The organism is Kitasatospora sp. NPDC058190 (assembly GCF_042883685.1).
In the GTDB taxonomy this organism is placed as follows: Bacteria; Actinomycetota; Actinomycetes; order Streptomycetales; family Streptomycetaceae; genus Kitasatospora.
Window position 1 is genome coordinate 1 of record NZ_JBHVVI010000040.1, and the last position, 54861, is coordinate 54861.

The 54861-nt window shown below is 72.7% G+C and carries 58 protein-coding genes and 1 pseudogene; 23 read left to right on the plus strand and 36 right to left on the minus strand.

Annotation, left to right across the window (positions count from 1 at the left end; all coding sequences use genetic code 11):
- Positions 1–232 precede the first annotated feature (232 nt).
- Positions 233–1123 carry a serine hydrolase gene (locus ACFVWU_RS19695; protein WP_387622495.1) on the minus strand — a complete coding sequence of 297 codons (891 nt, stop codon included), beginning with the start codon at positions 1121–1123 and terminating at the stop codon, positions 233–235.
- A 170-nt stretch (positions 1124–1293) separates the two neighbouring features.
- On the minus strand, positions 1294–2241 hold the full coding sequence (locus ACFVWU_RS19700; protein ID WP_387622343.1) for a LysR family transcriptional regulator: 948 nt from the start codon (positions 2239–2241) through the stop codon (positions 1294–1296).
- Between the two features lie 171 nt (positions 2242–2412).
- Between ACFVWU_RS19700 and bla the strand changes: the two genes are divergently transcribed.
- The 3 genes from bla to ACFVWU_RS19715 all read left to right on the plus strand — a co-directional run bounded on the left by bla (position 2413) and on the right by ACFVWU_RS19715 (position 6084).
- On the plus strand, positions 2413–3345 hold the full coding sequence (gene bla / locus ACFVWU_RS19705; RefSeq protein WP_387622346.1) for a class A beta-lactamase: 933 nt from the start codon (positions 2413–2415) through the stop codon (positions 3343–3345).
- Positions 3346–3382: 37 nt separating this feature from the next.
- The gene (locus tag ACFVWU_RS19710; RefSeq protein ID WP_387622349.1) at positions 3383–4423 is read left to right on the plus strand and encodes an MBL fold metallo-hydrolase; all 1041 of its coding nucleotides are present in this window, start codon (positions 3383–3385) and stop codon (positions 4421–4423) included.
- A gap of 179 nt (positions 4424–4602) precedes the next feature.
- A complete protein-coding gene (locus tag ACFVWU_RS19715) occupies positions 4603–6084 on the plus strand; it encodes a purine-cytosine permease family protein (protein WP_387622352.1) in 1482 nt (493 codons plus the stop codon).
- 290 nt (positions 6085–6374) lie between these two features.
- Here the strand turns inward: ACFVWU_RS19715 and ACFVWU_RS19720 are convergent, their stop codons facing one another.
- Entirely contained in the window at positions 6375–7148 is a 774-nt protein-coding gene (locus ACFVWU_RS19720) for a DUF4232 domain-containing protein (RefSeq protein WP_387622354.1), read from the minus strand.
- 193 nt (positions 7149–7341) lie between these two features.
- Here ACFVWU_RS19720 and ACFVWU_RS19725 point away from each other — a divergent pair, with 193 nt between their 5' ends.
- The 4 genes from ACFVWU_RS19725 to ACFVWU_RS19740 all read left to right on the plus strand — a co-directional run bounded on the left by ACFVWU_RS19725 (position 7342) and on the right by ACFVWU_RS19740 (position 11226).
- Positions 7342–8658, plus strand: coding sequence for a helix-turn-helix domain-containing protein (locus ACFVWU_RS19725; protein ID WP_387622356.1), 1317 nt, complete (start codon positions 7342–7344; stop codon positions 8656–8658).
- Between the two features lie 106 nt (positions 8659–8764).
- Entirely contained in the window at positions 8765–9523 is a 759-nt protein-coding gene (locus tag ACFVWU_RS19730) for a hypothetical protein (RefSeq protein WP_387622358.1), read from the plus strand.
- Positions 9520–10035, plus strand: a complete 516-nt coding sequence (locus ACFVWU_RS19735; protein ID WP_387622360.1) for a DUF302 domain-containing protein — start codon at positions 9520–9522, stop codon at positions 10033–10035. The genes ACFVWU_RS19730 and ACFVWU_RS19735 overlap by 4 nt, the downstream gene beginning before the upstream one ends.
- Positions 10036–10290: 255 nt before the next feature.
- Positions 10291–11226, plus strand: coding sequence for an NAD(P)H-binding protein (locus ACFVWU_RS19740; protein WP_387622363.1), 936 nt, complete (start codon positions 10291–10293; stop codon positions 11224–11226).
- 11 nt (positions 11227–11237) lie between these two features.
- Here ACFVWU_RS19740 and ACFVWU_RS19745 read toward each other — a convergent pair whose 3' ends face one another.
- From ACFVWU_RS19745 to ACFVWU_RS19765, 5 genes are all read right to left on the minus strand, one after another.
- Positions 11238–12278, minus strand: coding sequence for a transporter substrate-binding domain-containing protein (locus ACFVWU_RS19745; RefSeq protein WP_387622366.1), 1041 nt, complete (start codon positions 12276–12278; stop codon positions 11238–11240).
- A gap of 470 nt (positions 12279–12748) precedes the next feature.
- A complete protein-coding gene (locus ACFVWU_RS19750; protein WP_387622369.1) occupies positions 12749–13849 on the minus strand; it encodes a hypothetical protein in 1101 nt (366 codons plus the stop codon).
- 52 nt (positions 13850–13901) lie between these two features.
- Entirely contained in the window at positions 13902–14099 is a 198-nt protein-coding gene (locus tag ACFVWU_RS19755) for a hypothetical protein (protein ID WP_387622372.1), read from the minus strand.
- Positions 14100–14340: 241 nt separating this feature from the next.
- Entirely contained in the window at positions 14341–14814 is a 474-nt protein-coding gene (locus ACFVWU_RS19760) for a hypothetical protein (protein WP_387622375.1), read from the minus strand.
- 597 nt (positions 14815–15411) lie between these two features.
- Positions 15412–15549, minus strand: coding sequence for a lasso RiPP family leader peptide-containing protein (locus ACFVWU_RS19765; protein WP_387622377.1), 138 nt, complete (start codon positions 15547–15549; stop codon positions 15412–15414).
- Positions 15550–16184: 635 nt separating this feature from the next.
- Between ACFVWU_RS19765 and ACFVWU_RS19770 the strand changes: the two genes are divergently transcribed.
- The 6 genes from ACFVWU_RS19770 to ACFVWU_RS19795 all read left to right on the plus strand — a co-directional run bounded on the left by ACFVWU_RS19770 (position 16185) and on the right by ACFVWU_RS19795 (position 21299).
- Entirely contained in the window at positions 16185–17918 is a 1734-nt protein-coding gene (locus ACFVWU_RS19770; RefSeq protein WP_387622380.1) for an asparagine synthase-related protein, read from the plus strand.
- Positions 17915–18349, plus strand: a complete 435-nt coding sequence (locus ACFVWU_RS19775) for a lasso peptide biosynthesis B2 protein (RefSeq protein WP_387622383.1) — start codon at positions 17915–17917, stop codon at positions 18347–18349. The genes ACFVWU_RS19770 and ACFVWU_RS19775 overlap by 4 nt, the downstream gene beginning before the upstream one ends.
- A 35-nt stretch (positions 18350–18384) precedes the next feature.
- The gene (locus ACFVWU_RS19780; RefSeq protein ID WP_387622386.1) at positions 18385–18645 is read left to right on the plus strand and encodes a lasso peptide biosynthesis PqqD family chaperone; all 261 of its coding nucleotides are present in this window, start codon (positions 18385–18387) and stop codon (positions 18643–18645) included.
- A gap of 84 nt (positions 18646–18729) precedes the next feature.
- Complete coding sequence (locus ACFVWU_RS19785) at positions 18730–20454, plus strand: ABC transporter ATP-binding protein (RefSeq protein ID WP_387622388.1); 1725 nt, start codon at positions 18730–18732, stop codon at positions 20452–20454.
- Positions 20455–20583: 129 nt separating this feature from the next.
- The gene (locus tag ACFVWU_RS19790) at positions 20584–20898 is read left to right on the plus strand and encodes an ArsR/SmtB family transcription factor (RefSeq protein ID WP_387622390.1); all 315 of its coding nucleotides are present in this window, start codon (positions 20584–20586) and stop codon (positions 20896–20898) included.
- Positions 20895–21299, plus strand: coding sequence for an SRPBCC domain-containing protein (locus tag ACFVWU_RS19795; protein WP_380613455.1), 405 nt, complete (start codon positions 20895–20897; stop codon positions 21297–21299). The genes ACFVWU_RS19790 and ACFVWU_RS19795 overlap by 4 nt, the downstream gene beginning before the upstream one ends.
- Positions 21300–21314: 15 nt before the next feature.
- On the opposite strand, the gene ACFVWU_RS19800 is transcribed toward ACFVWU_RS19795, so the two are convergent.
- The 3 genes from ACFVWU_RS19800 to ACFVWU_RS19810 all read right to left on the minus strand — a co-directional run bounded on the left by ACFVWU_RS19800 (position 21315) and on the right by ACFVWU_RS19810 (position 23543).
- The gene (locus ACFVWU_RS19800; protein WP_380613454.1) at positions 21315–21716 is read right to left on the minus strand and encodes a pyridoxamine 5'-phosphate oxidase family protein; all 402 of its coding nucleotides are present in this window, start codon (positions 21714–21716) and stop codon (positions 21315–21317) included.
- 112 nt (positions 21717–21828) lie between these two features.
- Positions 21829–22461, minus strand: coding sequence for an MBL fold metallo-hydrolase (locus tag ACFVWU_RS19805; protein ID WP_387622394.1), 633 nt, complete (start codon positions 22459–22461; stop codon positions 21829–21831).
- Complete coding sequence (locus tag ACFVWU_RS19810) at positions 22458–23543, minus strand: S-(hydroxymethyl)mycothiol dehydrogenase (RefSeq protein ID WP_387622396.1); 1086 nt, start codon at positions 23541–23543, stop codon at positions 22458–22460. Before ACFVWU_RS19810 ends, ACFVWU_RS19805 begins: the two co-directional genes overlap by 4 nt.
- Before the next feature lie 671 nt (positions 23544–24214).
- Here ACFVWU_RS19810 and ACFVWU_RS19815 point away from each other — a divergent pair.
- The 4 genes from ACFVWU_RS19815 to ACFVWU_RS19830 all read left to right on the plus strand — a co-directional run bounded on the left by ACFVWU_RS19815 (position 24215) and on the right by ACFVWU_RS19830 (position 28584).
- Entirely contained in the window at positions 24215–25435 is a 1221-nt protein-coding gene (locus ACFVWU_RS19815) for a cytochrome P450 (protein WP_387622398.1), read from the plus strand.
- Positions 25432–25689: a ferredoxin gene (locus tag ACFVWU_RS19820; RefSeq protein ID WP_387622400.1), complete on the plus strand. Its 258-nt coding sequence runs from the start codon at positions 25432–25434 to the stop codon at positions 25687–25689. Before ACFVWU_RS19815 ends, ACFVWU_RS19820 begins: the two co-directional genes overlap by 4 nt.
- A 158-nt stretch (positions 25690–25847) precedes the next feature.
- Entirely contained in the window at positions 25848–27527 is a 1680-nt protein-coding gene (murJ, locus tag ACFVWU_RS19825) for a murein biosynthesis integral membrane protein MurJ (RefSeq protein ID WP_387622402.1), read from the plus strand.
- Between the two features lie 97 nt (positions 27528–27624).
- Positions 27625–28584, plus strand: coding sequence for a trypsin-like serine peptidase (locus tag ACFVWU_RS19830; RefSeq protein ID WP_387622404.1), 960 nt, complete (start codon positions 27625–27627; stop codon positions 28582–28584).
- Positions 28585–28744: 160 nt separating this feature from the next.
- On the opposite strand, the gene ACFVWU_RS19835 is transcribed toward ACFVWU_RS19830, so the two are convergent.
- The 4 genes from ACFVWU_RS19835 to ACFVWU_RS19850 form a co-directional block, all read right to left on the minus strand.
- Positions 28745–29983 (minus strand): phosphotransferase family protein, encoded by a 1239-nt coding sequence (locus ACFVWU_RS19835; RefSeq protein ID WP_387622406.1) that lies wholly within the window; start codon positions 29981–29983, stop codon positions 28745–28747.
- A gap of 92 nt (positions 29984–30075) precedes the next feature.
- The gene (locus tag ACFVWU_RS19840) at positions 30076–30477 is read right to left on the minus strand and encodes a tautomerase family protein (protein WP_387622408.1); all 402 of its coding nucleotides are present in this window, start codon (positions 30475–30477) and stop codon (positions 30076–30078) included.
- 173 nt (positions 30478–30650) lie between these two features.
- Positions 30651–31520: a PhzF family phenazine biosynthesis protein gene (locus ACFVWU_RS19845; RefSeq protein WP_387622411.1), complete on the minus strand. Its 870-nt coding sequence runs from the start codon at positions 31518–31520 to the stop codon at positions 30651–30653.
- A 38-nt stretch (positions 31521–31558) separates the two neighbouring features.
- The gene (locus ACFVWU_RS19850) at positions 31559–32653 is read right to left on the minus strand and encodes a DUF5937 family protein (protein ID WP_387622413.1); all 1095 of its coding nucleotides are present in this window, start codon (positions 32651–32653) and stop codon (positions 31559–31561) included.
- 142 nt (positions 32654–32795) lie between these two features.
- On the opposite strand from ACFVWU_RS19850, the gene ACFVWU_RS19855 reads away from it, so the two are divergent.
- The 5 genes from ACFVWU_RS19855 to ACFVWU_RS19875 all read left to right on the plus strand — a co-directional run bounded on the left by ACFVWU_RS19855 (position 32796) and on the right by ACFVWU_RS19875 (position 37447).
- The gene (locus ACFVWU_RS19855; protein WP_387622416.1) at positions 32796–34076 is read left to right on the plus strand and encodes an MFS transporter; all 1281 of its coding nucleotides are present in this window, start codon (positions 32796–32798) and stop codon (positions 34074–34076) included.
- A gap of 27 nt (positions 34077–34103) precedes the next feature.
- Positions 34104–34667: a hypothetical protein gene (locus tag ACFVWU_RS19860; protein WP_387622418.1), complete on the plus strand. Its 564-nt coding sequence runs from the start codon at positions 34104–34106 to the stop codon at positions 34665–34667.
- Positions 34668–34746: 79 nt separating this feature from the next.
- Positions 34747–35550 (plus strand): MBL fold metallo-hydrolase, encoded by an 804-nt coding sequence (locus ACFVWU_RS19865; protein ID WP_387622420.1) that lies wholly within the window; start codon positions 34747–34749, stop codon positions 35548–35550.
- A 7-nt stretch (positions 35551–35557) separates the two neighbouring features.
- Positions 35558–35989 (plus strand): nuclear transport factor 2 family protein, encoded by a 432-nt coding sequence (locus ACFVWU_RS19870; protein WP_387622423.1) that lies wholly within the window; start codon positions 35558–35560, stop codon positions 35987–35989.
- A 159-nt stretch (positions 35990–36148) separates the two neighbouring features.
- Positions 36149–37447, plus strand: coding sequence for an NAD(P)/FAD-dependent oxidoreductase (locus ACFVWU_RS19875; RefSeq protein ID WP_387622425.1), 1299 nt, complete (start codon positions 36149–36151; stop codon positions 37445–37447).
- A gap of 77 nt (positions 37448–37524) precedes the next feature.
- Here the strand turns inward: ACFVWU_RS19875 and ACFVWU_RS19880 are convergent, their stop codons facing one another.
- From ACFVWU_RS19880 to ACFVWU_RS19930, 11 genes are all read right to left on the minus strand, one after another.
- On the minus strand, positions 37525–37734 hold the full coding sequence (locus ACFVWU_RS19880; RefSeq protein WP_387622428.1) for a hypothetical protein: 210 nt from the start codon (positions 37732–37734) through the stop codon (positions 37525–37527).
- Between the two features lie 242 nt (positions 37735–37976).
- On the minus strand, positions 37977–39470 hold the full coding sequence (locus ACFVWU_RS19885; protein WP_387622431.1) for an NADH-quinone oxidoreductase subunit C: 1494 nt from the start codon (positions 39468–39470) through the stop codon (positions 37977–37979).
- Positions 39471–39472: 2 nt separating this feature from the next.
- Entirely contained in the window at positions 39473–40960 is a 1488-nt protein-coding gene (locus ACFVWU_RS19890; RefSeq protein WP_387622434.1) for a proton-conducting transporter membrane subunit, read from the minus strand.
- The gene (locus ACFVWU_RS19895) at positions 40960–41619 is read right to left on the minus strand and encodes a hypothetical protein (protein WP_387622437.1); all 660 of its coding nucleotides are present in this window, start codon (positions 41617–41619) and stop codon (positions 40960–40962) included. Before ACFVWU_RS19895 ends, ACFVWU_RS19890 begins: the two co-directional genes overlap by 1 nt.
- Positions 41620–41650: 31 nt before the next feature.
- Positions 41651–42604: a respiratory chain complex I subunit 1 family protein gene (locus ACFVWU_RS19900; protein WP_387622441.1), complete on the minus strand. Its 954-nt coding sequence runs from the start codon at positions 42602–42604 to the stop codon at positions 41651–41653.
- A gap of 49 nt (positions 42605–42653) precedes the next feature.
- The gene (locus tag ACFVWU_RS19905; RefSeq protein ID WP_387622444.1) at positions 42654–44675 is read right to left on the minus strand and encodes a proton-conducting transporter membrane subunit; all 2022 of its coding nucleotides are present in this window, start codon (positions 44673–44675) and stop codon (positions 42654–42656) included.
- Complete coding sequence (locus tag ACFVWU_RS19910; protein WP_387622448.1) at positions 44672–45157, minus strand: NADH-quinone oxidoreductase subunit B family protein; 486 nt, start codon at positions 45155–45157, stop codon at positions 44672–44674. The genes ACFVWU_RS19905 and ACFVWU_RS19910 overlap by 4 nt, the downstream gene beginning before the upstream one ends.
- Before the next feature lie 184 nt (positions 45158–45341).
- The gene (locus tag ACFVWU_RS19915) at positions 45342–45674 is read right to left on the minus strand and encodes an NIPSNAP family protein (protein ID WP_387622450.1); all 333 of its coding nucleotides are present in this window, start codon (positions 45672–45674) and stop codon (positions 45342–45344) included.
- A gap of 27 nt (positions 45675–45701) precedes the next feature.
- On the minus strand, positions 45702–46031 hold the full coding sequence (locus tag ACFVWU_RS19920) for an ArsR/SmtB family transcription factor (protein WP_380332644.1): 330 nt from the start codon (positions 46029–46031) through the stop codon (positions 45702–45704).
- 155 nt (positions 46032–46186) lie between these two features.
- Positions 46187–46804, minus strand: a complete 618-nt coding sequence (locus ACFVWU_RS19925) for a GNAT family N-acetyltransferase (protein WP_387622453.1) — start codon at positions 46802–46804, stop codon at positions 46187–46189.
- Between the two features lie 123 nt (positions 46805–46927).
- Positions 46928–47290 carry an STAS domain-containing protein gene (locus ACFVWU_RS19930; protein ID WP_387622498.1) on the minus strand — a complete coding sequence of 121 codons (363 nt, stop codon included), beginning with the start codon at positions 47288–47290 and terminating at the stop codon, positions 46928–46930.
- A 392-nt stretch (positions 47291–47682) separates the two neighbouring features.
- On the opposite strand from ACFVWU_RS19930, the gene ACFVWU_RS19935 reads away from it, so the two are divergent.
- Positions 47683–47880 carry a hypothetical protein gene (locus ACFVWU_RS19935; protein WP_387622456.1) on the plus strand — a complete coding sequence of 66 codons (198 nt, stop codon included), beginning with the start codon at positions 47683–47685 and terminating at the stop codon, positions 47878–47880.
- Positions 47881–48015: 135 nt separating this feature from the next.
- Here the strand turns inward: ACFVWU_RS19935 and ACFVWU_RS19940 are convergent, their stop codons facing one another.
- From ACFVWU_RS19940 to ACFVWU_RS19985, 10 genes and pseudogenes are all read right to left on the minus strand, one after another.
- The gene (locus tag ACFVWU_RS19940; protein ID WP_387622458.1) at positions 48016–48780 is read right to left on the minus strand and encodes an IclR family transcriptional regulator; all 765 of its coding nucleotides are present in this window, start codon (positions 48778–48780) and stop codon (positions 48016–48018) included.
- Positions 48781–48815: 35 nt separating this feature from the next.
- Positions 48816–48947, minus strand: coding sequence for a DUF6126 family protein (locus tag ACFVWU_RS19945; protein ID WP_387622460.1), 132 nt, complete (start codon positions 48945–48947; stop codon positions 48816–48818).
- Positions 48944–49123: a hypothetical protein gene (locus ACFVWU_RS19950; RefSeq protein WP_387622462.1), complete on the minus strand. Its 180-nt coding sequence runs from the start codon at positions 49121–49123 to the stop codon at positions 48944–48946. Before ACFVWU_RS19950 ends, ACFVWU_RS19945 begins: the two co-directional genes overlap by 4 nt.
- Before the next feature lie 21 nt (positions 49124–49144).
- Complete coding sequence (locus ACFVWU_RS19955) at positions 49145–49627, minus strand: ATP-binding protein (RefSeq protein ID WP_387622465.1); 483 nt, start codon at positions 49625–49627, stop codon at positions 49145–49147.
- Positions 49628–49667: 40 nt separating this feature from the next.
- A complete protein-coding gene (locus ACFVWU_RS19960) occupies positions 49668–51293 on the minus strand; it encodes a SulP family inorganic anion transporter (protein WP_387622501.1) in 1626 nt (541 codons plus the stop codon).
- An 80-nt stretch (positions 51294–51373) separates the two neighbouring features.
- The gene (locus tag ACFVWU_RS19965) at positions 51374–51730 is read right to left on the minus strand and encodes an ArsR/SmtB family transcription factor (RefSeq protein WP_387622468.1); all 357 of its coding nucleotides are present in this window, start codon (positions 51728–51730) and stop codon (positions 51374–51376) included.
- Between the two features lie 2 nt (positions 51731–51732).
- On the minus strand, positions 51733–51924 hold the full coding sequence (locus ACFVWU_RS19970; RefSeq protein ID WP_387622470.1) for a hypothetical protein: 192 nt from the start codon (positions 51922–51924) through the stop codon (positions 51733–51735).
- 508 nt (positions 51925–52432) lie between these two features.
- Positions 52433–52921, minus strand: a pseudogene (locus ACFVWU_RS19975) (glycoside hydrolase family 1 protein); the annotation flags it as partial.
- 218 nt (positions 52922–53139) lie between these two features.
- Positions 53140–54351, minus strand: coding sequence for a cytochrome P450 (locus ACFVWU_RS19980; RefSeq protein WP_387622473.1), 1212 nt, complete (start codon positions 54349–54351; stop codon positions 53140–53142).
- Positions 54352–54437: 86 nt separating this feature from the next.
- Positions 54438–54632 carry a ferredoxin gene (locus ACFVWU_RS19985; protein ID WP_387622476.1) on the minus strand — a complete coding sequence of 65 codons (195 nt, stop codon included), beginning with the start codon at positions 54630–54632 and terminating at the stop codon, positions 54438–54440.
- Between the last annotated feature and the right edge of the window lie 229 nt (positions 54633–54861).

Sequence of the window (54861 nt, forward strand, 5' to 3'; positions counted from 1 at the left end):
GCCCTCGACTGCGCGGGCGACCTCTACCTCAGTGGACTGGCCATCTAATCAACACCCCTCCACGAACTTCCGCGGAGCAGCACTAGAACCCGTGGCCGGGCCCGCGCGACGGGCCCGCGCGACGGCCGCCGTGAGCCGGCTGATCACGACGGCAGGCGCTGCAGCGGCCCTTCCGGGACCGGTCGGCGCTCGATCCTGCCGTCCGGCTCCCCCGCGGCCGCGGGCGACCCGTTCACCTCACCGGGTGCCACGGTCCACCGCGCTCGCCGTCGCTCCCGCTCGCCATGAGGCGCAGGGCGTCGACGGCGAGGCGGGCGGCGGTGCCGATGGCGGCGTCGGCGGTGGGGAGGGTGATGCTGGTGGCCGCGGCACGGGTGAAGACGGCCAGGGCGTAGCGGCCGCCGTCGGGGTACTCGACGACGCCGACCTCGTGGCGCAGGGTGGGCAGGGTACCGGTCTTGCCGTGGACGCGGACGTCGTCGAACGGGAAGCCGGAGGCCAGCCGGTGCGGCCAGACCTGGAGGCCGAGCAGGCGGCGCAGTGCGGCGCCGGGTTCGCCGGGGCAGGCGTCGCCGTGCCAGAGGGCGGCGAGCAGGGCCGTCATCTCGCGGGCGGTGCTGTGGTTGGTGAAGGCCGGGTCGAGGACCCTGAGCCGGGCGACGACAGCGGGGTCGACCGGGGAGTCCTGGCCGGTGTCCCCGGCGAGGGCGGCGAACAGGTCGCGGACCGTGTGGACGGCGACCGTACGGGTCAGGCCCAGCTCGGCCATCGTGCGGTTGACGGTGTCCAGGCCGATTTCGTCCCAGAGCACGTCCGCGGCGGCGTTGTCACTGACCGCGACGGTCAGGTAGGCGAGGTCCCGCAGGGAGAGCCGGGCGGCGTCGAGCATGGCCGACAGGCCTGTACGTCCTGGGGTGCGGCCGGCGGCGGGGAGGTCCACCGGCCGGGTCAGGTCGATCCGTCCGGCGGCGGCCTCGCGGTACAGCGTGACCAGGAGGCAGAGCTTGTGGACGCTCGCGGTGCTGACCGGGGTGTCGGCGCCGAGGGCGAGCTCGGCGCCGGTGTCGAGGTCGCGGGCGTGCAGCAGGCCGCTGACGCCGGCTTCGGCGAAGGCCGCCGCGATGCGGGCGCGCGCGGCGCGGGTTCCGGCGGGGTCCCGGCGGCCGCTCGTACGGTCGGCTGCGGGACGGTCGTCGCCGGCTGCGGCACGGCCACCGACCGCGCTGTCGTCTCTCGGACGGTCGCCGCGAGCGCGGTCGCCGCGGATGCGGTCGGCGCTCGTACGGTCGCTGGTCACAGCGGGAACTCCATTGCGGGCCGGGGGAAGAGCGGGCGATTGGGCGGCTGGGGCAGCAGGCCGCCGGGTTCGGTCAGCGCTCGGTGGGCGGCCTCGGCGAACAGGCGGACGGCGGGCCCGTCGCGCCCGGCCGGCCAGGCGGTGGAGGTGCGCCAGGTCAGCGGGGTGCCGGTGAGTGGACGCCAGACTGTACCCGGTGGCGCCACGGTGCGCGGCACCAGGGCGACGGCGCTCCCGGTGAGCACGAGTGCGCCCGCGACGTCCGGGCCGGGCGGGTCGACGACCGCCTCCGGGGTGCAGCCGTGCCGGGCCAGGGTGGTGAGCATCTCGTCGTACAGCGCCGGGGCCGTGGCACGGGGGAAGAGCACCAGACGCCGCCCGGTCAGCTCCGCCGCGGCCAGGTCCGGGCGGTCGGCGTTCGGGCTGTCGGCGGCGAGCAGTACGCCCAGCGGCTGGTGCAGGACCGGTCCGAAGGCCAGTCCGGCGGCCGGGCAGGGATGGCGGACGACGGCGACGTCCACCGTGTGCTGGGCGAGTTCGCGCACCGCGGCCTCGACCGGCAGTTCCCGCAGGTCGAGCCGGGTGCCCGGGGAGGCGCTCTCGAACCCGGTGAGCAGCGCTGCCAGGGCGGCCGGTCCGAGGTCGGGTGGTACGGCCGCACGAAGGGTGCCCGCCCGGCCGGTGCGCAGGTCGGCCGCGACGGCCAGCAGGCGGGCGGAGCATTCCAGCACCTCCTCCGCCTCGGCGAGCAGCAGCCGGCCCGCCGGGGTGAGCGCGACCCCGCGTGGACCGCGGTCGAACAGGGTGACGCCGAGTTCGCGTTCCAGCCGCTGGATCCGCTGGGAGAGCGAGGGCTGGGCGATCCGCAGCCGCTCGGCGGCGCGGCCGAAGTGCCGCTCCTCGGCGACCACGCGGAAGTGGCGGAGATGTCCCAACAGGTCCATGAGCAGCAATCATAGGTATTTCGGTATCGATCCCTTCACCATCATGGTCTTGGACTGGACTCCTGACGGCCTGTTTAGCTGAGGGCCACGGCACGACCGACGCCGGACCGCCCCGCGGCGCCGGTGACCGCCCGTCCGACCTTCCCGTGCGCCCGACCCTGGAGATCACCGATGACGTCCGTGTTCCGGCATCCCCGTTCCGCGCTGCCCGCCGTCGCCCTGCTCGCGGTGGCCCTGACGGTCGGGTGCGGCCACGGCACCCCCGACGGCACCAGTGCTCCGGCAGCGACCGCGACCACCGCCGTCACGGCCGCCGCCCGTCCGACCGACGCCGCCTTCAAGGAACTCGAGAAACACTTCGGCGCCCGACTCGGCGTGTACGCGGTGGACACCGGCAGCGGCCGGGAGGTCGCCTACCACGCCGACGAGCGCTTCGCGTTCGCGTCCACGATCAAGTCGCTCGCCGTCGGGGCCCTGCTGCGCGAGGCGACCGACGAGGAGCTGGACAAGGTGGTCACCTACCGCCAGGAGGACGTCCTGAAGTGGGCGCCGATCACCTCCCAGCACGTGGCCACGGGCATGAAGGTGCGTGATCTGGCCGCCGCCGCCATCGAGTACAGCGACAACACCGCGGCCAACCTGGTCATGGCCGAGCTCGGCGGCCCGGAGGCCGTCCAGCGGACCCTGCGCGACCTCGGCGACCCGACCACCAACGTCAACCGCACCGAACCCACCCTGAACGAGGCGACGCCGGGCGACCCCCGCGACACCAGCACACCCCGCGTCTTCGCCGCAGACCTGCGCCGCTACGTCCTCGGCGACGTTCTGACGGAGGACCGTCGCCGGCTGCTCACCGACTGGCTGATCGGCAACACGACCGGCGCCCCGTACATCCGCGCGGGCGTGCCCGCCGACTGGAAGATCGGCGACAAGACCGGCAACGCGGGCTACGGCACCCGCAACGACGTCGCCGTCGCCTGGCCCTCCGGCGGCCGCAGCCCGGTCGTCATCGTCGTCCTGTCCGACCGCGGCAAGCCCGACGCCACCTCCGACGACGCCCTGATCGCCGAGGCGACCAAGGCCGTCGTCACCGCCCTCGGCTGACCACCGCCCACGAGCGACCGGAGGAGCCCCACTCGCCATGACCCACCCGCTTCGTCGGCCCGCCCCCGCCGCCGACCGCTTGTCCCGCCGCCACCTGCTCACCGCCTCCGCGACCGGCGCCGCGACCCTCGCCGGTGCCGCCGCCCTGACCGGCGCGGCCCCGTACCCGGCCGAGGCCTCCGCCGCGACCGAGGCCCGTCCGTCGGGCCGCCGACGGCGCCGGCCCGGCCCGCCCGGCTCGGCCGGCGTGCGGCTGCGCTGGCTGGGCAACAACGGCTGGGAGATCGCCTTCGGCGATCCCGACCGGCCCACGACGATCCTGATCGACCCCTGGATCACCCGCTTCCCCACCGGGACGTACACCCCGAAGGGCGCCGACCCCGCCACCCCGCTCAGCGTCGACACCGCCCTCATCGACAGTCTCCGGCTGCGCGCCGACCAGATCCTGGTGACCCACGGCCACTACGACCACCTGCCCGACATCCCGTACATCGCCGCCCGCACGGGCGCGACCGTCCTGGGCACCGAGACCCACGCCAACCTGCTGACCGCGCTCGGCGCGCCCGGCGACCAGCTGTCGGTGGTGCACGGCGGCGAGTACCTGCAGTTCGACGGCTACACCATCCAGGTGATCAACTCGCTGCACTCGATGACCGGCCCCCGCTCGAAGGTCCCCTTCCCCGGCACCCGCCCCGGCTCGCCGCCGCCCCGACCGAAGGTCATCTCGGACCTCGTCGAAGGCGGCACGCTCGCCTACCTGATCACCATCGGCGACAGGCTGAGCATCCTCGACAGCGGCGGCGCCAACTACGACGCCCGCCACCTCACCGGCCTCGCCCCGGACGTCCTCCTCGTCCAGCCCGGCGGAGCCTCCGTCCCGGACTACGTCCCCCGCCTCCTCGACGTCCTCGACCACCCCCCGTACGTCGTCCCCACCCACTGGGACGACTTCGACCACCCGCTCACCGAACCCGCCCACGACTGGGGCGGCCTCCCCGCGCTCCAGGCCGCCGTCCACCGGTCCAGCCCCGAGGCCCGCTTCATCCGGCTCGACCACCTGGAGACCTTCACCTTCTGACCCACCCCCTGCGATCCCGCCCCGCGACCGGTTGCCACCGCTAGCGAGCAACCACATCAATCGGGTCACATCTCGAACACAGTAGGATGACTCAACTCCCGCGCTACGCGCGAAGAGTTCCATAGATGTGTTATTTGCCCGAATTTTCTCCCCCGCTTCACACGCACGGAGCCACCCTCATGGACAACCTGTCCACCGCCGACAACGCCGACGGCGCGATAGAGACCCGCGGTATCGAACCCGTCCCCGACCACGAGCGCCGGGGCAGAGTCCGCGAGCTCTTCCCGACCTGGGTCGCGGCGAACATCAGCGTGCTGCTGCTCACCATGGGCGCCGCCCTGGTGGTGTTCAACCAGTTGAACTTCTGGCAGGTCCTGATCGTCGCGGCGTGCGCCGCGCTCGTCTCGTTCGGCATGGTCGGCGTGCTGTCGGTCTCCGGGAAGTGGGGCGGGGCGCCGGGCGCGACCCTCTCGCGGGCCACCTTCGGGGTGCGCGGGAACCTCTTCCCCGGCGCGATCCTCTGGATCGCCCGGTTCGGCTGGGAGACGATCAACGCCGTCACCGGCGCCTACGCCGTGCTGACCGTCCTCGACCTGCTGTTCGGCATCAAGAGCAACACCGCGCTGATCGTGATCACGCTCTTCGCCTTCGTCGCCTGCACCTTCGTGGTCTCCGGCATGGGCCGCAAGGCACTGAACGTCTGCAACACCTGGTCGACGTACCTGTTCGGCCTCTTCAGCGTCCTGGTGCTGGGCTACCTGGTCGCGACCATCCACTGGAGCGAGGTCTTCGCCAAGCCCGCGGGCACCACCGCGATGATGATCGCCGGCATCGGGACCATCGCGGCCGGCGGCATCAGCTGGGTCCCCACCGGGCCGGACTTCGCCCGCTACCTGCCGCACAAGGCCTCCGGCAAGAAGATCGTCGGCGTGACGGTCTCCGGTGCCGCCATGGTGGTGGTACCGATGGTGCTGATGGGCGCCGTGATGGCGGTGGCCTCGCCCGGCCTGGCGCAGGCCGCGGACCCGGTCTCCTTCCTCGGTGACCTGCTGCCGACCTGGCTGGCCGTGCCCTACCTGCTGACCGCGATCGTGGGCATGCTGCTGATCAACAGCCTCTCGATGTACTCGGCCGGCTTCACCGCCCAGACCATGGGCGTCAAGCTGCCGCGCGCCATGGCCGTCAGCATCAACGCCGTGATCTCGCTGGTCGGCGGCCTGCTGCTGATGCTGGTCGCCAAGAGCTTCCTGGGCTCCTTCATCACCTTCCTCATCCTGCTCGCCGTCTCCTTCTCGGCCTGGATCGGCGTCTACGCGGTGGACATGTTCCGGCGCCGGTCGCGCGCGGTGCGCTACGACGCCACCGCGCTGATGGACACCAGCAGGAACAGCCGGTACTGGTACGTGGGCGGCTTCTGCTGGCAGGCGATGGTGTCCTGGGTGCTCGCCCTGCTGATGGGGCTCGCCTTCACCAAGTGCGACTGGTTCGCCGGCCCGCTCTCCGACACTCCCGTCGGCAAGTACGGGCTCGCCTGGGCGGCGACCATCGTGATCTCCGGCGTGATCATGGCCGTACTCCCCGCGCCCCGGGAGAACACCTCCGCCACCGCCGAGCAGCCCGCCGACCTCCAGGCGGAGCGGACCGAACGGGTCACCGTCTGACCCCTCGGCCCGAACCTCCGCACCCCCGGACCGCCCGGTCGTCGGCTCGCCTGAGCCGGCGACCGGGCGGTCCGGTTTCGCTGTCGAGGTCACTGGCCAGTCGCCGGTCAGACCCTGTCGGCGGCGGCTTCCCGCCCGAGCCCGGACCGTCCGGATCGCCGAGGAGGAGGACCTGGCAGGCCGCACCGATGTGGACGGCCAGAACCCGGGCGATTCTGCGGGGTGTGCTGCGCATGGCGGCGTGCCTGCTTTCGGGCTGGGCGCTCTCGGCTCTCCGGGTGTTTCCGGGGTCACCAGGAGACGGCGTCGTCCAGCGACTGCTGCCAGTAGGTGACCTTGAGGGAGTCGTCCACGTAGACGCCCTTCGCGGGCAGCGCCGGGTGGGCCCCCGCGCCGACGCTCTCGTCGCCGGAGGGGCCCTGGAAGTAGACGGCCAGGGACGTCGCGGTGCGGCCGTTCGAGCCGTTGCTGCCGTCGGTGGAGGACAGGTTGACGGAGGCGTAGCCGGACTCGCCGGGCTTGAGCGTGACGACGGCCTGCGGCTTCGAGTCGGTGATGACCGGGGGCACGGACTGGGCCTCGCCGAACTGGACGGCCGGGTAGCCGTAGAGGTAACAGGTGCCGGAGCCGGTGTTGGTGACCGTGAGCAGCATGTGGTTCACGGGTCGGTTCAGCGGGGCGGCGACGGTCTTGGTGGTGGAGCCCTCGCAGGTGGTCGGTTTGGCGGCCGGGGGCGCTGCGGGGGCCTTCGGTGCCGGGGTGTTCGCGGCCGGTTTGGAAGCGGCGGGCTTGGGAGCGGCGGGCGCGGGTGTGGTGGTCGAGGCCTTGTCGGTGGTGCCACCGGTGTCGGCGGACGGGGCGGCGGCCGTCGAGGGGGCCGTCGAGGGGGCCGTCGAGGGGGCCGTCGGCGAGGCAGGCGCCGCCGCGGGCGCGGTGGCCCTGAGCGACGGGCCGGTTGCCGTCCCGATGTCCCCGTGGTCGCTGCACGCGGTGATGGAGAAGGCGGCGAGCGCCACGCTCGCGGCAGCGGTGATCAGGCGGGTACGGGAGGTGCGGACGGACATGTGGTCGTGCCCCTTTCGGCATGCGCTCAGGTGGTGCGTCGATCGGATGACCGAAGCCTGCGGAGCGATCCGTCCCGGCCGCCACACCCGGCGGCACGATGGGTAGGGTGGAACGGCGAATGAGGCTCTGAGCAGCGGGAGTGGGACGAGCCTGGAACGCTGGAACGGGACGCCGGGGGAACGGAGGGGACGGGTGTCGGAGGGCACGGGGGCCGTCGAGACGGAGGAGTTCGCGCGGCTGTTACGCGAACTCAAGGACCGCTCGGGCCTGAGCTACGGAACGCTGGCCAAGCGGCTGCACATGAGCACGTCGACGCTGCACCGCTACTGCAACGGCACGGCGCTGCCCCATGAGTACATGCCGGCGGAGCGCTTCGCACGGGTGTGCCGGGCGACCCCGGAAGAGCTCGTGGAACTGCACCGGAGCTGGATCCTGGCGGACGCGGCCCGAGGGCGCCGCACGGACCGGACCGCGGAGCCAGCACCGGCCGAGGCCCCGGCTCCGGTCACGGAGCCCGAGGCCGCCCCGGTTGAACCCACCGCGGGCGAGACGGGCGGGGCTCCGGTCATCGGGGCGCCGGTCGTCGTGGCGGTGGCGGAGCCCGTACGGCCGCGGCGCCGCCGTAGCGCGCTGATCGCCTCCGCCGCGGCCGTCGCCCTGCTGGCCGCAGTGATGATCGTCGCGCGTCCCACGATCTGGGACGGCGGGAGCGATGCGGGAGGCCCGCAGGCGGCCGGTGCCACGGCTGCGGCGACGGGCGTGCCGGCCGTACCGGAACCGTCCCTCTCCGCCCCCGCCGCCTCCACCACCAGGACCGTGACGCCGACGGACACCGCCCTGGCAACCGCGACGACCACCCCGAGCCCGACCACCCCGAGCCCGTCCACCCCCACCCAGCCCTCCAACGCGCCCGCGCCGCTCACTGTCGGCACCCGCCCGTACGTCTACGCCGACCCGTGCAGCCAGCACTTCCTCGTCAACAGCGCGCCCGCCCAGGTCGGGCCGCCCGCCACCGAGCGCGACGCCCCGCGCTGGGCCGCCGCCTACGGCGCGGTCTCCTCCGGCGAGCAGCAGGTCGCCCTCACCGTCCAGGGAACCGGAGCGGACACGGTCGTCCTGGAGGCGCTGCACGTGCGGATCACGGCCAAGGGCGCGCCGCTCGCCTGGAACGACTACTCGATGGGTGTCGGCTGCGGCGGCGAGGTCGACACCAAGTCCTTCGACATCGACCTCGACAGGGGCAGTCCCGTGATCACCGTCAGGGGCGGCCAGCGCGACTTCCCGTACAAGGTCAGCAAGTCCGACCCCGAGGTCTTCTACGTCACCGCGCACACCAAGGCGCATGACGTCCGATGGGACCTCACACTGGACTGGTCCAGCGGCAACCGCCGCGGCACCGTCCCGATCGACAACAAGGGCACCCCCTTCCGCACCAGTGCCGACGTCAACCGCCCCGGCTACGACTACCCGCCGGGAGGCAGCGAGTGGATCAAGCGGGCGGACGGCTAGCGGAAGTCGGTCAAGGTCGTGCGATCTCCCCACCGCCTGGGCGAGCCGACGGCGGACGCTTCGGTCAACCTTGGTGGAGGTACACGCCACCTGAGGAGTGTGGTCCATGACCGGCGAACTGCTAGACCTGGCCATCGCCACGGCCGGCGGCCGCGAACTGTGGAACACCGTGCGCGGATTGAAGGTCGACCTCTCGATCGGGGGCCCGATCTGGGCATCGAAGGGCTGGCCGACGGGCCGGACGTTCGACCAGGTCATCACGCTGGATGCGGGCCGGGAGCACATCGTGTTCAGCCCCTTCACCCGCCCGGACCGGCGGATGGTCTTCGACGCCGCAGCCGACCGGGTCACCCTGCAGACCCTCGACGGCGAGCCGGTCGAGACCCTCGATCCGGCCCGCGCCGCCTTCAAGGGCATGCTGCGCAACAGCGCCTGGGACGCCCCGCACCTGGGCTACTTCCTGGGCTACGCGTGCTGGAACTACTTCACCACACCGTTCCTGTTCACCCATCCAGGTGTCCGAACCCGCGAGATCGAGCCCTGGCACGAGGCCGGACAGACCTGGCGACGCCTGCACGTGCGCTTCCCGGCCGAGATCGCCACCCATAGTCCCGACCAGGTGTTCTACTTCGACACTCGCGGCGTACAGCGACGCATGGACTACATCGCCGAGGTCAACGGGAGCGCACTGATCGGCCACTACACCAGCCGCCACAGGTCCTTCGACGGCCTGCTGGTGCCGACCCGCCGGCGGGTCTTCCGCCGCAACCCCGACAACAGCGTGAACCTCAACCTGCTGTCCATCACCCTCGACATCCACCACGTGGAACTGGTCCGCTCCGGCACGGAGGAAGCACAGCCATGACCGCGCACACCACGACCGTCGACCACCCCGCCCGGCGCCTCGTCGTGGCGCTCCCGCAGCCCTACGACGCGGCCCGCGAGCAGTACGAGAGCCTGGTCCCGGAGGTCGATCAGACCCGCTTCTTCCAGCTGGCCTCCTGGGACGCCGCGCTCGAACTCGCCGAGATCAACGCCCCGCACGGGTTCATGCGCTACCACCGCAGCGACATCGCCGGCCTGATGGTCGGATCGTCCTCCTTCTGGAAGGCCACGCAGTACCTGATGGGAAACCACACCATCGCCGAACGCATGTTCCGTCACGACCCGTCGGTCATGCTCCACGCGCCGCTGCGCACTCTCCTCTACGCCGACCCCGACGGCGACACGAAACTGGCGGTCGACCAGCCGAGCCTGCTGTTCGCCAGCTACCACGACGAGCGGATCTCCGATGTCGGCCGTGAACTCGACGGTCTGCTCGCTCAGTTGATCAGCCTACTCGGCGGCGCGATGCCCCCGCAGCTGGCAACCGCGTAAGACCGGGGTCGATGCGGGGTCCGCTGCCGGTGACCGGGTGCCCGTGAACCGACCGCCACGATCACCGACGCACCTGCGGCGTACTGCCGCCGCAGGTACGGTGAAGGAGGTGACGGCCCGGCCCGTGTCGCCCCGAGGTCGACGACGGTGCCAGTGGTGCATGACGAGGGACGTCCTCCACGGCACGCTCGACAGCCCGCAGAGCCGCCCCGAGCGAACCGGACGCCTGGTCCGGAAGACAGGAGGCGATCGACGATGCATTCCCAGCCCGTCCTCGTCACCGGCGTCGGTGGCGGCGTCGGCGGAGTCGGACGAACGGTCCTCGACCGGCTGCACGCCGAGGGCGTGCCCGTCCGGGCCCTGGTGCATCACGACGACGAACGGTCCTCGGCTCTGCGGGCCATGGCCGGCGTGGACGTGGTGGTCGGCGATCTCACACGTGGCGCCGACGTGGTGGAGGCGCTGGCGGGCTGCCGCCGGGCCTACTTCGGGATGAGCGTGTCGCCCGCTTACCTGGAGGCCGCGACGACGGTCGCCGCGGCCGCCCGGGAAGGCGGCGGTCTCGAACTGCTGGTGAGCATCTCGCAGATGACGGTCTCCCAGATGGACCTCACCAGCGACACCGAATCCCGGCAGCAGCGACTGCACTGGCTGGCCGAGCACGTCCTCGACTGGTCGGGGGTGCCGGTCGTCCATGTCCGGCCCACGGTGTTCATGGAGAATCCCCTCTTCGCCCAAGTCGCTGTCGCCTCGATCCTGCGAGACCGCACGATCCGCCTCCCGTTCGGCTCCGCCCGGACTTCGCCGATCGCCGCGGCCGATGTGGCGGAGGTCATCGCACGCCTCCTGCTGGACCCGGTTCCGCCGTCCGGCCGCGTCTACGAACTGACCGGAGCGCGCTCCCGTGACATGGCAGCCATCGCGGCCGAGTTCTCCGCCGCCCTGGGCCGTACCGTCACCTACGTCGACGTGCCGTACGAGGAGTGGCTGGAACGCGACCTCAAGGGGCTGGACCTACCGCCCCACGTCTTCGAGCACATCGCCACGATGGCGCGGCTGCACCGCGAGAATCGGTACGACCGGGCCACGAACGACGTCGCCGAGCTGCTCGGGCGCCCCCCGCTGGGGTTCGACAGCTTCATCAGGAACACCCCCGCCCTGCAGTCGCAGCCAGGCCTGTTGCCGGGCTGAGCGCGCTGGGGTCACGAGTTGGAGTACTGCGCCGCGGGTGGCTGCAATTCGGGGTGGCCGGGGACGTTGGGCCTGATCCAGTGGTCGTAGCTCTGCCGCCAGGCACCGCTCCCGCGGTAGTCCTCCAGGACCTGGTTGACCCAGGAGGCGAGATCCGGTTCGCTGGGTGAGATGGCGACGCCGTAGGGCTCGTCGGAGAGTTGGTCGCCGACCACGGTGGTTTGCGGGTCCTGGGCGGCCAGGCCGTAGGCGATGGCGTCGTCGGTGACGATCGCGTCCTCGTTGCCGAGTTCGAGCTGGACCAGGCAGTCCAGTTCCTGGTCCCGCTTGTCGAGTGTGGCCACCTTGTACTTCTGCTGGGACGCCGGCAGCGTGGTGTCCGGCTCCAGCAGGGCCTCGGCGGTGGAGCCGGCGGCGACGCACACCCGCCTGCCCTTCATCGCGTCGGGCCCGCTTTCACCCTGTTCGGCCTTCGCGGCCGGCATCAGGACCCGCTGTCCGGCTTCGAAGTAGACAGTGGACATGGCCACGTCCTGGCTCCGTTTGCAGGTGATCGTCATGGTGTGCACGACCAGATCGACGTGCTGGTCGCCGGTGGCCTTGAGACGCGGTTGGCGTTGGGCGTCGTCGAGCGCGACCCAGTTGACCTTCGGGTTTCCCAACGAGGCGACGATCGCCTTCGCGAGGTCGATGTCGAATCCCTGGGGTGTGGCGCCGTCCGGGCCCAGGAATCCCCAGTCGTAGTCGTTCAGGTCCACACCGATGTTGATCGTCCCGCGGGCCTGGATCGCCTTGATGGTCGGCCCGGAGGGATCCTTCTTCGGGGGGTACTTGCTCGCCTTGCAGGACGGATCCGAGCCGGAAGCGGTGTCGGTCGCGATGCTGGGCAGGGATAAGGACAGCGGGCCGGTGGCCGCGGTGGTCCGCGTGGCGGCCGGCCGGGCGGGTCCGCCTGTCGTGAGGGCCGCCGCCACCAGGGTGGTGAGGGCGAGTATCGCCGTGGTTCCGCGAAGCCGCATCAGGTGTCCTCCGATGGTTTCGTTGCGGGTCACCGGTACTCCGCCGGCCGGCGTCCGACACCGGTCAGCACGCCGGCGGTGGCCGGCAGTGTGCGTGGAAGATATGTGAGGGCACGTCGAACGAATTGGCAAGGGGGCAGGGCCTTTTGGTGAACCCCGACAGTCACGGGACGCGGTCCGCGGCCCTGACGGTTCCGCTCCTGCACCCCGACGGAACCGCGCCTCGACGCACGAGGGCCCCGCGGGCGGACGGGCCGGTCCATCGGGGATCCCGGCGCGCAGGACGCGAGCCGTGCGGAGCCGGCTTCCGCGACTCGCGGCTTCCGGCCGCCTCCCGTCCAGGAACGCGAACTCCTGCCGCACCTCCACCAGCCGGTTCGCCTCGCGGACGGCCGGCCGACTCCCGTGCCGCTGTCCGGACCTGTGGCACGGTCAGGAGTCGTGTGCGGCAAGGGGGAACGGGCCCCCGCCCGCACGGCGGGCGGGGGCTGTCGTGCGGGCGGTCAGTGGGCGACGATCTGGAGATTGGCACTCTGTCCGGCGGTGCCGCCCACGTAGAAGGTGTGGCCGTCGGGGCCGAGGGCCAGGCCGGTGAGGTCGGTCTCGTCGAGGTCGCCGGCGGTCTCCGCGGGTACGGGGGCGCCGGTGGCGGTGTCGAGGGCGAGCACCGAGGCGGTGCCGGCGCCGTAGTTGCTGTCGGTGAGGTAGAGCCGGCTGCCGTCGGCGCTGACCTGCGGGTGCTCCAGCGCGTCGCCGCTGCCGGCGGGCTGGAAGGTGGTGGTCACGGTGTCGGTGGCCGGGTCGATGAGGGTGCTCGCGCCGGTGCCGAGTTCGGCGAGGGCGAACAGGCGCTTGCCGTCGGGGGTGAACGCCACGTTGTAGTCCAGGTTCGCGGCGGTGCCCTGGACGGTGTCGGCCACAGCGGGCGTGGCGCCGGCCGTGGTCACGTGCACCACGCCCTGGCTGGTGCCGACGTACACGTCGCCGGTGCCCGGTCGGGCCGCGGGGGCGCCGACGAAGGGCGCCGGGACCTGGACCCAGGTGGTGAACGCCTGCTGCGCGGTGGCGAAGGCCAGGACCCGGCTCTGGCCGTTCTGCCGGTAGGCGGTCGCTCCGTTCTGGGAGACGTACAGGGTGGATCCGTCCGGGCTGAAGGCCAGTCCGGAGGTCGAGCCCGGGGTCCAGCCGGCCGGGCGGGGCTGATCGGGCAGGGCGAGGGTGGCGCGCAGGGTCAGGGTGGCGGTGTCCACCACGCTGAGGCGCTGGCCGTCGAGCACGTACAGGCGTGAGCCGTCCGCGCTGAGCGCCGGGTGGGCACTCCACTGGAGGGTGCCGAGGACCAGCCGCCCGGTGACGGCGCCGGACTGGGTGTCCACCGCCTTCACCGTGGAGGTGTTGTCGGCCTCGGTCACCGCGACGTAGGCCGTGCCGCCGTCGGGGCTGACCACCGGTGCGGCGTTGCGGGCGCCGACGGTGATGGTCGCCTCGGTCCCGGACAGCGGGGCGTCGGCCGCGGCGGCGGTGCCGGTCAGGGCGAGCAGGGTCGCGGCGGTGGCCGCCGCGGTGAGCGTCGCGGCGGTGCGGCGGGTGGTCGTGCGGGACATCGGTTTCCCCTCGTGGAGCGTGCGTTGTGGTGACGGCGCGTGGGCCGGGCCGTCAGTGCTGGGTGATCCGCAGACCGGCGGTGGCGGCGTCGTTGGTCCCGGCCACGTAGACCCGGGTGCCGTCCGGACTGACGATCGGCTCCGGCCCGACCGCGCCCACGGAGACGATCGCCTCGTTCCCGGTGACCGGCGTGGTGGCCGCGGCGGCCGTGGTCACCGGCGCCAGCACCGCCGCTGCCGAGAGCGCCATGACCGAAAGTGCCGCAGCGGCCCGGCGCGTCGTCCCCGAACGAATTCTGGACACCAACTCCCCCTCCCACAGCGCGTGCTGCGGTTCCGGGGGCAGGCTAGCCCATGCAGGCGACGATCTGATCGACGTCCGAGCGGCCGTACGGCGATCGCCTGCCGTTGCGGGACGGTGACGGTCCGTCCACAACCCTGGCCCGCAGCACCCGGTCGACGGACGGCCAGGACGCAGGCGGCGGTCGACCTCAGTCAGCGGCTGCTGGGGCCAGCAACGTGGCGGCCGCGGCGATGAAGGCGACGGATGCTTCCTTGGCCGCATGCCGCCGGGCGTCCAACTCGGCCCGGTCGACGGCCTTGCGCAGCGCGTACGTGGCATCAGCGGCCTGCTGGGCGGGGCCGGCCAGCTCGGGGACCAGGACCTGAAGGCGGATGTGGGGCGCGGTGATCGCCGCCCGGGTGTCGTGGGACCTCGTCTGGGCCTCCAGCTGGTGCTCGGGCTCGGCCTCGGTCAGGGCCAGACGCTCCCGATGGAACATCGCCGAGCGGTGCGCGTCCAGGGCGGCCGCGAATTCGGTGACGGCACCGAGCTTTTCCTGGCGGTGGCTGTCGGCGCGCTCCTCGGCGCGTGCGGTCCGTGCCGAACGGTGCTGGAGGAGTCCGGCGGTCAGGGCACCGGCGAGGGTGCCGAGCACTGCAACGATCGAGGGCCATATGGACATCAGGTGTTGGGTCCTCTCCTGCAGGCCGGCCGCAGCGTCAGCTCCGTCAGCGCCGCGTCGGCCTGCCTCCACCAGGATCGGACCCACTCCGCCTCAAGTCGCTCACCTGGCACGCTTCCCCCCTCGAAGCACGCGTGACCCGCCGGCGCGCGTTCGGAAGAACATAGCGGAAGGCGGTGACGGCGGGGCCGTTGGGGGCTGCCACAGCCTCTACGAACGCGGCCACATCACCGTCACCGAAACCGGCCACATCCAGGTCAGCCCGTTCACCCACACCATGCCCGGCGTCCACGAACACATCCTCCCCCCGCCTGCGAGGATCAGCCGGGCCATAGGTCGGTACACGTCGAAGTCACCGATCAGCCGGGAACTACGACCGCTTTCCCACGGAAAGGAGGGAAGATGGAATTCGAACTCGCGAGTGGTTTCCGTCGACCCGATTCCCCTTCCCCATGGAGCCGCCCAGGAGGGCCGGAACCGCCTCCGACCTGCGGCGAGCCGCGTCCGGGGTTGGTATGCGAACCCCGGAGACGCGGAACAGCCCGCCGGCAGGGCCGGCGGGCTGTCACGATCGAGCCGAGGTCAGCGAAGCCCTGGTCAGCGCGGCTTCTTGAAGCCCAGGGTCGTCGCGTCCTTCTTGGTGTAGATGGTGCCGTCCGTGTCCTTGCTGAAGTCGCCGACCTTGGCGGCCGTGGGCGGGGCATAGCGCTTGGGCAGCTGCTGGTTCTTGGCCATGGTTATCTCCAATGCATCGAGGCCGAAGCCTGGGATGGCGTGACTCCATTGGGACCGGCTTCCATCGGTCGTGTCCAGTCGGATCGCTAGATTTGGCCATTGACGACTGGTTTTACGTTCCTGCAGGTGGATCGTAAGCGGAATGTCACCCGCTCGGTTCGGCTGGGGTTTTTGAGCACAGCAGTGAACTGCCGTAGCGCGAGTGATCATGTCGAGCGCCGTCTTAACAGAATTTAGATGCTATTGAAATACGATTTGGCTGATCCTGTCGTTGAACAAATGGCGTGATCCATGGGGGAAGTCGACCTTGCCCGGTTGTGTGGCCTTCCCCGGGTGGTGCACGGTTCCGGGGAAGAGCGCCGACAGGCCGACGCCCTGGTGGGGACGGCCGCGCGGCACTGACACCGGCGCGCGTGCAGAGCCGCCGACACACCGGCGGTACGGATGCCGCCGTGAAACCTGTGAAACCTGGGGGTGGGCAGGTGCAGTCGCTCAACGACCACCTTGTGGTCTTTCCGGATTCCCCGGACAGTGCTCGGGCCCACCGTCGGATCGGCGACACGGCACCGCGGTTGGTCGCCCATGCGTCCGGCCGGCCGTGGCTGGCCGGTTCGTGGTCGCCGGAGGACCTGGTGGTGTCCGAAGCCGGTCCGGTCCGCGTGGCGGTCTTCGGCCTGAGCCCGGTCACGCAGGAACGTCTCGACTCCTTGACCAGGACGGTACGCGAGCTGTCGGACGTGGACGCGCTCGCCCGCGGCCTCCCCGGCAACACGCACGTGGTCGCGTCGGTCCACGGGCGGGTGCGCTTCCAGGGCACCGTCACCGGAACCCGAACCGTGTTCACCGCCCGTCTGGACGACGTGCCGATCGCCGGCGACCGGGCCGACGTGCTGGCCGAGTTGACCGGTGCGGAGCCGGACGAGGACCTGGTCGCGGCGAGCGTGACGTACGGGATGCTCTTCGCACCGCTGAGCGAGCGCAGCTGGTGGCGCGGCGTGCGACAGGTGGCCCCGGACTCCTGCCTGGTGATCCCCGGCGACGGCCCGGCCCGAGCCGTGCGCTGGTGGCAGCCGCCGGAGCCGGACCTCTCGTTGTCGCGGGGGGCCGCCGGGGTGCGCGAGCGGCTGCGGGAGGCGGTGGCCCAGCGGCAGCCCGACGGGGGCCGGCTGTCGGCCGACCTCTCGGGCGGCATGGACTCCACCTCGCTGTGCTTCCTCGCCGCCGAGAACCGCCCCGACCTGCTGACCTTCTGCTGGACCGGCGGCAGCGCGATCAACGACGATCCGCTGTACGCCGGCCAGGCCGCACGCCTGCTGCCGGGCGCCGAGCACCTGACCGTGCCGGACACCGACGCTCCGCCGGTGTTCTCCCCGCCGTACTGGGCGGTCGACACGGAGGCCCCGCGGGCCGCGACCCGGGGGATGAACGCGATCCGTTTCGGGATCCGGCACCTGGTCGAGCACGGCGCCACCCGACACCTGGCCGGACACGGGGCCGACGAGCTGTTCACCGGGGGCGCCGCCTACCTGCGCACGCTCTTCCTCCGCCGACCGGTGACCGCCTGGCGGCAACTGAGTGCCCATCGGGCGCTCAACAGCTGGCCGTTGCTGCCCAGCCTGACCGGGCTGCTGCGCGGGGGCGACCTCGGCGCCTGGTGGCGGCGGTGCGCCGACGACCTCGCCCGCACCGCGTCGCCGTCCCGGGCCCCGGCCCTCGGCTGGGGGGAGCGGCTCCCGGCGACGCCGTGGGCCACCGGGGACGCGGTGAGGACCACGCAGACGCTCTTCCGCGAGGTGGCGGACCAGGTCGTCCCGCTGGCACGGGACCGGGGACAGCACGAGGCCCTCACCGCCCTGCGCACCGCGGGCCCGGTGCTACGGCTGGTCTGCCGCGAGTACGCCGCCGCGGGGCTTCCGCTGGAACTGCCCTACCTGGACGACCGGGTGGTCGAGGCCGTGCTGTCGGTCCTTCCCCACGAGCGGTACAGCCCCTGGCGGTACAAGCCGGTGCTGGCCACGGCGATGCGCGGGCTCGTGCCCGAGGTGATCCTCGACCGGACCACCAAGGGCGACTGCGAGGAGCCGGTCGACCGCGCCCTCCAGGAGCACGTCCCCGACCTGCTGGACCTGTTCGAGGATTCGCTGCTGGCGCGCCGCGGCCTGATCGACCCGGACCGGCTCAGGACCACCCTGATCACGCCACCGCGGACCGAGGACGTCTGGTCCGCCCAGCTGGAGGCGACGATCGGCGCCGAACTGTGGTTGCGGGAGATCGTCTCCCGCCCCACCGCACTGTCGGCATCGGCCGGACCGTCCCTCAGCGGCACCGGTCACCCGCGCCGCACACCCGACCTGAAGGAGACGCCGTGACCAGCCCGCCCTACGCACTCCAGGCCCGCACCCGGCTGCCCCTGCACCGGCGTCTGCTGCCGCTGACGGCCGTCGCCATCGCCCGGCCGCTGTCCAAACTGCGGCCCGACCGCCTGCGTGCCGTACTCGGGATGCTGAGCACTGGTGCCCGCCCGGGCACCGCCGCCCAGGCGTCCGAGGCCCGCGCCGCCGTCGTGGCGGTCAGCCTGCGCTGCGCCGTCCACAACTGCCTGCAGCGGTCGATCGCCACCGCCGTGCTGTGCCGGTTCAAGGGCGCCTGGCCCACCTGGCAGGCCGGCGTGCGCACGACGCCGTTCGCCGCCCACGCGTGGGTCGAAGCGGAGGGCCGGATCATCGACGAGCCGTACCCCGACGGCTACTTCCGACCCCTGGTCACCGTCGCCCCCAAGCAACCGGCGCGTACGGCCTGACGGCCGGCCGCACCCCGACCACCCGAGGAGGGCCCATGACGCTCCGCCTGACCGCCCACACAGTGTCCACCGACACGGACGACGGCGCCGTGCTGCTGAGCCGGCGCACCGGGCACTACTGGCAGCTCAACCAGACCGGTGCCTACGCACTGCGGCGTCTGCTGGACGGCTGCACCGTGGACCAGGTGGCCGAGGAGTTCGCGGCCCACTTCGACATCGCGCGAACCCAGGCGCACCAGGACCTGACGGCGATGACCGAACGGCTCCACTCCTCCGGGCTGGTCGAGACCGGCTGACCCCGGGCCCGGCCAGGGGCTGCGCGACGGCCGTGACGGCGATGGTCATGAAGGCGACGATCACGGAATGGAGGCGTGCACAGGATGCTTCGACAGCTGTGGACCCTGACCCGGGGACAGCGGCGCCCCTTGAGCGCCGCCCTGCTCCTCACCCTGACCGCGGCCGCCGTGGGCGTCGCGCAGCCCCTGGCCGCCAAGGGCGTGGTCGACGCCGTCACCTCGCACCGCCCGCTCCTGCTCCCGTGCACCGTCCTCGTCCTGCTGCTGCTGACCCAGGCGCTCATCGGCGCCTGCGCCACCTTCCTGCTGGAGCGCACCGGCGAGCGGTTCGTCCTGGGCATGCGGACCGGCCTGATCTCGCACCTGCTGCGGGTCCGGATGCACGCCTTCGACCGGTTGCGCGTCGGTGACCTGATGGCACGCGCCTCGACGGACGTGGTCGTCCTGCGGGAGGCGCTGACCCACGTCTCGGTCCAGATCGCCACCAACCTGTGCGTCGCCCTGGGCAGCGTCGTCGCCATGTTCGTGCTGGACCCGCTCCTGATGCTGCTCATCCTGGGCGTGCTGCTCGCGTGCGGCGTCGTGATCAACAGGCTGTCAGCGGAGATCGGCCGTTCCTCGACGGCACTGCAGACCGCCGTGGGAGCGATCTCGGCCGGACTGGAACGCGCCCTGTCGGCCCTGCGCACCGTCCGGGCCAACCGCGCCGAACAACGGGAGATCGACCACCTCGACACCCTCGCGCACCGCGCCTACGACGCGGCGGTGCGCAGCGCCCGGCTCACCGCCGTGGTCGCCCCCACGGCCCAACTGGCCATCAACGCCGCCTTCGTCCTGGTCCTGCTGTTCGGTACGGCCCGGGTGGACCAGGGGGCCCTCTCGCTCGGCGCCCTCGTGGCGATGCTGTTGTACGCCTCCCAGCTCACCGGCCCCGTCACCGAACTGATGGAGGGCATCGCCTCGGTGAACAGGGCCAAGGGGTCCGCCGAACGCGTCCAGGAGGTCTACGCGCTCCCCACCGAAGACAGCTCCCCCGCCGCGATCGGCCGCGGCACCCCGTGGCGGCACCCGGGCCGGGGGGCGGCCCCGGTCCCTTCGCTGGAGATCCGCGACCTGCGGTTCGGCTACAGCCCGGACGCACCGGTCCTCCGGGGGCTTTCCCTCACCGTGCCCCCGCACGCGCTCGTGGCGTTGGTCGGCCCGTCGGGGGCCGGCAAGTCGACCACCTTCGCCCTGATCAACCGGTTCTACGAGCCGTGGAGCGGGAGCCTGCGCATCGACGGGCAGCCCGCCACGGACCTCGGTCTCGCGCAGTGGCGCTCACACATCGGCTGGGTCGAACAGGACTGCCCGATCCTGCACGGAACCCTGCGGGACAACCTCTGCTACGCCGCGCCGGACGCCACCGATGAGCGGCTGTGGCAGGTCCTCGACCTCGTCAACCTCACCGAGAAGGTGGACCGCCTGCCGGCCGGGCTCGACACCGACGTCGGTGAACGCGGCGTGCGTCTGTCCAGCGGCGAACGGCAGCGGATCGCCATCGCCCGCGCCGTGCTCGCCCGCCCCCGGCTGCTGCTGATGGACGAACCCACCGCCCACCTGGACCCCGCCAACGAGGCCGCGCTGACGGTCACCATGCACAGCCTCCGGAAGGAGTGCGCCCTCCTCGTCATCGCCCACCGGATGTCCACCATCGAAGCGGCCGACAGCGTCGTCATGCTCTCCGACGGCGCCGCGTCCGCCACCGGAACCTTCGCCGAACTCCTCCGCACCCGTCCGGACTTCCGCCGGCTCTCCGGGCAGCGGTAGCCGGGGCCGCAGCCGGAGAACGCCTTCGAGGCCTCTGGGCCCGGCAGCCCGGGCCTGGCACCCCCGTCAGGGCCCATCACATGTCGGAAGAATTTGACATGTCGGGAGTCTCCGACGCATTGTGGAGGCATGGCGGATGTCGATGTGTTCAGCGCGCTGGCCAATCCCGTACGGCGCAAGCTGTTGGAGAGCCTCCAGGGCGGGCCGCGGGCGGCCGGGGAGCTGGCGGGCGACTTCGAGCTCAGCAGGCCGGCGGTCTCCGAGCACCTGGCCGTGCTCAAGAGTGCCCGGCTGGTCCGCGAGGAGCCTCGCGGGCGGCATCGGTACTACCACCTGGAGCCCGGGCCGCTCGCCGAGGTCGAGGAGTGGCTCCACCCGTTTGAGCGGTATTGGCGGGCGCGGATGCGTTCGCTGCGCGAGCTCCTGGACGAGGAGAGTTCATGACCGAGAAGGCCGCGATCAACTGCGACGAGTTCCTGCCCTACCCGCCGGCGCGGGTGTGGGAGGCGCTGACCGATCCGGAGCTGCACGCGCGGTGGTGGGCCGCCGGGGACGTGAAGGCTGTGGTGGGGCACCGGTTCACGCTGGACATGGGGCCATGGGGGCAGCAGCCCTGCGAGGTGGTCGAGGTGGAGGTGGAGCGGCTGCTGAAGTACAGCTTCGCCGAGGGGTCGCTGGACACCACCGTCACCTGGCGGCTGGTGCCCGAGGGGCACGGGACGCGGCTGCTGCTGGAGCACGCGGGCTTCGACCTGGACACCCCGATGGGCCGGCAGGCCCACCAGGGCATGGCGCAGGGCTGGCCGTCGGTGCTGCGCCGGATCGCCCCCGCGCTCGCGGAGTGACCGTCGCGCGAGCCCTCAGGCGCGGCCGAGGACGCGCTCCACGGCGATCTCGATGACCACCCGGTCCGGGTTCTCCCGGGGCGTGCGGTAGCGCTCGGCGTAGCGCCGCTCCGCGTCGGCGACCTGCTCGGGCTCGTCGCGCACCACCGCGACGCCCTCCAGGGTGGACCAGCGGGCCCGGTCCACCTGGCAGACCGCGACCCGCAGGCCCTCCGCCCCGGCCGCCGCGACGTTGCGCGCCTTGCGGCTGGTGCGGCTGGTGATCACCCGGGCGGTGCCCGTCTTCGGCTCGAAGGTCACCCCGACCGGCACCACGTGCGGCGAGCCGTCCGGGCGGGTGGTGGTCAGGGTGGAGATGTGCCGCTCGCGCCAGAAGGCGAGGAAGGCTTCGTCGAGGTCGCGCGGGTCGTGGGCCATGATCGGGATCGTACGGCCCCCGGGAGACGATCAACCTCCCGGGGGCCGTAGCGGCATCAGAACCGGCGGCATCGGGACCGGCGGCATCGAGACCGGCGCCAGGACCTACGGCTCAGTGCCCGCGCGCGATCCACTCCGGCAGGGCCGGGGCCTCGGCACCGATCGTGGTCGGGTCGCCGTGGCCGGTGCGCACCACCGTCTCGGCCGGGAGCGAGAGCAGCCGCTCGCGGATCGACTCGATGATGGTCGGGAAGTGCGAGAACGAGCGCCCCGTCGCACCCGGACCCCCCTGGAACAGGGTGTCCCCGGTGAACACGGTGCCCAGCTCCGGCGCGTACAGGCAGACCGCGCCCGGCGCGTGCCCCGGGGTGTGCAGCACGGTCAGCCCGGTGCCGGCCACCTCGATCCGCTGCCCGTCGGCGAGTTCGCCGTCCGGGAGCCGCTCGGGGTGGGTGAGCTTCCACAGCGGCAGGTCGTCCGGGTGCAGCAGGATCGGCGCCCCGGTGCGCTCGGCGAGGGCCGGCGCGGCGTCGATGTGGTCGTTGTGCGCGTGGGTGGACACGATCGCCACCAGCCGGCGCCCACCGAGCGCCGCCTCGATCGCCGTCGCGTCGTGCGCGGCGTCGATCACCACCGCCTCCTGGTCGTCGCCGACGATCCAGACGTTGTTCTCCACCTCCCAGCTGCCGCCGTCCAGCTCGAAGGTCCCGGCGGTGACCAGCCGGTCGATGCGGGCGGAGGTCACAGCACCACCACCGATCGGAGGACGTCGCCCTGGTGCATGCGCTCGAAGGCCTGCTCCACCGCGTCGAGTTCGATGGTCTCGGTGACGAAGGCGCGGAGGTCCAGGCGGCCCTGGAGGTAGAGGTCGATCAGCATCGGGAAGTCGCGGGACGGCAGGCAGTCGCCGTACCAGGAGGACTTGAGGGCGCCACCGCGGCCGAAGACGTCCAGCAGCGGCAGTTCCAGGGTCATCTCCGGGGTCGGGACGCCGACCAGGACGACGGTGCCGGCGAGGTCGCGGGCGTAGAAGGCCTGCCGGTACGTCTCGGGGCGGCCGACGGCCTCCACCACGACGTCCGCGCCGTTGCCTCCGGTGAGTTCGCGGATCGCCTCGACCGGGTCGGTGGTACGGGAGTTGACGGTGTGGGTGGCCCCGAGCGTACGGGCCGTCTCCAGCTTGCGGTCGTCGATGTCGACGGCGATGATCTTCGCCGCGCCCGCCAGCCGGGAGCCCATCACGGCCGCGCCGCCGACGCCGCCGCAGCCGATCACGGCGACCGAGTCGCCCCGGCCGACGTTGCCGGTGTTGATCGCGGCGCCCAGGCCCGCCATCACGCCGCAGCCCAGCAGGCCGGCGACGGCCGGCTCGGCGGCCGGGTCGACCTTGGTGCACTGGCCGGCCGCGACCAGGGTCTTCTCGGCGAAGGCGCCGATGCCCAGGGCCGGGGACAGCTCGGTGCCGTCCAGCAGCGTCATCTTCTGCTTGGCGTTGTGGGTGTTGAAGCAGTACTGCGGGCGGCCGCGCCTGCAGGCGCGGCACTGGCCGCACACCGCGCGCCAGTTGAGGACGACGAAGTCGCCGGGCTCGACCTCGGTGACGCCCTCGCCGACCGACTCCACGATGCCCGCGGCCTCGTGGCCGAGCAGGAACGGGAACTCGTCGTTGATGCCGCCCTCGCGGTAGTGGAGGTCGGTGTGGCAGACGCCGCAAGCCTGGATCCGGACCACCGCCTCGCCCGGCCCCGGGTCCGGCACCACGATCGTGGTCACCTCCACGGGCGCGCCCTTGGCGCGCGCGATGACTGCCTTGACCTGCTGGGGCATCCGATTCCACCTCCGTCGGCCGGTGCGGCTCTGCACCGGGCGTGACCTGCGACGAACGACTGCAGAGGAACTGTAGAGGGACTCCGGTAGCTCTGCCCACGAAGCGTATCGCCCGGCCGGTCGGCCGCCGTCGGCGCGGGTCGGGTGAGCCCGCTCATCGCACGTGCCGGGCGCATATCCGCCGCCTGACCGCGCCTCACGTGGCGCCCGCCCCGGCGCGGCTCGGCAGCCGGGGCGCATGGGTGGCGCTGAGTGCCCGTCAGCGTGCTACGAACTGCCCGGAAAGCACCGCCGTTGGCTGGAAGTGCCGCAGACGGCTGCCCAGCCGTCCACGTACGGTCGTAGCAGAGGCGGTCCACGCGACCACGCTCAGCACACCCGCCCCACCTGACGGCACGCCACCGCGCGCCGCCCGTGCCGGGCACGTACCGACCGTACGCCCCCGCACGTTTCGCGCCATCCCGCGCACGGGCCCGCGCCCCTGCGCGAGCCGCGTTTCCGGCCCACCCGCACCCCGGCCCACCTGCACCCCGGCCCACCCGCACCCTGACCCACCCGCACCCCGGCCCTGAGCAGAGCCGCCCGGCCGAACCGCCCGTCCCCGCACGATCCCGGATCACCCCCCGTCGGACCGCCCCGCGCGGCCCGCTGACCTGGAGTCTGGAGTACGGATGTCCACCGAGAACAGTGCGACCGGTGCCGGCACCGGCACCGCCCCGCTCCCCCCGCTGCACTGCCTGCGCCACCTGGAACCCGGCCCGCCGCGGCTCGCCGCGCTGCCCACCGGCACCCCGGTCTGGCTGGTCAGCCGACACGCCGACGTACGGCAGGTGCTCACCGACCCGCGCCTGGGCCGCGCCCCGCTCTACGCGCCGGACGCGCCGCCGCTCACGGTCACGCCGAACATCCTGGACGACCCGCAGAGCATGCTGAACATCGACGGCACCGAGCACCAGCGGCTGCGCCGCACCGTGCAGCGGGCGTTCACCCCGCGCGCGATCGCCCGCTGGAAGCCCTGGGTGGCCTCGGTGGTCGAGTCGCTGATCGACGAGCTGATCGACCACGGCTCCCCCGCCGACATCGTCGCCGCGTACACCCGTCCGCTGCCGGTCGCGGTGATCAGCCGCCTGATGGGCCTGGACAACCTCGACGGCAAGCGGCTGGCGCACTGGAGCGACCACGCGCTGTCCACCACCGCCTACACCGCCGAGGCGATCAGCACCGCGATGACCGAGTTCGCCGCCTTCGGCGCCGAGGTGATCGCCGAACGCCGCGCGGCCCCCGGCGAGGACCTGGTCAGCAGCCTGCTCGCGGCCGCCGCCGAGGACGGCTCGATCACCGAGGGGCAGCTGATCGCGCTGGTCATCGGCCTGGTGGTGGCCGGGCACGAGACCACCATGACCAGCCTCGGCAACGCCCTGGTCTACCTGCTGGAGGACGGCCGGGAGGCCTGGCAGCGGCTCGCCTCCGACGAGGCCAGCGCCGCCGCCGCGACCGAGCAGATCCTGCGCGCCGTCCCGCTCGGCGACACCCAGGAGTACATGCCCGGACTGCTGCGCCGCACCGTGGAGGACGTGGAGATCGGCGGAGTGGTGATCCCGGCCGGCAGCGTGGTGGCCGCCGACGCCAACGCCGCCAACCAGGACCCGTCGGTCTACACCGGGGACCTCAGCACCGAGCTGTTCTCCCCGCTGGCCGCGCCGATGCTCACCTTCGGCGCCGGTCCGCACCACTGCCTGGGCGCCTGGCTGGCCCGGATGGAGCTCGAACTCGCCCTGCACCGGCTGGCCCGCCGCCTGCCCGCGCTGCGGATGGCCGGCCCGGTCGACGGCATCGACTGGCGGCGCGGGCTGCTCACCCGCAGCCCCAACGCGCTGCAGGTCTCCTGGTGACGGGCTCCGCCGAGAGCGAGGCCGTGGTGGTCCGGGTCGACCGGGACCGCTGCATCGGCTCCGGGATGTGCGCGCTGAGCGCCCCCGGCTCGCTGGCCCTGGACGCCGACGGACGGGCCCGGCCGGTGGCCGAATACGCCGACGGCGGTGCGGAGTTGACGGACGGGCTGGCCGAGGCGGTCGAATTCTGCCCGGTCGAGGCGCTCGCCCTCCACTCGGCGCACGGCGGGTACCGGATCGCCCCGGCGGACTGACGGACCAACCGGTGCCGCCCGGTGCCGCCTGCTGCGACTGCGGCAGCAGGCGGCATCGGGGCTTTCCGGGCCCGAGACCGATGAGCCGGATGCGTCGGAGTAGGTCGAAGTCCGAGATCCCCAGGAGCCGACGGGATGTCGAATCGTAGATTGTGCCCATGATCGAGGAGACATCGCCCGAGAACTCAGCGCGATCGACACTGCCACGCAGGCGACATGCCGCCCCCGAGCGGGCCGCGGCCGGTGGCGTGCTGCGGTCGTCCGCACTGATGGCCGCAGGGACGGTGGTCTCGCGCGCCACCGGACTGATCCGCCAGGGACTGCAGGCCGCGGCATTAGGCGTCGGGCTGCTGGCCACCACCTACAACCAGGCCAACACCGTGCCCACCAGCCTGTACTTCCTGCTGATCGGCGGCGCGCTGAACTCCGTCCTGGTCCCCCAACTGGTCCGGGCCCGGGCGGAGGACCCCGACGGCGGGGTCGCATTCGAACAGCGCCTGGTCACCCTGGTGCTGTGCGTGCTGGGCATCGGCAGCGCGCTGGCCACCTGGGCCGCTCCCGAGATCATCGGCATCTACCAGCACGACACGCCCGCCACCCACGACGCGTTCGAGCTGACCGTGGTCTTCGCCCGCTTCCTGCTCCCGCAGATCTTCTTCTACGGCGTGTTCAGCATCTTCGCGCAGACCCTCAACGCCCGGAACCGGTTCGGGGCGATGATGTGGACCCCGGTCCTGAACAACATCGTGCTGATCACGATGTTCGGCCTGTACCTCGGCATGATGACGGCCCCGGCGAAGGTCGCGGACATCACCGCTGCCCAGGTCAGGCTGCTCGGCATCGGAACCACCCTCGCCCTGGCCCTCCAGGCACTCGCCCTGATCCCGTACGCCCGCGCGGCCGGCTTCCGGCTGCGACCGCGTTTCGACTGGCGGGGCACCGGCCTGCGCAAGAGCGTGAGCGCGGCGCGCTGGACCCTGCTGTTCGTCCTGGCCAACCTCGTGGCGAGCACCGTGGTCACCCGCCTGGCGTCCGCGGCGGACGCCGCCCTGCCCAGCGACGGGGTCGGCTACACCGCCTACAGCTACGCCCAGCAGATCTGGATGCTCCCCCAGTCGATCGTCACGGTCTCCCTCATCACCGTGCTCCTTCCGCGGATGAGCCGGGCGGCGACCGAGCACCGCCTGGACGACCTGCGCGCCGACCTCTCCCGCGCGCTCCGGGTCAGCGGCGTCGTCATCGTCCCGGCGGCGTTCTTCTTCGCCGCCTTCGGCCCGCAGATCGCGCAGCTGCTGTTCGCCCACGGAGCCGCCGACGCCGCGACGACCGTCCCGCTGGGCCACATGCTGCAGGCCTTCGGCCTGGGGCTGATCCCGTTCTCCGCCCAGTACCTCCTGCTGCGCGGCTTCTACGCCTTCGAGGACACCCGCACACCGTTCCGCATGGCGCTGTGGATCAACGGCATCAACATCACCCTGGCCGTGGCCTGCCACCTGCTGCTGTCCGCCCGGTGGGCGGTCACCGGGATGGCCGCCGCCTACGCCCTGTCCTACGCCATCGGCCTGCTGCTCACGGCCCTGCGGCTCCGGCGCCGCACCGGGGGACTCCTCGACGGCCGGCGGATCTGCCGCACCTACGCCAAGTTGACCGCCGCCGCCACCGGCGCCGGCGCCGCCGGCTGGCTGATCGCCCGCACCTGCGGCCACGGCCTCGCACCGGCCTCCTGGATGCCGGCCGTCACGCTGACCGTCGGCGCCACCGCGATGGCGCTGCTGTTCGTCCTCTTCGCACGACTTCTGCGCATCGGGGAGCTGCGCGGCCTGCCGGGTAGGCCCTGACCGCGCCGTGCAGCGCGTAGGCCAGGTGGTGCAGCGGCCCGGCGAAATCCAGCGGCAACGGCAACATGGTCATCAACCATGAGCAAAGGGGAAGGTGATGGTACGTAGGGCCACAGCCCTCAGGAATGCCGCAGCGGCCACAGCCGCGCTGCTGCTGGGCGCCGGGCTCACCCCGGTCGCCTCCGCCGCAACGCCGAACGCGGGCAATCCGGCCGCGGAGCGGCTCAGCGCGTACTGGACCGCGGCCCGCATGGCGGCCGCGCTGCCCGGCGACGCCGAACCCGCTGCACCGGCCACGGCGGCCACGGCGGACGGGCCCCGGCCCGGCGAGTTCATCCCTCCGAGTAGGAGCTTCGACGGCATCCCGCAGGCGGGCGCGTTCTTCTGGACCGATGCCGACGGCACCGGCCGCACGTGCAGCGCCTCCGTGGTGCACAGTCCCGACCACAACCTGGTGCTGAGCGCGGGACACTGTCTCGAGGGGTACTCCGGCACCTCCCCCAAGCGGAACCTGGGGTTCGTTCCGCAGTACCACGACGGGCTCAAGCCGTTCGGCATCTTCCCGGTCAAGCACAACGGCGTCTACGTCGCGCAGGAGTACTACGACCGGGGTGAGCACGCCGGGGCCGCGTACGACTTCGGGTTCGCGGTGACCGAGCCCGACCGGGACGGCCACCGGCTGGAGGATGCGGTGGGCGCGGTCCAGCTGCTCACCGGCACCGGCTACTTCCACGCTCCGGTACGGATGATCGGCTACCCGGGCAGCACGCAGAAGCCGCTGGAGTGCTTGAGCTGGACCACCAGGTGGGTCAGCGACGATCCCGCGGATCCGGGCACCTTCGAACGCATCGCGTGCGACGGCTTCGTGGGCGGGACCTCGGGTGGGCCCATGCTGGTGCCGTGGCCGCACGGCTGGGCGGTGATCGGGGTCATCGGCGGCTACCACACCGGCGGCAACACCCCGCAGATCTCCTACAGCGCCCGCTTCGGTCCTGCCACCCAAGCCCTGTACGACGCCGCGACCACCGGCGCACCGCCTGCGGGCCCGGTGTCCTGAGGCCAACTCGGCATCTCCCGGCGGCCGACCGCCTGAATCGACGAGCAAGGTGGCGGGCGGTCCGGTGCAGGCCACCCGCCGCCGCTACCACCACCGTCTTCCGAGCCGGACTCCACATCGCGGGCGTCGTCATCCGGTCCGCCCGCTGAGCCGGAAGAACCTAGCCGCGCCGCGCCCATGCCAGGACGGCGCGCAGCTCCGCGGCCGGATCGCCCTCGTGGTACGGGCGTTCGCTGGGCTCGATGTGGTCCAGGAACTCCTGGTACCGCAGCGCGTAGGACAGGTGGTAGAGCGGCTCGGCGAGGTCCAGTGCCCGGCTGGGGTCCGAGCCGGGGGCGTGCTGCCGCCAGGCATCCGTCCAGACCTGGACGTGGTGCCGCCAGGCCTCCGGGGTGAGGTAGGCGCGGGGGCGCAGGCCGTCCAGGGCGGGGTGGCCGAGGCAGGCGTCGGCGTAGTCGACGACCACCGAACTCGCGCCGTCGGAGCGCCAGTTGCCGGGGTGGAAGTCGCCGTGCACCAGGGTCTCGGGGAGGCCGCAGGCGGCCAGCTGGTCCAGCAGCTCGGGGAGGTCGGCGGCGAAGGCGCGGAGGCGGTCCAGTTCCTCGGGCGTCAGGTCGGTCTCGACGGGGAGCCGGTCCAGCAGCACCCTCAGCTGGGCGAGCAGCGCGCCGGGCCTCCGGTCCCGCAGGCCGGCGAGGACGGTCCGGCGCTCGGCCAACGCCGCCTGGGCGGCCACCAGGCGCGGGACGACGTCGGCGACGGTCCCGACGGAGGGGCTCCAGCAGTCCTCGCCGGGGACGTGGTCGAGCAGCAGCCGCCCGCCCGCCGGGTCGGCGGCGAGGACGGTCGGGACGAGGGTCGGGTCGACGCCGCCGAGCAGCGCGATGACCTCGCCCTCACGGGCGTTGAAGGCGGGGGTGGTGGTCTTGAGCCAGGCGTCGGCGCCGGTGGCCGTCGGGAGGCGGAGGAGGCCGGAGAGGTTCCAGGTGCGGATCTGCCGCGCGGGCGCGGCACTTGGGCGACCGATCGCCAGGAGCTCCAGTTCCGCCCAGCCCAGGGCCTCCCGCAGTCCCTCCGGAGTCGCCCAGGCGGCCCGCAGCGGGGCGGAGGCGAGCAGCGCGGCCGCTTCCCCCTCCAGGGGGCGGGAGTTGAGCGCCGTCGGCCGCCGCAGTGCCTCCGCGTGGTACCGGACCCGGCCGCCGTGGCCGGGATCCTCGCTGTGCCCGTCGACCAGCCGAGCCACGAGCACCGGCACCCCGGCCAGCTCGGTCGCCCGAGCGATCACCCCGTCGACGGAGGACCACCAGCCGAGTTCCACCTCGAAGGGGCCCAGCTGCCCGAAGTACTCGTTCCCGTAGGTGAGATCGACGGTCACGGTCCGGCTGTTCGCTCGCTGCATCCGGGCAGCTTCGCCCACGGAGGCATCCGAGCGCGAATGGTTTTCCGGGGCGACGGACACCTGCGGGCACATGGCGGCATGGTGCTCTGCTTCTAGAGCTCGGGGTCGGCGGGCGGCGCGTACTGGGCCAGGCCGTTGCCGAGGGACCAGTCGATCGACGCGTTCTCGGTGAGGGTGACGAACACGTTCCGCGGCTCGGTGCCCGCGTACTGCTCGGCGAGTTCGGCGATCCTCCGGTACAGCGCCCGCTTCTGATCGGGGGTCCGGCCGGCGCGCAGGGTGATCGCGATGTAGACGATGCCCTCGTCGCGGTGCACGCCGAGGTAGTCGCCGTAGCGCAGCGTGCTGTTGGCGCCGTCGTGGCCTGCCAGGACCTGGAAGTTGTCCTCCGGCGGGATGCCGATCGTCTCCATCAGGGCCTCGTGCACCGCGCGCCCGAGCGCGTCCAGCCGTGCGCCGTCGGCGCGTAGGGCATCGATCCGGACAAAGGGCATCTCAGGCTTCCTCTCCGTCGACCGGCCGGGACTGATTCACTCGTCCACGCCCGTACATACTAGTAGGTACAGACAATCACTCAACCGCCGGGCCGATCCGGCCGGTGGTCGCGAAGGACGGCATCGAATCCAACAGCGTGGTCGCCGGCCGGAGGCTCCTACGGAGCCGCGCCCTACGGGATGGCCACCGCCGTGCCGGAGACCCGCACCCGGGTGTCCTCCGCGCGCAGTTCGACCCGCAGCACGCCGGGCCGGCCGAGGTCCTCGCCCTGGTGCAGCGTCAGCACCACCGGGGCCGTCACCGCGCCCTGCTCGCGCAGGTAGGCGCCGAAGGCAGCGGCGGCGGCGCCGGTGGCCGGGTCCTCGACGACGCCGCCGACCGGGAAGGGGTCACGGACGTGGAAGACTTCGGCGGCCTCGCGCCAGACGAGCTGGAGGGTGGTCAGGTCGCGGGCGCGCATGTAGGCGGCCAGCCCGTCGAAGTCGTAGTCGAGGTGGGCGAGGCGCGAGCGGGTGGCGGCGGCGAGGACCAGGTGGCGGGCGCCCGCGTAGGCGATGCGCGGGGGCAGGGCCTGGTCCAGGTCGGCGGCGGACCAGCCGAGCAGGGCGAGCGCCTCGGCGACGTCGGCCTCCGGCACCTCCTCGGTCTTCGGCTCGACGCTGGTGAGGGTCGCCCGCAGCACGCCGTCGGTGCCGCGCTCGACCTCGACCGGGACGTCACCGGCCGCCGTGCCGAACACGTACCGCCCGGGCCCGGTGCGCTCGGCCAGTGCCACGGCGGAGGCGACGGTCGCGTGCCCACAGAACGGCACCTCGGCGAGCGGGCTGAAATACCGTACGGCGTAAGAACCTTGGAGAGGACCAGCGGTCAGGAAGGCGGTCTCGGAGTACCCGACCTCGGCGGCGATGGCGAGCATCCGCTCGCCGGTCAGCCCGGTGGCGTCGAGCACCACGCCGGCCGGGTTGCCGCCCTCGGGGCGGGTGGAGAAGGCGGCGTAACGGAGGATCTCGGGCGGGGCAACAGCGGCGGCGTCGTCGGTCATGACCGGACGAACGTGTTCCGACCGGTCACTGTTCCCGGTCACCGCAGCATCGCCTCCAGGAAGTCCGAGCCGAGCCGGGCGCTGGACGACAGGTCCAGCTGGTAGAGCATGTACCGCCCGCGCCGCTCGGTGATCAGCAGCCCGGCCTTGCGCAGCACGGCCAGGTGCCGGGACACCTCGGGGGCGCTGAGCTGCCAGGAGGCGGCGAGCTCGCCGGTGGTGTGCGGGCCGCGCGCGATGGTGCGGGCGAGGCGCAGCCGGATCGGGTGGGCGAGCGCCTCCAGGCGCTGCTGGACGAGGGTGAGCGAGACGGGCTCGGGCAGGCCGGCCTCGGCGACGGGGTACTGGAGGACGGGCCGCCAGCCCGGCGCGTGCACGGCCAGCAGGTGGGGGCGGCCGAAGGCGCTGGGGATGAAGGTGACGCCCCCGCCGGCGGTGCCGCTGGTGGTACTGTCCTGCAACTTGTCGATGACGATCCGCCGCCGCCCGCCGCCCTCGTCGAGGGTGACGGACGGTGAGATCGCGCCGACGGCCTCGGCGAGGCCCCGGCGGACGAGCAGGTCGGCCTTGTGCCGGGCGTCGGCCGCGAGACCGGGCAGGACGCGCTGCCAGGCATCGGCGAAGAACGCGGACTGACAGTCCTCCAGCATCCTGCGCACCAGCGCCCGGACGGCGGGCGGGTCGGCGAGCAGCCGGTCCGCGAACGCGGCCTGCCGGGGGCCGCGGGCGAGGGAGAGCTCCCGGGCGCGCTCGTTGGCCACGGGGTCGGTGAGCGGGGAGGCCGTCTTGCGGTTGAGCCGGGAGGAGCCGCAGGTGGTGATGAGGGCGGAGGCGACGTACAGCTCGTCGTCGATCCGGTCGACGGCGTCGAGCTCCTCGGCAAGGGTGGCGCCGGGCAGGGCGGGAACGAGGAAGTCGGCCCGCGAGGAGCGCCAGAGGAAGTCGGCCTCCAGAAGCCGTTCGGCGAGCTCGGGCGGTATCGCGGTGGTGGTGCTCGCGACCCAGCCGTGCAGCGCCGGGTGGTGCGCGGGCTCGGCGAGCGCGTGCAGCATGGCATTCAGCTCGGCGAGCGGGGAGGGGGCGAAGAGCAGGCGCTCCTCGGGCAAACCGGTGATGTCGATCGTCACACTCATGCGCCGGCCTCCGGCCGGGGGTACCCCCATCGCTCGTTCATGTGCGAGATCCTGCCACCCCCTCGAACCCCGGCCGCCACCGATTGACGCGAACCGTCAATCCACGTGCCACCGGGCCCGAACCGGGCGGACGGTACCGGCCATGAGCCTGATCCAGGAGAAGTCCGTCCATGACCACGCCGCCGTCCGCAACGGCGAGCCGCCCGCCGCGCCGATCGGCGCCGGCCGTCGGAACCCGTCCACGCTGCTGAGCCTGCTGACCGCCGCCGGCGGCCCCCGGTACGCGGCGGCGCTCGCCGTGGACGCGGTGGGCGGCGGCATGCTGCGCCCGTTCCTGCTGCTGTACGGCGTCGGGGTGCTGCACCTGCACGCCGGGGCGGTCGGGTTGGCGCTGTCGGCCGGGATGGTGGTCGGCCTGCTGGTGGTGCCGCTGACCGGCCGCTGGATCGACAGCGGCGCCCGGACCCTGCCCGCCGCCGTCACGCTGGTGCTGCGGTCGGCGGGCGCGCTCACCCTGCTCGCGGCCGACGGGCTGCCGCTGTTCACCGCCGCGGCGGTGCTGTTCGGGGTGGGCAGCCAGTCCTGGCCGACCACCCACGCCGCCGTGGTGAGCACCCTGACCGAGGGACGGCTGCGGGACGCCGCGCTCGCCGCCGGCAAGTCGGTGCGCAACGCGGGCCTGGGCGCGGGCGCGCTGCTGGCCACCGTCGCGGTGGCCGGCGGGGCGGGCGCGATCCGTCTGCTGGCCGGGGTGACGGGCGTGGCCTGCCTGGTCGCCGCCGCGCTGGTGGGGTCGCTGCGGGTACGCGCGTCGCACAAGGCCCACCGGGTGAGTCCGCGGGAACGGCACGAACCGCTGCGCCGGATCAACCTGCTGAGCCTCGCCAACCTCCCGTACGCGTTCTGCTTCGACGTGTTGGAGGTGGCACTGCCCGCGCTGCTGGTGCTGCATCTGCACACCTCCGCGGCCTGGTCCTCGGGCGTGTTCGTGGGCAACACGGTACTGGTGATCGCGTTGCAGCTGGCCATCGTGCTGCGGTTGGCGAAGCGTTCGCGGCGGGCCGTGCTGGCTGCCGCGGGGGCGGCGCTGAGCGTGTCGTACCTGGGCTTCTGGGCGGCCGGGTCGCTGGGCGGCACCTCGGGCGCGGTGGGCATAGCGGCGGTGGCGGTGCTGTACACGCTGGGCGAGATCCTCTACACCGGCTCGGGTACGGCCCTGGTGACGGCGTCCGCGCCGCCGCACCTGCTCGGGCGGGCGCTGGCGCGCTGGGAGCTGTCCAGCGGGGTCGGCCGGGCGGCGGCGCCGGCGGCGCTGACGGCGCTGACGGCCGCCGGGCCCGGGTTGCTGTGGATCTGCCTGGCGGCGACCACGGCGGTCGGGGCGCTGGCGGTGCTGCGGCTCGCGCCGGCCGGGTCCGAGTAGCCCGGCCCGGCTGGGATGATCATCACCATGACCCTGCCCCCCTTCCAGCAGCAGCTCCACGACCGGATCACCGCCGCCACCGAGGTGACGGCGCCGCCGAGGCCCTGGCGGCCCGTCGGCCGGGGCCTGATCCCGGTCGGCGCGCTGCAGGGCATCGGGTTCGCCGTCCACCCGGAGACCGGGCACGACCTGGTACTGACGGTCTCCAGCAGCGGGCACGGCCTGTTCGACGCGGTGACGGGCGAGAAGCTGGAGCGCGAGTACGACCCGGAGGAGGACCCGGACGGCGCGGACCTCTCCTGCCCCGGCATCGGCCCGGTCGCGGACGTCCGGATCCCGGTGGCCGGGATGTGGGGCGGCGGCCTGCACAACCGTGCGGCGGGAGGCTGGGGCGTCGAGGTGATCTCCCCGGAGTGGCCGAGCCACCGCGTCCTGCTGACGGCCGGCCCCTGGAGCGGCGAGCACGGCACGGCCTGGTGGCACGTCTTCCACGCCAACTGGTCCGAGTTCCGCGCCGCCGGATTCTCCCCCGCCGGCCGGACCCTCGCCGTGGCCACCAGCAGCGACCTCACGCTCTGGACCCGGCACTGACCTTCCGGATGCGGACGCCGCCGCCAGCACGGATGCTGGCGGCGAGGCGTGCCCGGCCCGAGGAAGGACAGCGCAACGCATGAGTGCCCTCGACTTCGAGATCATCGACAGCCCCGACAGCTCGCTCAACAAGACCTCCGTCCTGGTCACCGGCCCGAACAACGCCCTGCTGGTGGATGCCGGGTTCACCCGCTCCGACGGGCGCCGCCTGGTCGAGCGGGTGCGCGCCAGCGGCAAGCGGCTGACCACCGTCTTCATCAGCCACGGCGACCCGGACTTCTACTTCGGCGCCCAGGAGGTCCAGGACGCCTTCCCGCAGGCCCGCTTCCTGGCCAGCTCCTCGACCGTGGAGCACATCCAGGAGACGTTCGACGCCAAGCTGCGCGCCTGGTCCCACCTCGGCCCCGAGCTGGCCACCCGGCTGGTCCGGCCCGAGGTGCTGCCCGGGGACGATCTCGTCTTCGAGGGGCACCGGTTCGAGCTGCGCGGTTCCGACTTCCACCTGCCCGACCGGCACTACCTGTGGCAGCACCACCACCGCGCGGTGCTCGGCGGGGTGCTGCTCTTCGAGGGCCTGCACGTGTGGACGGCCGACACCCCCACGTCCGCCCAACGCGCCGCCTGGATCGACCTGGTGGACGGCATCGAGGCGCTCCACCCGACCTGGGTGGCGGCCGGCCACCGGATCGCCGACGCGCCCACCGACCTGAACGCCCTCGACCACACCCGCGCCTACCTGCGCGCCTTCGAGACCGAGCTGGGCCGGGCGGCGGACGCGGCCGCCGCCAAGGAGGCGCTGGAGCGGCGCTTCCCGCAGCTCGGGCTGAGGATCGCGGTCGACATCGGCACCAAGGTCGCCATGGGCGAGATGGCCTGGGGTTGAGCGCGCGATGATCGAGATCCCCCGGGACGTCGCCACCTTCGCCGAGTCCGCCGCCCCCGCCGACGTGGTCCGCCGCCAGTACCTGGCCTCCGCCCGGGGCGACCTGTCCGCGCTGCGCGCCACCCTCGCCGAGGACGTCGAGTGGACCGAGATGGCCGGCTTCCCGCTGGCCGGCACCTACCGCACCCCGAAGGGCGTCACCGCCGGCGTCATGGAGCGCCTGTCCGCCGAGTGGGACGACTGGACGGCGCACGACGACCGCTATGTGGTGGACGGCGAGAACGTGGTGGTCCTGGCCCGCTACACGGCCGTCCACAAGGCCACCGGAAAGCCGCTCGCGGTCCGGGTGGCCCACCACTTCACCGTACGCGGCGGCCGGATCGTCCGCTTCGAACAGTTCACCGACACCGCCCTGGTCAGGGCGGCGATGACGCCGTAGCGCGGCCCGTTCGGCCGCCAGGACCGCACGTTCGGCCGCAGCACCGCACATTCACCCGAACGGGCGGGCGTGGCGCGGCGCGCCCGTCGCGGTCTCGACACGCCACCCGCACGGCGGCACGCTGGGGCCTGATCTGCGGCGGAGAGCGAGGAGTTGAGCATGGCGGGCACGGAAACCGGAGCGGGACAGGGGCGGGAGCGTCCGATCGTGATCGTCGGGGCGTCCCTGGGCGGCGCCAAGGCGGCCGAGGCACTGCGCGAGGCCGGGTACCGGGGCGGCATCGTCCTGATCGGAGATGAGCACGAGCGCCCGTACGAGCGCCCGCCGCTGTCCAAGGGCTACCTGCTCGGCAAGGAGTCCCGGGAGAAGATCTACGTCCACCCGCCGCAGTGGTACGCCGAGCACGATGTGACGCTGCGCCTGGGCATGGCGGTGGCCGCGATCGACCCGGCCGGGCACACCGTGACGCTCACCGACGACGGCCGGGTGCAGTACGCCAAGCTGCTGCTGACCACCGGCTCGGTGCCGCGCCGGCTGCCGGTGCCCGGCGCGGACCAGGACGGCGTGCTCTACCTGCGCCGGGTCGAGGACAGCGACCGGATCAAGGAGGCGCTGCGCCCGGGCGCCCGGATCGCGGTGATCGGCGCGGGCTGGATCGGCCTGGAGGTGGCGGCCGCCGCCCGCACGGCGGGCGCCGAGGTGACCGTGCTGGAGGCACTGGAGCTGCCGCTGCTGCGGGTGCTGGGCCGGGAGGTCGCCCAGGTCTTCGCCGACCTGCACCGCGACCACGGCGTGGACCTGCGCTTCGGCGTCCAGGTCACCGAACTGACCGGTGCCGACGGCACGGTGAGCGGCGTGAAGCTCGGCGACGGCACCGAGGTGGCCGCCGACGCGGTGGTGATCGGCATCGGCATCGTCCCCGCCGCCGGGCTCGCCGAGGCGGCCGGGCTGGAGGTCGACAACGGCATCAAGACCGACCAGCACCTGCGCACCTCCGATCCGGACGTCTACGCGGCCGGCGACGTCGCCAACGCCTTCCACCCGCTGTTCGAGCGGCACGTCCGGGTCGAGCACTGGGCCAACGCCCTCAACCAGCCGCAGACCGCCGCCCGGGCGATGCTCGGGCGGTCGGACGCGGTCTACGACCGGGTGCCGTACTTCTTCACCGATGCCGAGTGGACACCCCGGCATCCTAACGAGCCGGTGGCCTCGCGGGACAAACTGAGCATGGAATACCTCGGCTACGTCGAGCCCGACGGCTACGACCGGGTCGTGTTCCGAGGGGACGTGAAGGCCAACGAGTTCATCGCGTTCTGGCTCAAGGACGGCCGGGTCCTCGCCGGTATGAACATGAACGTCTGGGACGTCACCGACCCGATCCGCGAACTGATCGTCTCCAAGCGCGTGGTGGACGCCGACCGCCTGGCGGATCCGAACGTCGCCCTCGGCGAGGTCTGAGACACGACAAGAGCCCTGGCCGGCGAGCTGCCAACCGATCACCGCTGCGGGCCACACGAACGGGACCGGTTCGGTGGTCAGGGCTCCATCCGGCGGGCGTACACACCCTTGGCGAGGAGGGACGTCTTCGCCTCCTCGTCCGGCCGCCGGACTACGGGGTCCTCCGCGTCGTAGCCGCACGGCTCACCCGGCCAGCGATCGTGGATCGGGGCCGGGTAGCCGACGGCGAGCGTCTCCAGAACGGCCAGGCCGGTCGCCTCCGGCTGCTCGATCTGCGGCCGAAGCACATCGACGACTGGGTCACTGCCCAGCTGGAGGCCAAGCGCGGGCGAGTCACCGTTTACCGAGCCGTGTCCACGCTGCGCAACGCGCTGAACGCCGCAGTGCGATCGTGGCGGCTGCGCTACAACCCGGCCAAGCACTCCGTGCCGCCCAGGCCCCGCGCTGAGGAGCGATCAGGCCCAGGTACGAGCCGCCGAGGCCGATCTGCTGGAGCAGCCGGGGGTGAGCTGCGGCTGGGCGCTGCGGGTCACAGGTCGTTGCCGGCGTAGGAGAGGTTGAAGCTCTTGTTGGTGAGGGGGAAGTCGGGGACGATCGTGTCCGCGAGGGCGACCGGCAGGGCGGGCCAGTTGAAGAAGGACGGGTCGACGATCTTGACACGGCTCAGGTGGCCGTCGGCGGCGAGTTCGATCCGGGTGGCGATGGTGCCGCGCCAGCCCTCGGCGAGGCCGCTGCCGCTGCTTGGCCGGTGATTGCCGTACGGAGGCGGCCAGTCCGCGGTGGCGCCGAGGGGCAACCTGTCGGCGAGGCGCTCGGCCAGGGCGAGTGAGGTCTGTGCTTCCTGGGCGCGGATGCGGAAGCGGGCGAGGACGTCTCCGCCGGGCAGGAGGTGGGTGGTGAGGGCCTCGCCGTGGTCGTGGTCGGGGTGGGCGTGGCGGGCGTCGGTGGGCAGGCTGCTGGCGCGGGCGACGGGGCCGAGGCAGCCCAGGCCCCGTGCGGCGTCCTGGGTGAGGACGGCGGTGCCGGTGAAGCGGTCGAGGACGGTGCGGTGGCCGAGCGCGAGGTCGACCAGGTCGGCCACGTCGGCGGCGATCGCCCGCAGCCGCGCCGGCTGCGGGAGGGTGCGCAGGGTGCAGCCGCCGGGCCGGATGCCGCCGCGTAGGAGGCGGTGGCCGGTGATCTCCTGGTTGAGGCGCAGGAGTTGCTCGCGGATGCGCCAGGCGTGGGCGTTGAGGATGCCGTGGCCGACGTCGTTGCACAGGGCGCCGAGGTCGGCGACGTGGTTGTGGACGCGTTCGAGTTCGAGCAGCAGGGCGCGGGCGGCCCGGGCCTCGGCAGGCACGGCTGTCTCGGTGGCGTGTTCGAGGGCGAGGCAGTAGGCGAGGGCGTGGCCGACGGCGGTGTCGCCACTGACGCGCTCGGCGAGGGCGACGGCCTCGGCCGGGTCCCGGCCCTCGAAGTGCTTCTCGATGCCCTTGTGGACGTACCAGAGGCGAGCCTTGAGCTTGAGGATGGTCTCGCCGACGACGGAGAAGCGGAAGTGGCCGGGTTCGATGAGGCCGGCGTGGACGGGGCCGACCGGGATCTCGTACACGCCCGGCCCCTTGACGGTGAGGAAGGGGAACGGGCCCTCGGGTTCGCCGAACGGAGGGGGCGGTCCGGCGTCCGGGCGCATCGGGTACCAGCCGCGCGGCCAGTACGGGTGGCGGACGAGCCGCCGGGGCAGTGGGTGGTCGAGGGGGACGATGCCGTGCAGGTCGCGCATCTCCCGTTCGAACCGGCCTGCGGGAAAGGAGATTCCGGCAAGGCTGGGCACGGCCGGGTACCGCGGGTCGAGGTGGACGTGCAGTTCGGTGCGGGTGTCGGGCGGGCCCTGGACGAAGAGGTACACCACGCGGACCTTGCCCGGGTCGTGGTGCGCGGCGACCAGGGCGAGCCGGTTACCGGCGGCGAGCAGGTCGGCTGCCTGACCGGGGAGTTCGGCGGGGCCGAGGTCGATCGTGGCGTGCTGGACGGGTGGCACGGTCAGTGGCCTCCGATCTGCGCGGCGGCGGTCAGCAGCTCGTTCAGCGGGTGGATGGTGACGCCGAGGGCCGCGCACGCGGCGAGTCCGCCCGCCAGTGGTACCCACACCGCGAACCCGGCACGCTCCGGGGCCGCCGCCGCGTCGGCAGGTCGGGGGCCGAGCAGCATCCGGGCGGTGCGCGCGGTGATCGCGGCGAACGAGGCCAGGACGAGGGCCAGTGCGACGGTGGTGGCCCAGCCGAGTGGGGAGGCGAACCCGGCGCGGGCGATGGCGAGTTCGGAGGCGAAGAGGCTGAACGGCGGCAGTGCGAGCAGGGCGAGGACGGCCAGGCCGAAGGTGCCGCCGAGCGCGGGGGCACGGGCGAGCAGGCCGCGCACCCGGCCGATCCGGGTGGTGCGGGTCAGGTGCAGGATGTGCCCGGAGGAGCAGAACGCGACGCCCTTGGCGAGCCCGTGGCCGGCCATGTGCAGCAGCAGGGCGGACAGCGCCAGCCGGCTGCCGACGGCGGCGGCCAGCGCGATCAGGCTCATGTGTTCCATGCTCGAATAGGCGAGCAGGCGCTTGTAGTCCCGCTGCCCGAGCAGCAGGGCGGTGGCGAGGGCGAGGGTGATCAGCGCTGTCCAGAGCAGCATGCTGCGGGCGAAGTGGGGACCGAGCGCGGCGTCGGCGATCAGTTTGTAGCGCAGGACGGCGGTGAAGGCGACGGCCAGTAGGACGCCGGACATCAGCGCCGAGACCGGGGCGGGGGCCTGGCTGTGGGCGTCCGGCAGCCAGGCGTGCAGCGGGACGAGGCCGGCCTTGGCACCGAACCCGAGCAGGGCAAGGGCCGTGCCGAGCCGCACGGTGCGCTGGTCAAGGCGGTCGGCGTGGGCGAGCAGGGTCGGCCAGTCCAGGGCCTTGGCCTCGGAGATGCCGGCGTGCCGGGCGGCGTAGTAGACGAGGACGGTGCCGAGGAAGGCCAGGGCGATGCCGGCCGAGCAGATGACCACGTACTTCCAGGCGGCCTCGACGCCGGCGCGGGTGCGGCGGTGGCCGACCAGGAAGGCGGTGACGATGGTGGTGGCCTCGACGGCGACCCAGAGCACACCGAGGTTGGCGGTGAGGGTGGCCAGGGCCATGGCCGCGAGGAACAGGTGCACGAGGGCGCCGAAGCGCTGCGCCGAGCCCTCGTCGGCGTGCCCGTCGGCGCGTTCGGCGGCCAGGTAGGCGGGGGCGGCAGCGCAGGCCAGCGCGCCGACCGCGCCGACGCCGAGCAGGATCCACACCGCCAGCGCGTCGGCGCGCAGTAGCCCCCCGTACGCGGAGCGCGGGCCGTGACCGGGCACGTCGGTGGCGAGGGCGGCGGCACAGGCCAGGATCGCGGCCGGGGAGAGCAGCCCGGCCCACGCGGTCGCGGGCCGCCAGCCGGTGGCGGCACAGCCGGCCGCGACGGCGGCGGGCGTCGCGATTGGCAGGGTGAGCAGGAGCGCGGAGGTATCGGGGGGCATCAGTCGTGCAGCCTTCGCAGGTCGTCGAGGTCGGTGCTGCCGAAGGCGGCGCGCATCCGGGTGGTGAGGATCTGCAGGACGAGGACGGCGAACAGAACGTCGAAGGAGACGCCGAGTTCGACGATCAGCGGGACGCCGGAGGTGGCGAGGAAGGCGACGGCGGTGATGCCGTTGTCGACCAGCAGGAAGCCGACCACCTGGGAGAGCGCGTGGCGGCGGGTGACCAGGGCGAAGAAGCCGATGAGGACGACGGCCAGCCCGACCGGCAGCGCTCGGGTGGCGGGCGAGGGCGCGAGTTCGGTGAGCGGGCGGGCGACGGCGTACGCGAGCAGGGTGAGCGCGGCGGCCGTCAGCAGCGAGGCGGCGACGTTGACCAGTGGTGTGGTCTCCTGCGTGCCGCCGCTGGCGGTGAGCGCGCGGCGCATCAGGTGGGGCAGCACGCCGGCCCGTAGGACGGCGATGCCGGCGGCCACCCCGAAGAGGTCCCAGCGGTGCTCATGGACGGCGAGCAGCGCCGCGATGGCGGCGAGCGCCGCGCCTTGGGCGGCGAACACCCGGACGATGGCGGAGAGTTCGCGCCGCCACAGCACCAGCACGGCGGCGAGCAGCAGGATTCCGCAGGCGAGGTCGAGTAGTTGGGTGAAGGTGCCGTCGCTCATCGGCCTCGGGTCCAGGGATTCATCGACGGGCTCACTCTCCGGTGAGGAAGTAGGAGGAGGCCACGGCCAGCAGCGCCAGCAGGAAGGAACCGGCGAGCAGTTCAGGCACCCGGAACAGGCGGACCTTGGCCCAGAACACCTCGGCCGCGGCCAGCAGCGCCCCGAGCAGCGCGACCTTGACGGCGAACAGCACCAGCGCGAGCATGACGACCGCCGCCCCGGCGCCGGTGGCGACACCCCACGGGGCGAAGAGCGAGGCGAGCAGGCCGAGCAGTACGGTCAGCCGCATCTGGGCGCCGAGTTCGACGAGCGCGAGGTCCGGCCCGGCGTACTCCAGCACCATCGCCTCGTGGATCATGGTGAGTTCGAGATGGGTGGACGGGTTGTCCACGGGCAGCCGGCCGGTTTCGGCGAGGACGACCACCGCGAGGGCGAAGGCGGCGAGCAGCCCGGTGGGGGTGGCGAGCCGGGCCGGGTCGTGGGTGGCACCGGCGACGATCGCGGCGAGATTGGTGGAGCCGGCGGGGATGGACAGTGCGAAGACCGCCATCAGCAGGGTCGGTTCGACCAGGGCGGCCACCGTCATCTCGCGGGAGGCGCCCATGCCGCCGAAGGCCGTCCCGGTGTCCAGACCGGCCAGCGCGAGCGAGACTGTGCCCAGAGCGAGCAGCGCGACCACGACGATCAGGTCGGCGGAGTCGCTGACCGGGGTGTCGGTCGAGGCCAGCGGTACCAGGGTGGCGACCACGGCGGTGGTGGCGACCAGCAGCAGCGGGGCGGTGCGGAATGCCCAGCCGGTGCCGGTGGCGGTGACCGGTCGTTTGCGCAGCAGTTTGCGCAGGTCGCGCCAGGGCTGGCCGAGGCCGGGCCCGGCACGGCCCTCCAGGCGGGCCCGGACCTGGCGCATCAGCCCGGCGAGCCACGGCGCGCCGCCCGCCACCATGGCTGTCTGGGCCACCATCGCGGCCGCCCCGACGACGCTCATGTGCCCGCCTCTCCCCCAGCCGCCGGCCGGGGGCGCCCCCATCGCTCGCTCACCGGGTCACCGCCAGCGCGACCAGCAGGGTGATCAGCCCGAAGAATCCGTAGCCGAGGTAGCGGTGGACGCTGCCGTCGGCCAGTCGGCGGGCTGACCGGCCCGCCTCGGCGAGCAGCGCCAGCACCGGGCGGTAGAGCCGGTGTTCGATGCGGTCGGGCACCGTCCGCTGGTACCGGACGCGTTCCACCAAGTACGCGGCCTCGCGCACCGGGGTGACGTCGATGTCCTGTTCCGGGGCGAGGACGTCGTCGAAGACCCGTTGCAGCGGCTCGGCGAAGGAGGTCGCGGTGTACTCCATCCGGGCCGTGGGCGCGCCCGCGCCGCAGTCCCAGAGCGGGGCCTGCCGGCGCCGGGGCGCGCGGGCCACCAGCCGCAGCAGCAGGGCGAGCAGGAGGACGGCGGCGACCAGCGCGAGCGCCAGCCAGAGCGGGGCGAGGACCCCGGACACCTGAGCCAGGCGCAGGTGCAGCCCGGGCGCGTCCACCGGACGGCCTCCGGCGAGCCCGGACGCGGCGGTGGCCCGGGCCAGAGCGTCGGCCAGCACCCCGGGGAACAGCGCCAGCGCGGCGCAGGCGGCGGTGAGCAGGCCCAGGCCCGTCAGCATGGTCCGCGGGCTCTCGACGGCGGCCGCGGCGGCGGTGCTGCGCGGGCGGGCGAAGAATCCGACGCCCAAAGCCTTCACGAAGGCCGCCGCCGCCAGGCCGGCGGACAGGGCGATCGCGGCGATCGCCACCGGCAGCACCACCGCGGTGGCCACGCCGGGCACGGCCAGGCCGTGGATCAGCGACTGGAGCAGCAGCCACTCGCTGATGAAGCCGTTTCCCGGCGGCAGCGCCACCGCGCCCAAAGCGCCGACCGCGAACAGCGCGCAGGTGACCGGCATCCGGGCGCGCAGCCCGCCGAGGGCGTCCAGGTCCCGGGTGCCGGTGGCCCGCAGCACCGAGCCGGCCGCGCAGAACAGCAGTGCCTTGAACGCCGCGTGGTTGACCACGTGCAGCAGGGCCGCGGCCAGGGCGAGCGCGGCCAGCGGCCGGTCGCCGCCGGTGGAGAACAGTCCGGCCGCGCCCACGCCGAGCAGGACGAGGCCGAGGTTCTCGCAGGTCGAGTACGCCAGCAGGCGCTTCAGGTCGGTGGCGACGGCCGCCTGGACGATCCCGTACACCGCTGACAGCGCGCCGAGGGCGATGGTCAGCAGCCACCACCAGCGGGGCCCGCCGCCGAGGAGGTCGAGGCCGACCCGGACCAGGCCGTAGGCGCCGAGGTTGACCATGGCGGCGCTCATCAGCGCGGAGACGTGGCTGGGGGCCTCCGGGTGGGCCCGGGGCAGCCAGGCGTGCAGTGGCACCATGCCTGCCTTGGACCCGAACGCGGCGAGCGCCAGGACGAACACCGTGCCCCGGACGGCGGGTGAGAGGGCGCCGGCAGCGGCGCGCAGGGCGGTGAAGGACTGCCCGCCCGCGCGGGCCGCGAAAAGCAGCAGGGCGACCAGCAGGAGGACCAGGCCGAGATGGGTCATCACCGCGTACCAGAGCCCGGCCCCGCGCACCGCCCGCCGGTGCCGGTGCTCGGCCAGCACCAGCAGCAGTGAGGCGGCCGCCATCAGCTCCCACAGCAGCAGGAAGGTGGAGACGCTCGCGGCGGTCGGCACCAGGACCAGGGTCCAGGCGAAGACCGGGAGCAGCGCCTGCACCGGGCGGGCCGTCAGTCCGTGCCCGGTGTAGCCGATCCCGTACACCGCGACCGCCGCCACCACGCCACCGGAGACGGCCATGAACAGCCCGGAGAGGGCGTCGACGGCGAGGTCGACCCCGGCGAGTGGAAGCAACTCCGGTAACCGGGCCGCCCAGTGGGCGCCGCCCAGCGCCGCCGCCCCCGCCACGGCGCCGGCCGCGCCGACCCCGGCGGTGCAGACGCCGACAGCGCCCGCGCGCCCGTGCTCGGGTACCAGCAGCGCGGCGGCACTGCCGGCGGCGGCCAGCGCGCTCGCGACGCCGAGGGCCGGGCCGATCGTGTTCACCGGCCGGTCACCCTGCGCAGTGCCGCCACGATCGCGGCCGGCTCGGGCGGGCAGCCCGGCACCTCCAGGTCCACCGGCACCACGTCCCTCACGGCGCCTTCGACGCCGTAGGCACCGGCGAACAGGCCGCAGTCGAGCGCGCAGTCGCCCACCGCGACCACCAGCCTGGGCTCCGGGGCTGCCTCGTAGGTGCGGCGCAGCGGCTCGGCCATGTTCCGGGTCACCGGACCGGTGGCCAGCAGCACGTCCGCGTGCCGGGGCGAGGCCACCAGCCGGGCCCCGTACCGCTCCGCGTCGTAGACCGGGCCGAACGCGCCGCCGATCTCGATCTCGCAGCCGTTGCACGAGCCCGCATCCACATGCCGTACCTGCACCGAGCCGGCGAGGGCGCGGGCCTGCGGCGGGACCTCCTCGGCGGTGGGTGCGGGCGGGGCCGGCTCGGCCACCCGTCCGGTGTCACGGATCTTGCGCAGCAGACCCACGTCTCAGACCTCTCCGCCCCCGCGAGGGCTCTCCCGCGGTCGTTTCCGTCCGCCTGCGTGCGCAGGCCTTCGCGGAACGTGACTGTCTTGCGGACTTTCAGAGATTAGCAACTGCTGGGCTTCGTAGAACAGCAGGCCGGGTGGGCGGTTCAGCCCTTCGGGGGAACGGGAGGGCGGTCGGGGTTCAGCGCCGCAGCGCCGTGATCGCCGCTTCGGAGGCCGCGACGACGATGCTGTGGCAGCTCGCTATGCGCGAGACGATGGCCTCGCGCGGCCCCAGGCGCCAGGCGTCGCTGCCGTAGAACGTGTCCTCCCGCTCGCGGTGGTGTGCGAGGGAGGCGAACGCCCGGATCAGGTAGGCCTCTTCGTGGCCGTCCTCGTCGACCAGGGACGGGCCGCAGTCCACGACGTCGATGCCGTGCGCGCGCAGCAGCGGCACGGACTCCTCGCGCATGACGCGGACGAACTCCTCCCGGGTGCCGGGGTGCAGACGGTAGGTGCGTATCTCGATGATCATGCCCGGCAGGCTATAGGCAGGGCGGCCTCAGGTGGTCGTCCGCAGATCGTCCAGCAGTTCGGCCTGGCCGGTGATGACGTCGCTGAGGATGCCCCGGGCGACCGTGAGGAGTTCGGCGACCTCGGGGGTGGTGAGGCGGTAGTAGACCGTGGAGCCCTCGCGGCGGGAGGAGACGAGCCGGGCCCGGCGCAGCACGGCTAGTTGCTGGGACAGGTGGGCGGCCTCCACGCCGACCTCGGGGAGCATCTCGGCGACGGCGTGCTCTCGCTGGCTCAGCAGTTCCAGGACCCGGATCCGCACGGGGTGGCCGAGCGTCTTGAAGAACTCGGCCTTCAGCTGGTACAGCGGGACGCTGATCACTGGAGGCGGGGTGGGGGCTTCGGCGTTCACGGCGTCACCGTCTCCATCAGCGCTCGAAAGCGGACCTCTATCTGGTCCGACTTTAGCAATTGTGCAGTTCATGTGATCGCCAAGGGCGCCCCGACCGGCGTTCGCGGGTGGGGTTGCGGCGGTCAGCGCGCGACAGCGGGGCGGCCGCGGTGCCGTTCCCACTCGGGGCCGAGAATCGACATCGTGATCTGGTCCACCCAGGCTCCGTCATACCGCAGGGCGTCGCGTTTGACGCCCTCCGCGACGAACCCCACCTTCTCGTAGGCGCGCCGGGCGCGCGGGTTGAAGGCGAACACCCCCAGCGAGATCCGGTGCAGGCCGAGGCGCTCGAAGCCGTAGCCGACGATCAGCCGCACCGCTTCGGTGCCCAGCCCGCGGTCCTGTCCGGCCGGGGCCAGTGCGATGCGGAAGCTGCAGCTGCGGTTGCCGCCGTCCCATTCGTTCAGCACGGCCTCGCCCACGCACACCCCGCTCGCCCGTTCGACGACGGCGAGGTCCAGCCGGTCCGACTGCTCGTGCCGGGTGCCGTACCAGGCGCGCATCTGCTTCTCGGCGGCGTCGTTCCAGGGCTCCGGCTCGACCGGGCCGTGGTCGCTGCCGGTCAGCCGGCCGACCTCCGGGTCCTGCAGGATCGCACGGAGGGCCGGAGCGTCCTGGTCCGGCAGGAACGGACGCAGGGTCACCTTTCTTCCGACAAGCGTGGGTTTGATGGAGAAGTCCGTCCTGGGAAGATCGTTCATGGGCCGGATTCTGGAGAGAAAGTCCGGCCGGGGCAAGTCACTTATCGCTGCCCGCAAACTCACGGCTTCCGGATGAAGTCCATCGTCAGAGCAGGCGAGCTCGGCGGGAAGGTCGCGGATCACTCATGGTCGGGACTGCGAGTCGGCGGTCATGCCCAGGGCTGCCAGCGCGGTCTGCAGGTCAGAACAGACGCGCATGAGGCCGAGGGCGGCACCGGTCGCGAACAGCGGCGCCGCCCGGTCGCGAAGGCCACACAACATCAGTGGGGAACGGTCGGTGCCGAGCCGGCCGGCGGCGTCGACGATCGCCGCCTCGCCTTCCTGGCTCCAGCCGAGCAAGCCGGACAGGTCGATCACCAGCGGGCCTGTGCAGCGTGCGCGGGCCCAGTCGAACGCACCGTGGAACCGGTGCACCACCCGCGCGCCGAGGTACCCCGTGAGCCGAAGGGCACCGACGCCATCCATCTCTGCAAGCTCCCACTGCATGCTCACCGCCGCCCTCCCGTCGGAGACACCACACCGAAAGGGCGGCGGCGAGCACGAGGGCAGCCCCGCCGACCAGCAGGGGGAGCGGAAGCCCGGGCCATCGGCGGTAGTGCCGCACACCTGGCGCGGTGCAGCACGACCCGTCCGGCGCCAGGTACGGAGCGGACGACACCACGGCGTTTCGGCCCGGTGAGATACGCACTCCGGCTCCCTTCGCTGTCCTCGCAGTTGCGAATCTTAGCAAATGATAAAGTCGTCGCACGGGAGGCCCCCGGAAGCGCCTCCTGCGGTGGGGCCGCCCTGGAACCGACGCCGGGGCGGCCCCATCTCTGGGGCGGAGGCCACCCGGCGGCGCCGCACCAGGTCCTGCCACGTGCGACAGGGGAAAGCGGATGGACGACGGGTCCGAGGAGATGCTGCGCCGCCGGGCCCTCGAGCTGCGACGAACCCAGGCGAGGGCCGCCGAGCAGGGCGACGCCTGGGCGCTGGCGCTGGCCGGCGTGGACCTTGAGGACCTTGAACGCAGCGCCAGGCGCCGCGGTTTCGACCTGTCATCAGAAGCGGGGTCCGGCGGTTCGGTCTACTGCTGAGGGGAGTTCGGCCGGCCCGGTCGGTCTCTTGTCGGGAACCGTGGACGCTCCAACTCGTCCCGCGCTCATGCCTCCGCGTCGCCCTTCGGCATGGATCGGCCCCGGCGCGGGCGGGCCGCGCGAGCGCCTTCAGGTTCAGTGCGACCCGGCACCCAGGTCACGGGAGATGGCCCGCGCGGTGTCCCGAACGGCGCTCACCAGGCCGGGCCGTACGGTCCCGCCGTCGCAGATGCGTTCCACTGGGCCGCTGACGCCCACTGTCCCGACCACGTTCCCCGGTCGGTCGTGGACCGGCGCGGCTACCGACGCGGTGCCCGCCCATGCCTCATCCATCGAGCCGGCCCAGCCGCGCTCGCGGATCAGCACGGCCTCGGCGGCGACGTCGGCGCCATCCGTGGGGCTCCCCAGGGTCGATGCCTCACAGGTCCGGCCAGGTGGGTTCCGGCGCAACGACGGGTCGTGGGCCAGCAGGACTTTGCCGAGCGCGGTGGCGTGCAACGGCTGCATGGTGCCCACTTCCAAGGCTTGGCGGCTGTCGTCGGGCCGGAAAACGTGGTCGACGATCAGCACCCCGTGCTGGTGGGGCACACCAAGGTGGACGGCCTCCTGCGACACATGGGCAAGGTCGTCCGTCCACAGCCGGGCTCGGGCGCGCAGCTCGTGCACATCGAGGTAGCTGTGGCCGAGACGCAGGAGTTCGGCGCCGAGCTGGTACTTGCCGCTGTCGGGGTCCTGTTCGACGAGCCCTTCCTCGCGCAGGGTACGGAGGATTCCGTGTGCGGTGGCTTTGGCCAGTCCCAGGGAGGTGGCGACGTCGGCGAGGCCGAGTCGGCGTTCGCCGCCGGCGAGCAGGCGCAGAATGGCGGTTGCGCGGGTCAGTGACTGGATGGGTCGGGACACTGGACGTCTGTTCGATGTTCGTTCGGCGACGGGGTTCAGTGGCGGTTGCCGAGCGCGAAAAGCAGGATGACGAAGCCGGCGAACAGGTGGGTGCCGAGGATGTAGATCCCGGCCCGGATGAGCATGGCCTTGCGCCGGCTCTTCTCCTCGGAGGTGGCGTCGCTCATGGCCGGTGCTCCTGGTGTCGGGTGACGGGGCGGTCGTGGCGGGGCCGGGGGCGGATGTGCAGGCGCTCGCCGGTGACGGTGGCCTGGGCGAGGCGTTCGCGCAGGGCGGGCAGGTCGACGACGTCGGGGGTGGTGGGGGTGCCGTGGTCATCGTAGGGGGTGATCTCGAAGCGCAAGGGTGTCCTTCCGGGTGGGGCTCAGGGTGCGGGCTTGGCGGGCAGGGGCAGTTGGACGCGGACGGTCTTGCCCGCGCTCAGGGTGGAGGGGGCGATGGCGAGGTGGCCGCCGAAGTCGTAGACGAGTTCGGCGATCACCTGCAGGCCGCCGCCGGCCGACACCCCCGGCACGCGGGGGTGCTGGTCGGCCACCAGGACTTCGAGGTAGCTGTCGCCCAGGCTCACGGTCAGCCCGAGCTGGGGTGAGCGCTCGGCGGCGTGGCGCACGCAGTTGGTCACCAGCTCGGTGACGATCAGCAAAGCGGCGTCCAGGACGACGGCTTCGCGCGGCAGGCCCCACATGGTGAAGTGCACCTGTGCGGTGTGCCGGGCCAGCGGAATCGAGGACGGGAGCGTCGGAAGGGACAGCGTGAGGTGCCGCCCGGCGGCGATGGGCGGGGCCTCGCGGGCGGGCGGAACGTCGTCCCATTCGCGCCAGTTCCGGCGTCCCCAGCGGCGCTTCACCGCTGGGGCTCGCTGGGTGCGGTCATCGGTCGGCTCCGTTTCATGCCGTGGCGACGGCCAGGACGCCGGCGGTGTGCAGTTGGGTGCGGGCGTGGGCGATGGCGTCGGGGGTGTGGGCGAAGACCCGGCCCGCCGCGTGCAGATCGTCCAGGACGCCGAGCGCGTCCAGGGTGCGCCGGTGGCCGGGCTTGACGCCGGAGACCAGGACCAGGATGCCGTGCCGCTCCAGCTTGCTGATCGCGTCGCCGAGGACGAGGGCGCCGGTGGAGTCGATGGCGGTGACCTGGGACATGCGCAGGATGACGGCCTTGACGTCGGCGGTCTCGGCGAGCTGGAGCAGGAAGCGGTGGGCGGCGGCGAAGAACACCGGGCCGTCTATCCGGTAGGCGGCGATGTGCTCGGCGAGCAGTGCCTGCTCCTCCTCGTGGTGGTCGGCCGGAGGGAGACCGTCGTGCAGGGGTACCTGCTGCAGCCTCGCGGACTGTGCGACCTGGCGCAGGGCCAGGATCCCGGCGACGGCCAGGCCGACGATGACGGCGGTGACCAGGTCGAAGGCGAGGGTGGCGGCGGCGGTGAGGACCAGGATGGCGGCCTCACCGTGTCCGCTGCGGGCCAGCGCCCGCAGCGAGGCGACCTCGACCATCCGGACCGCGGTGGCGATCAGCACACCGGCGAGCGCGGCCAGCGGGATGTCCTGCACGAGGGGTGCGGCGGCGAAGACGACTACGGCGAGCACGGCTGCGTGGACCAGGGCGGCGAGCCGGGAGGCGGCGCCGGAGCGGACATTGACGGCGGTGCGGGCGATCGCGCCGGTGGCGGCCACGCCGCCGAACAGCGGGGCGACCAGGTTGGCCACTCCCTGACCGAACAACTCCCGGTCGCTGTCGTGGCGTTCGGAGACGCTCATCGCGTCGGCGGCGGTCGCCGACATCAGCGACTCCAGCGCCGCCAGCGCCGCGACCGCGAGGGCGGCGGTGAGCAGATGCGGAACGGCGCCGAGGTCCAGGAACCCCAGGGACGGCAGCGGCAGTCCAGCCGGAAGGTGACCGATGGTCGCCACGTCCAGGTGGACGAAGTGAGCCGCCAGGGTCGCGGCGGCGACGGCGATCAGTGAGAACGGGATGCCGGGGCGCCACCGGGCACCGGCCAGCATCACGGCGGCAACGCCGAGCGCCACCGCGATCGCCGCCGGGTGCGGGTGGCGGACGAAGTCGGCAACGGCCTGGGCCGCCACGACCACGACGTTCTCGGCGTCACCCTTCTTGACGCCGAGCGCGGCGGGCACCTGCTGGAGCCCGATCACGCCGGCGATGCCAAGGGTGAAGCCCTCCACCACCGGGGCGGGGACGTAGGCCATGAAGCGGCCGGCGCCACCCAGGGCGAGAGCGATCAGCAGCACGCCGCTGATCAGGCCTACGGTGAGCACGCCGGAGGTGCCGTACTGGTGCACGATCGGGACCAGGACCACGGTCATGGCCCCGGTCGGGCCGCTGACCTGGAGGTTCGAGCCGCCGAATATCGCGGCCAGCGCCCCGGCGACCACCGCGGTGGCCAGCCCGGCCTCCGCACCGGCCCCGGAGGCGACGCCGAAGCCCAGCGCGAGCGGCAGGGCCACGATCGCCACCGTCAGGCCCGCCAGGAGGTCCTTGCGGGGCGAGCGGCCCATAGTGGCGAGGATCGCGCGGTTCGGCAGCACGGCGCGGACGCGTCCGACGGCCCGGCCTATGAGGATGGTCTGCGTGGCGCTCACGCGGTCTTCTCCTGAACGTCCTGCACAGCGGGCTCGCGGAGTTCGGCGAGCAGCGTCCCCTGGTCGGTGATCATCTCGGTGAGGATGCGGCGCGCGGCGCGCAGCAGCTCCGCGACGTCCGGCGTGCTCAGCGCGTAGACCACCGTGTTGCCCTCGCGGGTGGCGGTGACCAGGTTGCTGCGGCGCAGGACGCCGAGCTGCTGGGAGAGGCTGGAGGGCTCGATCTCGATCGAGGCGAGCAGCTCGCGCACCGGGCGCGGACCGTCCTGGAGCAGTTCCAGCACGCGGATGCGCGCCGGGTGGCCGAGCGTGCGGAAGAACTCCGCCTTGGCCTGGTAGAGCGGGACGGCCATGCTCAGTCTTCTTCCTGTTCCCCGGCGGTGTGCTCGACCTCGATGCCGTGGTGGGCGGCGATCCGCAGGAGCTGCGCGATGCGTCCGGCGTACGCCTGCGCGCCGTCCTCGTCGCCGGCCGCCCGAGCGCCGGCCTGCTGCCGGCGCGCCTCGGCGAGCTGCTCGCGAAGCTCCAGGCCGAAAACGTCGCTCATGCGCCCCTCCTCGCCCGGGGCACCGCCCCATGGCCACACTCTTGCCGAATACAAGGAAGCATCATCTATGAACTTGAAGAATTCTTCAACTTGCGATCATTGCAGATCGACATCCACCCGATTTGAGGCGGTAGTGATCAACAGTGGCCATCACCCCGACCGAAGCCGGCCTCATCCGCAACCTTCGAAGCCAACGACCTGGCGAGGAGAAACAGATGACGACCATCGACAGTGCCCTCAAGGACGCGATGACCATCGACGGAGCACTCGGCGCCGCCGTCGTCGACGCCGACGGCGGACTGGCCCCTGGGGTCGCTCGGCGCCGCCCAGGACCTGGAGCTCGCGGCGGCCGGCACCACCGACATGTTCCGCGCCGCCAGCCGCACCCTCGACGCGCTCGGCCTTCACAGCGATCGGATCGAGGACACCCTGACCACACTCACCCACCAGTACCACCTGATCAGGCCACTGACCCGCCCCGGGGGGCAGCGGCCTGTTCCGGGGCGTCGAGGTGGGTGGCCATGACGGTGGCGTACTCGGCGAAGCGGTACGCGGTGTCGCGGTTGAGCCAGCCGCCGCCCGCGGCGGAGCCGCTGTCGGACGGAGCCTCCCGGGCCTGCGGAAGGTCCCGGTGGAAGAGGGTGGGCAGCGGGGTGATGCCGGCTTCCAGCAGAGCGTCCACCAGGCGGTCGTAGAAGGCGAGTCCGACGGGGTTGACCGCGCCCGCGCCCGTCGGCAGCACCCGGGGCCAGGCGATGGAGAAGCGGTACCCGTCGAGGCCGAGGCCGCGCATCAGCTCGATGTCCTCGGCGCAGCGGTGGTAGTGGGAGCAGGCCACCGCCCCTGTGTGCCCGTCCCGCACGGCGCCGGGGCGGGCGACAAAGACGTCCCAGACAGAGGGCCCGCGCCCGTCCTCGTCCACCGCCCCCTCGATCTGGTACGCGGCGGTGGCGGCACCCCAGCGGAACCCCGCCGGCAGGTCGAAGCGGTCCGGCACGGCAGCGTCCTGACGATAACGCGAGGAAGGCTCATGTTACTGACATCGCACCGAAACACCAGAGGAGACCAGCTGCCCGTAACTCGCGGACCGCACTTGCCCCCAGTCGCCCGGGCATACACATCGCTGGGCGAGGCGCTGTGTACGGGCCGGGCCGGCCGGACGCACCGACTGCCCGGCGGCGGGTCACGCCGTCGGGCAGCCTCTGCCGTGAGGTGTCAGAGGGTCACCGGGAGCTTGGCGAGGCGCCAGTGGCCGGGGAGTTGCATCCGTTCCCGGCGCTCCAGTTCGGCCGGGTCGAGGGCGAGGGACAGGGCCGGGAAGCGCTCCAGCAGTGCGCCGAGGGCCACTTCCGCCTCCTGCCGGGCGAGCGAGGCGCCCAAGCAGTAATGGATCCCGTGACCGAAGCCGAGGTGGTTCTCGGCCTGGCCGGACTGGTGCCGGTACAGGTCGAGTCGCTCGGGATCGGGGTAGCGCCGCGGGTCGAAGTTGGCCGAGACGAAGACGAGCAGCACTGCTTCACCGCGGGCGATCCGGGTGCCGGCAACCTCGAAGTCCTCGGCGGCGTAGCGCAGTCGGCTGGTGTGGACCGGTCCGCACCAGCGCATCAGCTCGTGCACGGCGCTCGGCAGCAGGCCGGGATCGGACCTGAGGAGGTCGAGCTGGTCGGGGTGGGAGAGGAGGGCGGCGGTGCCGTTGCTGATGAGGTGCGCCGTCGTCTCGTGGCCGGCGAGGACCAGTGTCACCACGAAGGTGACGATCTCGGTGTCACTGATCCTGCCGTCTGCATCCTCCTGGCCCCGGATGAGGCCGCTGAGCAGGTCGTCGGTGAGGTTGGCCCGGCGCTCCTTGATCAGCCGATGGGTGTGCTCGATCATGGCGGGGAACGAGGTCGCGAGACGCTCCGGCCGCATGGTGATGAGGTCCTCGCCCCACTCCTGCCACTTCGGGCGTTCCGGCCCCGGAACGCCCACCAGGTCGCAGATCACCTGGATCGACAGCGGATAGGCGTACTGGGTAAGCAGGTCGTTGACGCCGTCGACGGCGAGCTCCGGCAGGGCGTCCAGCAGCCGCTTGGTGATGTTCTCGATCTGGGGCCGCATGTTCAGCACCCGGCGAGCGGTGAACTCGCGCAGCACCAGCCGGCGCAGCCGGGTGTGTTCCGGCGGGTCGGTGTCGAGCATGGAACCGAGCAGGTACGGGCGCAGCTCCTCGGGGATCGCGAGCATGTCCATCATCTTGAGCCGCGGGTCCTCGTCGGTCGTCCCCGGGACCGAGGCCGGTGTGTTGACGAGCCTGCGGTCGAGCAGCAGTGTGCGGACGTCGTCGTAACGGGTGATGAACCACGCCGGTGTGCCGTCCAGGTACCGACCGCGCACGACGGGCGCGAGCTCACGCAGGTGGCCGTAGCCGCCGAACGGATCGGCCATCAGGGCCGGTTCCATCGCGTGCGGCTCTCCGGGAGAGTAGTTCGGCGGGGCGGGTGGAGGCGTGGACATTGGCTCTGCTTCTCCCGTCAGTCCTCGACAACGGCGATGGCCTGCACCGGGCAGCCCCGTTCGGCCTCACGGACCGATGGGTCGCCGGGCCGGTGCTCGTCGTCCGGCAGGACGTAGCTGATTCCCGAGTCGTCCTGGGCGAACACCTCAGGGGCGAGCAATATGCACTGGCCGCTGCCGATACAGCTGTCCCGATCGATGCTGATGCGCACGCGCGCAGCTCCTCTGGTCGCCCGTGGGACCGGTCTCCCGGTCCATTGAATTCATCGGTTTATTTCCATTGCCGTTGCCCTCGATATCGCGCGGTCGACGCTAGTGCAGAAGGATTCCGGCGGGCAAGCTTGTTCCCGTGCGCACTCGGGCCGGCCGGCCTGTCCCGCCAGCGGGACAGGAACGGGTGCCGGCGCTGGGATCGCCTCCGCTACCGGATTCGACCAGACC

Bases quoted from the DNA above. Each gene is read 5' to 3' on its own strand.
- ACFVWU_RS19795 (WP_380613455.1), top strand. From the start codon at position 20,895: ATGACCGAGAAGGCCGCGATCAACTGCGACGAGTTCCTGCCCTACCCG.
- ACFVWU_RS19720 (WP_387622354.1), bottom strand. From the start codon at position 7,148: ATGTCCGTCCGCACCTCCCGTACCCGCCTGATCACCGCTGCCGCGAGC.
- ACFVWU_RS19900 (WP_387622441.1), bottom strand. From the start codon at position 42,604: ATGAGCGTCGTCGGGGCGGCCGCGATGGTGGCCCAGACAGCCATGGTG.
- ACFVWU_RS19710 (WP_387622349.1), top strand. From the start codon at position 3,383: ATGACCCACCCGCTTCGTCGGCCCGCCCCCGCCGCCGACCGCTTGTCC.
- ACFVWU_RS19765 (WP_387622377.1), bottom strand. From the start codon at position 15,549: ATGGCCAAGAACCAGCAGCTGCCCAAGCGCTATGCCCCGCCCACGGCC.
- ACFVWU_RS19895 (WP_387622437.1), bottom strand. From the start codon at position 41,619: ATGAGCGACGGCACCTTCACCCAACTACTCGACCTCGCCTGCGGAATC.
- ACFVWU_RS19870 (WP_387622423.1), top strand. From the start codon at position 35,558: ATGATCGAGATCCCCCGGGACGTCGCCACCTTCGCCGAGTCCGCCGCC.
- ACFVWU_RS19760 (WP_387622375.1), bottom strand. From the start codon at position 14,814: ATGTCCATATGGCCCTCGATCGTTGCAGTGCTCGGCACCCTCGCCGGT.
- ACFVWU_RS19780 (WP_387622386.1), top strand. From the start codon at position 18,385: ATGACGCTCCGCCTGACCGCCCACACAGTGTCCACCGACACGGACGAC.
- ACFVWU_RS19890 (WP_387622434.1), bottom strand. From the start codon at position 40,960: ATGCCCCCCGATACCTCCGCGCTCCTGCTCACCCTGCCAATCGCGACG.
- ACFVWU_RS19840 (WP_387622408.1), bottom strand. From the start codon at position 30,477: ATGCCCTTTGTCCGGATCGATGCCCTACGCGCCGACGGCGCACGGCTG.
- ACFVWU_RS19925 (WP_387622453.1), bottom strand. From the start codon at position 46,804: ATGAACGATCTTCCCAGGACGGACTTCTCCATCAAACCCACGCTTGTC.
- ACFVWU_RS19815 (WP_387622398.1), top strand. From the start codon at position 24,215: ATGTCCACCGAGAACAGTGCGACCGGTGCCGGCACCGGCACCGCCCCG.
- ACFVWU_RS19810 (WP_387622396.1), bottom strand. From the start codon at position 23,543: ATGCCCCAGCAGGTCAAGGCAGTCATCGCGCGCGCCAAGGGCGCGCCC.
- ACFVWU_RS19715 (WP_387622352.1), top strand. From the start codon at position 4,603: ATGGACAACCTGTCCACCGCCGACAACGCCGACGGCGCGATAGAGACC.
- ACFVWU_RS19800 (WP_380613454.1), bottom strand. From the start codon at position 21,716: ATGGCCCACGACCCGCGCGACCTCGACGAAGCCTTCCTCGCCTTCTGG.
- ACFVWU_RS19785 (WP_387622388.1), top strand. From the start codon at position 18,730: ATGCTTCGACAGCTGTGGACCCTGACCCGGGGACAGCGGCGCCCCTTG.
- murJ (WP_387622402.1), top strand. From the start codon at position 25,848: ATGATCGAGGAGACATCGCCCGAGAACTCAGCGCGATCGACACTGCCA.
- ACFVWU_RS19790 (WP_387622390.1), top strand. From the start codon at position 20,584: ATGGCGGATGTCGATGTGTTCAGCGCGCTGGCCAATCCCGTACGGCGC.
- ACFVWU_RS19860 (WP_387622418.1), top strand. From the start codon at position 34,104: ATGACCCTGCCCCCCTTCCAGCAGCAGCTCCACGACCGGATCACCGCC.
- ACFVWU_RS19980 (WP_387622473.1), bottom strand. From the start codon at position 54,351: ATGGCCGATCCGTTCGGCGGCTACGGCCACCTGCGTGAGCTCGCGCCC.
- ACFVWU_RS19915 (WP_387622450.1), bottom strand. From the start codon at position 45,674: ATGATCATCGAGATACGCACCTACCGTCTGCACCCCGGCACCCGGGAG.
- ACFVWU_RS19865 (WP_387622420.1), top strand. From the start codon at position 34,747: ATGAGTGCCCTCGACTTCGAGATCATCGACAGCCCCGACAGCTCGCTC.
- ACFVWU_RS19730 (WP_387622358.1), top strand. From the start codon at position 8,765: ATGACCGGCGAACTGCTAGACCTGGCCATCGCCACGGCCGGCGGCCGC.
- ACFVWU_RS19970 (WP_387622470.1), bottom strand. From the start codon at position 51,924: ATGAGCGACGTTTTCGGCCTGGAGCTTCGCGAGCAGCTCGCCGAGGCG.
- ACFVWU_RS19930 (WP_387622498.1), bottom strand. From the start codon at position 47,290: ATGCAGTGGGAGCTTGCAGAGATGGATGGCGTCGGTGCCCTTCGGCTC.
- ACFVWU_RS19740 (WP_387622363.1), top strand. From the start codon at position 10,291: ATGCATTCCCAGCCCGTCCTCGTCACCGGCGTCGGTGGCGGCGTCGGC.
- ACFVWU_RS19935 (WP_387622456.1), top strand. From the start codon at position 47,683: ATGGACGACGGGTCCGAGGAGATGCTGCGCCGCCGGGCCCTCGAGCTG.
- ACFVWU_RS19945 (WP_387622460.1), bottom strand. From the start codon at position 48,947: ATGAGCGACGCCACCTCCGAGGAGAAGAGCCGGCGCAAGGCCATGCTC.
- ACFVWU_RS19700 (WP_387622343.1), bottom strand. From the start codon at position 2,241: ATGGACCTGTTGGGACATCTCCGCCACTTCCGCGTGGTCGCCGAGGAG.
- bla (WP_387622346.1), top strand. From the start codon at position 2,413: ATGACGTCCGTGTTCCGGCATCCCCGTTCCGCGCTGCCCGCCGTCGCC.
- ACFVWU_RS19960 (WP_387622501.1), bottom strand. From the start codon at position 51,293: ATGGGCCGCTCGCCCCGCAAGGACCTCCTGGCGGGCCTGACGGTGGCG.
- ACFVWU_RS19735 (WP_387622360.1), top strand. From the start codon at position 9,520: ATGACCGCGCACACCACGACCGTCGACCACCCCGCCCGGCGCCTCGTC.
- ACFVWU_RS19755 (WP_387622372.1), bottom strand. From the start codon at position 14,099: ATGGCGCTCTCGGCAGCGGCGGTGCTGGCGCCGGTGACCACGGCCGCC.
- ACFVWU_RS19845 (WP_387622411.1), bottom strand. From the start codon at position 31,520: ATGACCGACGACGCCGCCGCTGTTGCCCCGCCCGAGATCCTCCGTTAC.
- ACFVWU_RS19875 (WP_387622425.1), top strand. From the start codon at position 36,149: ATGGCGGGCACGGAAACCGGAGCGGGACAGGGGCGGGAGCGTCCGATC.
- ACFVWU_RS19965 (WP_387622468.1), bottom strand. From the start codon at position 51,730: ATGGCCGTCCCGCTCTACCAGGCCAAGGCGGAGTTCTTCCGCACGCTC.
- ACFVWU_RS19855 (WP_387622416.1), top strand. From the start codon at position 32,796: ATGAGCCTGATCCAGGAGAAGTCCGTCCATGACCACGCCGCCGTCCGC.
- ACFVWU_RS19850 (WP_387622413.1), bottom strand. From the start codon at position 32,653: ATGAGTGTGACGATCGACATCACCGGTTTGCCCGAGGAGCGCCTGCTC.
- ACFVWU_RS19830 (WP_387622404.1), top strand. From the start codon at position 27,625: ATGGTACGTAGGGCCACAGCCCTCAGGAATGCCGCAGCGGCCACAGCC.
- ACFVWU_RS19750 (WP_387622369.1), bottom strand. From the start codon at position 13,849: ATGTCCCGCACGACCACCCGCCGCACCGCCGCGACGCTCACCGCGGCG.
- ACFVWU_RS19835 (WP_387622406.1), bottom strand. From the start codon at position 29,983: ATGCAGCGAGCGAACAGCCGGACCGTGACCGTCGATCTCACCTACGGG.